General features: G+C 59.8%; 45 protein-coding genes and 1 tRNA gene (2 of these 46 only partly in view). 31 read left to right on the top strand and 15 right to left on the bottom strand.

The window, feature by feature from the left end; all coding sequences use genetic code 11:
• On the bottom strand, positions 1 to 513 hold the 5' end (the start) of the coding sequence (locus tag BBAG_RS07205) for a cation:proton antiporter (protein ID WP_033508968.1). Its footprint begins 945 nt before the window's first position; the window shows 513 of its 1,458 coding nt (coding positions 1-513); it begins with the start codon at positions 511 to 513; the stop codon falls past the left edge of the window.
• Positions 514 to 793: 280 nt separating this feature from the next.
• On the opposite strand from BBAG_RS07205, the gene BBAG_RS07200 reads away from it, so the two are divergent.
• The 14 genes from BBAG_RS07200 (at position 794) to BBAG_RS07140 (ending at position 19,086) form a co-directional block, all read left to right on the top strand.
• The gene (locus BBAG_RS07200; RefSeq protein WP_003825024.1) at positions 794 to 1,285 is read left to right on the top strand and encodes an HTH domain-containing protein; all 492 of its coding nucleotides are present in this window, start codon (positions 794 to 796) and stop codon (positions 1,283 to 1,285) included.
• Positions 1,286 to 1,290: 5 nt separating this feature from the next.
• Complete coding sequence (locus tag BBAG_RS07195; protein ID WP_231855862.1) at positions 1,291 to 2,298, top strand: class C sortase; 1,008 nt, start codon at positions 1,291 to 1,293, stop codon at positions 2,296 to 2,298.
• Between the two features lie 387 nt (positions 2,299 to 2,685).
• Positions 2,686 to 6,162 carry a DUF7604 domain-containing protein gene (locus tag BBAG_RS07190; protein ID WP_231855861.1) on the top strand — a complete coding sequence of 1,159 codons (3,477 nt, stop codon included), beginning with the start codon at positions 2,686 to 2,688 and terminating at the stop codon, positions 6,160 to 6,162.
• A 146-nt stretch (positions 6,163 to 6,308) separates the two neighbouring features.
• Positions 6,309 to 7,880, top strand: coding sequence for an isopeptide-forming domain-containing fimbrial protein (locus BBAG_RS07185; protein WP_003825018.1), 1,572 nt, complete (start codon positions 6,309 to 6,311; stop codon positions 7,878 to 7,880).
• A gap of 338 nt (positions 7,881 to 8,218) precedes the next feature.
• Positions 8,219 to 8,767 (top strand): HTH domain-containing protein, encoded by a 549-nt coding sequence (locus BBAG_RS07180; protein WP_003825016.1) that lies wholly within the window; start codon positions 8,219 to 8,221, stop codon positions 8,765 to 8,767.
• A gap of 198 nt (positions 8,768 to 8,965) precedes the next feature.
• The gene (locus tag BBAG_RS08915) at positions 8,966 to 9,106 is read left to right on the top strand and encodes a hypothetical protein (protein ID WP_003825014.1); all 141 of its coding nucleotides are present in this window, start codon (positions 8,966 to 8,968) and stop codon (positions 9,104 to 9,106) included.
• 248 nt (positions 9,107 to 9,354) lie between these two features.
• Positions 9,355 to 10,335, top strand: coding sequence for an aldo/keto reductase (locus BBAG_RS07175; RefSeq protein ID WP_003825011.1), 981 nt, complete (start codon positions 9,355 to 9,357; stop codon positions 10,333 to 10,335).
• A gap of 691 nt (positions 10,336 to 11,026) precedes the next feature.
• Entirely contained in the window at positions 11,027 to 12,778 is a 1,752-nt protein-coding gene (locus tag BBAG_RS07170; RefSeq protein WP_033508936.1) for an FTR1 family iron permease, read from the top strand.
• 62 nt (positions 12,779 to 12,840) lie between these two features.
• A complete protein-coding gene (locus tag BBAG_RS07165; protein WP_003825004.1) occupies positions 12,841 to 13,497 on the top strand; it encodes an iron transporter in 657 nt (218 codons plus the stop codon).
• A gap of 240 nt (positions 13,498 to 13,737) precedes the next feature.
• Positions 13,738 to 15,009 carry a DUF2318 domain-containing protein gene (locus BBAG_RS07160; RefSeq protein ID WP_003825002.1) on the top strand — a complete coding sequence of 424 codons (1,272 nt, stop codon included), beginning with the start codon at positions 13,738 to 13,740 and terminating at the stop codon, positions 15,007 to 15,009.
• A 13-nt stretch (positions 15,010 to 15,022) separates the two neighbouring features.
• Entirely contained in the window at positions 15,023 to 16,357 is a 1,335-nt protein-coding gene (locus BBAG_RS07155; RefSeq protein ID WP_003825000.1) for an ABC transporter permease, read from the top strand.
• Positions 16,358 to 16,385: 28 nt separating this feature from the next.
• Positions 16,386 to 17,615, top strand: a complete 1,230-nt coding sequence (locus BBAG_RS07150; protein WP_033508966.1) for an ABC transporter permease — start codon at positions 16,386 to 16,388, stop codon at positions 17,613 to 17,615.
• Positions 17,616 to 17,679: 64 nt separating this feature from the next.
• Positions 17,680 to 18,480: an ABC transporter ATP-binding protein gene (locus BBAG_RS07145; protein WP_003824995.1), complete on the top strand. Its 801-nt coding sequence runs from the start codon at positions 17,680 to 17,682 to the stop codon at positions 18,478 to 18,480.
• 51 nt (positions 18,481 to 18,531) lie between these two features.
• Positions 18,532 to 19,086, top strand: coding sequence for an FMN-binding protein (locus BBAG_RS07140; protein WP_003824994.1), 555 nt, complete (start codon positions 18,532 to 18,534; stop codon positions 19,084 to 19,086).
• Between the two features lie 242 nt (positions 19,087 to 19,328).
• Here BBAG_RS07140 and BBAG_RS07135 read toward each other — a convergent pair whose 3' ends face one another.
• Genes BBAG_RS07135 through BBAG_RS07125 form a run of 3 tightly spaced genes read right to left on the bottom strand, consistent with a single transcriptional unit; the run spans position 19,329 to position 24,784 of the window.
• Positions 19,329 to 20,015 (bottom strand): TetR/AcrR family transcriptional regulator, encoded by a 687-nt coding sequence (locus BBAG_RS07135; protein ID WP_047750175.1) that lies wholly within the window; start codon positions 20,013 to 20,015, stop codon positions 19,329 to 19,331.
• 48 nt (positions 20,016 to 20,063) lie between these two features.
• Entirely contained in the window at positions 20,064 to 22,250 is a 2,187-nt protein-coding gene (locus tag BBAG_RS07130) for a YhgE/Pip domain-containing protein (RefSeq protein WP_003824988.1), read from the bottom strand.
• Entirely contained in the window at positions 22,247 to 24,784 is a 2,538-nt protein-coding gene (locus BBAG_RS07125) for a YhgE/Pip domain-containing protein (RefSeq protein ID WP_003824986.1), read from the bottom strand. The genes BBAG_RS07130 and BBAG_RS07125 overlap by 4 nt, the downstream gene beginning before the upstream one ends.
• A 339-nt stretch (positions 24,785 to 25,123) precedes the next feature.
• Here BBAG_RS07125 and BBAG_RS07120 point away from each other — a divergent pair, with 339 nt between their 5' ends.
• A complete protein-coding gene (locus BBAG_RS07120; protein ID WP_047750172.1) occupies positions 25,124 to 26,356 on the top strand; it encodes a putative ABC transporter permease in 1,233 nt (410 codons plus the stop codon).
• Between the two features lie 165 nt (positions 26,357 to 26,521).
• Here the strand turns inward: BBAG_RS07120 and BBAG_RS07115 are convergent, their stop codons facing one another.
• The 3 genes from BBAG_RS07115 to BBAG_RS07105 all read right to left on the bottom strand — a co-directional run bounded on the left by BBAG_RS07115 (position 26,522) and on the right by BBAG_RS07105 (position 30,992).
• Entirely contained in the window at positions 26,522 to 27,712 is a 1,191-nt protein-coding gene (locus BBAG_RS07115; protein WP_033508934.1) for a pyridoxal phosphate-dependent aminotransferase, read from the bottom strand.
• Between the two features lie 699 nt (positions 27,713 to 28,411).
• Positions 28,412 to 30,406 carry a hypothetical protein gene (locus BBAG_RS07110; protein WP_047750170.1) on the bottom strand — a complete coding sequence of 665 codons (1,995 nt, stop codon included), beginning with the start codon at positions 30,404 to 30,406 and terminating at the stop codon, positions 28,412 to 28,414.
• Positions 30,407 to 30,919: 513 nt separating this feature from the next.
• Positions 30,920 to 30,992, bottom strand: a tRNA-Lys gene (locus BBAG_RS07105).
• A gap of 261 nt (positions 30,993 to 31,253) precedes the next feature.
• On the opposite strand from BBAG_RS07105, the gene BBAG_RS07100 reads away from it, so the two are divergent.
• Entirely contained in the window at positions 31,254 to 32,762 is a 1,509-nt protein-coding gene (locus BBAG_RS07100; protein ID WP_003824978.1) for a C69 family dipeptidase, read from the top strand.
• A 415-nt stretch (positions 32,763 to 33,177) separates the two neighbouring features.
• Here the strand turns inward: BBAG_RS07100 and BBAG_RS07095 are convergent, their stop codons facing one another.
• Positions 33,178 to 34,212, bottom strand: coding sequence for a glycosyltransferase family 2 protein (locus BBAG_RS07095; protein WP_003824976.1), 1,035 nt, complete (start codon positions 34,210 to 34,212; stop codon positions 33,178 to 33,180).
• A gap of 59 nt (positions 34,213 to 34,271) precedes the next feature.
• The gene (locus tag BBAG_RS07090; RefSeq protein WP_003824975.1) at positions 34,272 to 34,979 is read right to left on the bottom strand and encodes a TetR/AcrR family transcriptional regulator; all 708 of its coding nucleotides are present in this window, start codon (positions 34,977 to 34,979) and stop codon (positions 34,272 to 34,274) included.
• A 206-nt stretch (positions 34,980 to 35,185) separates the two neighbouring features.
• Here BBAG_RS07090 and BBAG_RS07085 point away from each other — a divergent pair, with 206 nt between their 5' ends.
• From BBAG_RS07085 to BBAG_RS07035, 11 genes are all read left to right on the top strand, one after another.
• Positions 35,186 to 35,479 carry a DUF2089 family protein gene (locus BBAG_RS07085; RefSeq protein WP_003824972.1) on the top strand — a complete coding sequence of 98 codons (294 nt, stop codon included), beginning with the start codon at positions 35,186 to 35,188 and terminating at the stop codon, positions 35,477 to 35,479.
• 315 nt (positions 35,480 to 35,794) lie between these two features.
• Positions 35,795 to 37,057, top strand: a complete 1,263-nt coding sequence (gene ftsY / locus BBAG_RS07080) for a signal recognition particle-docking protein FtsY (RefSeq protein ID WP_003824969.1) — start codon at positions 35,795 to 35,797, stop codon at positions 37,055 to 37,057.
• 209 nt (positions 37,058 to 37,266) lie between these two features.
• The gene (locus BBAG_RS07075; protein WP_003824967.1) at positions 37,267 to 38,553 is read left to right on the top strand and encodes an ammonium transporter; all 1,287 of its coding nucleotides are present in this window, start codon (positions 37,267 to 37,269) and stop codon (positions 38,551 to 38,553) included.
• Position 38,554: 1 nt separating this feature from the next.
• Positions 38,555 to 38,893 (top strand): P-II family nitrogen regulator, encoded by a 339-nt coding sequence (locus BBAG_RS07070; protein WP_003824965.1) that lies wholly within the window; start codon positions 38,555 to 38,557, stop codon positions 38,891 to 38,893.
• A 170-nt stretch (positions 38,894 to 39,063) separates the two neighbouring features.
• Positions 39,064 to 40,890 carry a [protein-PII] uridylyltransferase family protein gene (locus BBAG_RS07065; protein ID WP_003824963.1) on the top strand — a complete coding sequence of 609 codons (1,827 nt, stop codon included), beginning with the start codon at positions 39,064 to 39,066 and terminating at the stop codon, positions 40,888 to 40,890.
• Positions 40,891 to 41,272: 382 nt separating this feature from the next.
• Complete coding sequence (dnaB, locus tag BBAG_RS07060; RefSeq protein WP_231855918.1) at positions 41,273 to 42,670, top strand: replicative DNA helicase; 1,398 nt, start codon at positions 41,273 to 41,275, stop codon at positions 42,668 to 42,670.
• A 6-nt stretch (positions 42,671 to 42,676) separates the two neighbouring features.
• Positions 42,677 to 44,062, top strand: a complete 1,386-nt coding sequence (locus BBAG_RS07055) for a Mur ligase family protein (RefSeq protein WP_003824959.1) — start codon at positions 42,677 to 42,679, stop codon at positions 44,060 to 44,062.
• A complete protein-coding gene (locus tag BBAG_RS07050; protein ID WP_003824955.1) occupies positions 44,059 to 44,808 on the top strand; it encodes a type 1 glutamine amidotransferase in 750 nt (249 codons plus the stop codon). Before BBAG_RS07055 ends, BBAG_RS07050 begins: the two co-directional genes overlap by 4 nt.
• Positions 44,809 to 44,935: 127 nt before the next feature.
• A complete protein-coding gene (locus BBAG_RS07045; protein ID WP_033509183.1) occupies positions 44,936 to 45,202 on the top strand; it encodes a phasin family protein in 267 nt (88 codons plus the stop codon).
• Positions 45,199 to 46,923 carry an ABC1 kinase family protein gene (locus BBAG_RS07040; protein ID WP_052941864.1) on the top strand — a complete coding sequence of 575 codons (1,725 nt, stop codon included), beginning with the start codon at positions 45,199 to 45,201 and terminating at the stop codon, positions 46,921 to 46,923. Before BBAG_RS07045 ends, BBAG_RS07040 begins: the two co-directional genes overlap by 4 nt.
• Before the next feature lie 35 nt (positions 46,924 to 46,958).
• Positions 46,959 to 47,195: a hypothetical protein gene (locus tag BBAG_RS07035; RefSeq protein WP_003824949.1), complete on the top strand. Its 237-nt coding sequence runs from the start codon at positions 46,959 to 46,961 to the stop codon at positions 47,193 to 47,195.
• A gap of 200 nt (positions 47,196 to 47,395) precedes the next feature.
• Here BBAG_RS07035 and BBAG_RS07030 read toward each other — a convergent pair whose 3' ends face one another.
• From BBAG_RS07030 to BBAG_RS07005, 6 genes are all read right to left on the bottom strand, one after another.
• A complete protein-coding gene (locus BBAG_RS07030; RefSeq protein ID WP_033509181.1) occupies positions 47,396 to 48,196 on the bottom strand; it encodes a hypothetical protein in 801 nt (266 codons plus the stop codon).
• On the bottom strand, positions 48,186 to 49,223 hold the full coding sequence (locus BBAG_RS07025; protein WP_003824943.1) for an NUDIX hydrolase: 1,038 nt from the start codon (positions 49,221 to 49,223) through the stop codon (positions 48,186 to 48,188). Before BBAG_RS07025 ends, BBAG_RS07030 begins: the two co-directional genes overlap by 11 nt.
• Positions 49,224 to 49,357: 134 nt before the next feature.
• On the bottom strand, positions 49,358 to 51,595 hold the full coding sequence (locus tag BBAG_RS07020) for an RNA degradosome polyphosphate kinase (RefSeq protein WP_003824940.1): 2,238 nt from the start codon (positions 51,593 to 51,595) through the stop codon (positions 49,358 to 49,360).
• A 249-nt stretch (positions 51,596 to 51,844) separates the two neighbouring features.
• Positions 51,845 to 53,092, bottom strand: a complete 1,248-nt coding sequence (locus BBAG_RS08155; protein WP_162176184.1) for a type II secretion system F family protein — start codon at positions 53,090 to 53,092, stop codon at positions 51,845 to 51,847.
• Between the two features lie 374 nt (positions 53,093 to 53,466).
• Positions 53,467 to 54,591, bottom strand: a complete 1,125-nt coding sequence (locus tag BBAG_RS07010; RefSeq protein ID WP_003824936.1) for a CpaF family protein — start codon at positions 54,589 to 54,591, stop codon at positions 53,467 to 53,469.
• Between the two features lie 136 nt (positions 54,592 to 54,727).
• A complete protein-coding gene (locus BBAG_RS07005; protein ID WP_152595367.1) occupies positions 54,728 to 55,651 on the bottom strand; it encodes a hypothetical protein in 924 nt (307 codons plus the stop codon).
• A gap of 856 nt (positions 55,652 to 56,507) precedes the next feature.
• Between BBAG_RS07005 and BBAG_RS07000 the strand changes: the two genes are divergently transcribed.
• The 4 genes in view from BBAG_RS07000 to BBAG_RS06990 are tightly spaced (at most 32 nt apart) and all read left to right on the top strand, a layout consistent with a single transcriptional unit that may run on beyond the window.
• Positions 56,508 to 56,798 (top strand): DUF4244 domain-containing protein, encoded by a 291-nt coding sequence (locus BBAG_RS07000; RefSeq protein ID WP_033509179.1) that lies wholly within the window; start codon positions 56,508 to 56,510, stop codon positions 56,796 to 56,798.
• Positions 56,799 to 56,805: 7 nt separating this feature from the next.
• Positions 56,806 to 57,222: a TadE family type IV pilus minor pilin gene (locus BBAG_RS06995; RefSeq protein ID WP_081443741.1), complete on the top strand. Its 417-nt coding sequence runs from the start codon at positions 56,806 to 56,808 to the stop codon at positions 57,220 to 57,222.
• Positions 57,219 to 57,635, top strand: coding sequence for an Rv3654c family TadE-like protein (locus BBAG_RS08385; protein ID WP_003824929.1), 417 nt, complete (start codon positions 57,219 to 57,221; stop codon positions 57,633 to 57,635). Before BBAG_RS06995 ends, BBAG_RS08385 begins: the two co-directional genes overlap by 4 nt.
• A gap of 32 nt (positions 57,636 to 57,667) precedes the next feature.
• Positions 57,668 to 57,671, top strand: the start of a protein-coding gene (locus tag BBAG_RS06990) for a diacylglycerol/lipid kinase family protein (protein WP_003824928.1). Its footprint extends 1,076 nt past the window's final position; 4 of the gene's 1,080 nt are visible here — the first part of the coding sequence; its start codon is at positions 57,668 to 57,670; the stop codon falls past the right edge of the window.

The raw sequence follows: 57,671 nt of genomic DNA, 5'->3' as shown, positions 1-57,671 counted from the left end.
GGTGGATAACAGGATGGCCATGGCGATGATCGGGCCGAGTTCGCCCCACGTGCCGTATGAGATGATCGCGTCGCCGATGGGGGTACCCTCGAGTCCACGTTCCTTGAGAATAGGCATAAGCGTGCCGAGCGCGGTGGTGGTGAGCGCGATGACCGTGGCCACGCCGTTGATGCCTTGCTTGGCGAAGAACGGTAGGAATGTCACGACCAGCCAGGCAAGCCCCAGCGTGACCACCCATGTAAGCAGGCCGACTTTGCCCTGATGTCCGGCAAGCCGCTTGGGGTCTATTTCGTAGCCGGCGAGAAGGAACAGGAACGCCATACCAAGCTCGCTGAGGAGTTTCACGGCGTCGTTCACTTCAATCACGCCGAATCCGTAGGGACCGAGTACGGCTCCGGCGGCGAGCAGCAGCACGGTCTGCGGAATGAACTTGCCGGGAATCAGCTGCGCCACAATGGGGCTGACGGCCGCCACCGCCATGATGATGGTCAAGGAAACAAGCTCTTGCGTCATACCACCGAGCGTAGTGAGCATATGTGACGGAACGAATGCTGCGTGAAATCATGACACGCGAGAAGGGACGTAACGAAAAGAAGAATTTTCCGGGGGTGGGGGGGGGGGGGTACTCAATGCAAAAAAATACAAACGTTTACAGTATTGGAACGATTGGATTTTTGGAATGATGGTCTTGCCATACATGGAGGGGCGATGACGCCTTTTGGGGGAATCCATGAGGGGAAGGGAAGGGGAAATGGCAATATCATGCGGATTAAGTAGTTCAAGGGGGTGCACGATGATCGACAAGTTCACCGCTAAAGAGCGCGCGTATTTGGCAAGTCTTCCGGCGGTCAAGAGCGTGAGCCCATCCCATATCCGATATACCGACCGTTTCAAAGTCGAAGTCATGTGCCGATACAATGCTGGCGAATCGCCATCCGCCATCTTTCGTGAAGCGGGACTCGACCCGAAATTCATTGGCTACAAACGGGTGGAGCGGTGCATCGCACGGTGGAAGCAGCAGGAGGAACGTGACGGGCGTCGAAAAGGGAAAGGATCCGCGAACCACTATCTGCAGGATGTTGAAGACGATTTGTCAATCGCCGAACTGCAAGGTGCTGCGCACGAAGAAGAGACGGATGGCCTGACCTCGGCTGACGAATCGCAGGATATGGCGGCAAAGCTTGCGCAGGCGCAACTGACCATCAACAAATGCGATCTGCTCATCGCCAAACAGGCGTTGCGTATCGACGAGCTGGAACGCGTGCTGCGGAAGTTCATCCAGTGACGGACATGCGGCAACAGCAGGCGGAGCGCTATCGGGAACCGTCCTTCGAAGAGGCGGTCGACATTGCCGATGAGGTGCGGCAGTGGCGCAGGGATCGCAGGAAAGTCATTGCCATGCGGGTGGTTGCGGCGCTGTTGATCATTCTTGCGATAGGCATCGGCGGGTTTCCTACGTTTCTGCAGTATCAGTCGGCGCGGGAGCTACGGAATACGTCGAACCGGTCCGTGCAGACGGTTGCCGGCTGGCCTTATCCCCAAGCCGATGAGACGTTCGCCGCGGCCAAAGCGTATAACAGGCGGCTTGCGGCTTCAGGACAGCCGGTTCTCGGCGAGGCGCAAGACCCGTTCTCCCAAGTGCAGGGCGGCTCGCAGTCCAGTGAATCCGGTGCCGCGGAATCAAATAGCGCCAGCGCCAAAGATAAGGAATATCAAAGCCTGCTCGATTCCGGCAGCGGCGTGATGGGAACCATCCGCATTCCGAAGATCTCCGTACGCCTGCCGATCTACCATGGCACGTCGCAGTCGGCGCTCGCATCCGGAGCCGGACATCTGTATGGCAGCAGCCTGCCGGTGGGCGGGCGGAGCACGCATGCGGTGATCACCGGCCACCGTGGGCTGGTCGAGGCGATGATGTTCACGCGCTTGGATGAGATGCGCGTCGGCGACTACTTCTACATCGAAGTGATGGGCCGTACGCTCGGCTACAAGGTGGATCGCATTTCGGTGATCGAACCGAATGACACCTCGAAGCTGAAGATTGTGCCCGGCGAGGACCGGGTGACGCTGATGACCTGCACGCCGTATGGGGTGAATACCCACCGGTTGTTGGTTTCGGCGGTGCGTTCCGCGATTCCTGGAGTGGTTCCCGAGGAACGGAATGCGGCGAAGGACGCGCGATTGATTGCGATTGCGGTGTCGGCTGGCGTGCTCGTGTCGGGGATGCTGCTTGCCTGGCTGCGTAGCCGGCCGTGGCATATTCGCAGACATGCGGCTTGGTGGCCGAAACGTGGCTAGCTGTTGCGTTGGCATGCTGCGGCGACATCCGTACGGTTGCGGACATGTGAATAATATTGCCCCGTCGGACGTTGGGCTTATGTGAATTTCGGGTAGCGCAGATAGCTGGAAACGTTGCTATCACTTGGTTTCGAGGCTATTTCATACCCCCGAATCTCCCGCGCTTAGGGTGTATGTATCCATTTCCTTTTCCTTTTACTGTTCATGACTAGAGCGCCGGAAGTGTATCCGCGTCGGCTGGATGCGTGACTGGTGATGAAGATGTGAATCGTGCACATGCGCACGGTGTGTAAGGGGAGGTAGCAGATGAGGCATGCGCGAATACAACAGGCAAAGCCCGAGAGGAGCTTTGCTGAACGAATAGTCGCCGTCATCGTTGCGATCGCCATGCTCGGCGGCATGGGCTACGCCACCACTTCCGCCGCGATGGCGGATGGTGCCGGACAGACCTCGGAGCAGCAGGCCGGTATCAGCCTGGGATTGCATGATTACGTTCGTAAGGCCATCAATAATAATCATGCGTTGCAATTCATGAGCGTTGGCGGTCCAGGAACGTATAACAGATATGTCGGTAATGGCAATGGCGCATACACCGGTATTGTGAAGACAACCCTGACAAATGGCTATCCGGCCATGGCGGCTGATAAGGGATCAGAATCATTGGACTATCTCTTTGGCGGGAAGTCTGATAGCGCCGTCACCAACTACACGCCGACTGGCGGACTGCTGACATTGGACAAGGATGGGTATTACGGTTTCGACGCCGATTCCCAGTATGCTGCATATGACAAGACATCGAACAAGTTCAATCTGAGTCCGCAGAATTATTGTGCGAACCAGACTGATACTCCTTGCTTCACTCCATTTGGAAACGATACTAAGGATAATAAATATTCTTTCGGCATGAATCTTGGCGCCGATTTCTACATGCCGAAAGACGGCAAGGTCAACAATCAGGACATGGTGTTCGACTTTACCGGCGACGATGATGTCTGGGTGTTCATCGATGGTGTGCTGGTGCTTGATTTGGGTGGTATCCATCAGGCGCTGGGTGGCAAGATCAATTTCGCCACCGGCAAGATCACCTATGACAAGACGCAGCGTTATGGAAACCCTCCTGCCACAACAATCACCGAGGCATTTGCCAATGCGGGAGAGAAGTGGAATTCCAAGCCGTATGAGACACATCATCTGAGCTTCTTCTATCTGGAACGCGGCAACGGCGGCTCCAACTGCAAGATCAGCTTCAATCTGCCGGTGAAGCCATCCAAGGCCATCGATATCGAGAAGGAAACCCTAGGCACTATCGACGCGGACAAACAGTTCCAATTCCAGCTGCTTGTCGGCAATTCCTCAACCCTGTACCGGGGCAAATACAGCGTGTACAATGCGTACACCAATCAGGTCGTTCAATCCGATAAGTCGACCGGAGACAACGGTGTGATAACGCTGGCCAAGGGTCAATTCGCCCGCGTGCAGTCCAACGATTTCACCGACGACACCACGTATAAGGTGCGGGAGTTGGACTCTAGCGGCTACACCGTGTCCGCGAACGGTTCCCCGATGACGCAGCAGGGCAGCGGCAATAATGCATATGCCGAAACCGGCTCGTTCACCGTAGGCAAGACGAGTCATGTAACCATCGTGAATTCCAATGTGAAGCCGTCGAACAACAAAAGCATCGTGAAAACCGATGGCGGCGACGGTGATCAGTACACGTTGAATCTGACCGCATCCGGCGATAGCACCTCATCCACGGTCACCACTGCCACACCGGCCGACATTGTGCTGGTTATGGACAAGTCCGGCAGCATGAATGAAAACAACCGCGACGCCAATGCGCAGAAAGCGGCCAAGGATCTCGCCAAGAAACTGCTGACTGGCACGAATTCGAAGTTGCCGCCTGAGCAGCAGGTCCAAATGGCGGTGGTGACATTCAGCACTGAAGCTTCTCTCAAGCAGAAGTTCACCACAAACGTCTCGGAAATCAACAACGCCGTGAGGGGTAACCCCGATGGCGGCACCAACTGGGAGGCCGCGCTCAAGCAGGCAAACGATATGCAAGGAGGTCGCCGTGGTGTGAAGAAGCACATCATCTTCCTCTCGGATGGCAATCCGACATACCGTACGACTTCGTACAGCGGATGTTATTCGTATTCGTTGTGGGGGTGGACTGCTCATCCGGAATATACGACCCCGGAGTCCTGCCGAGCACAACGGTACACGTGGGGTGAAAATCCTGATGGTGGTTCCGATGGCGCGTACGGTGCAGGAAGTAGCGATGACTACGGCTTCAACTATGCTGCCGCCCTGGCTGAGGCTAACAGGCGTGGAGATGCCGCCCTGTATGTGGTGAAGACTTCCACTGATGCTAATAAAATGGCCGATCTCGCCGAACAAGCCAATGCAGTGAACGGCAAGGAATTTGACGGCACGAATGCCGCAAATCTGACGAAAGCATTCGACCAGATCTATTCCAGCATCACCTCGTCCGCGAAGATCAGGGTCTTCTCCATCACCGACACCTTGTCCCAGTGGGTGGATCCGGTCGAGTTCGCAGGTGTCGTCAACGGCACCGACATCACGCAATATGTGACGGTGAAGAACGGCAGTATCAAGCTGACGAGCGGATATGCGGCCACATACAGTGTCGACAGTTCCGGCAATCGCACCGTGACGGTGACGTTCAACGGTACTGATGGCATTGTCGCAGAAAAGACTGATGTCATCGACGTTTCCTTCAAAGTCAAGCCAAGCGATGCCGCATATACCAACTATGCGAGCGGCAACAACTATCCGAATACGGGAGACGTACAGACCGGAGCAGCATCCGCTGGGCAGCAAGGCTACTATTCCAACGCGGATGCGAAGCTGAACTATTGCGTGCTCACCGAGGTCAACGGCGCGACATCCTGTGTAAGGACCGAAGCCGAATATCCGCATCCGGTGGTGCAGGTGAAGCTCGGCAAGATCAACATCACCAAGAAATGGTCGGACGGTGCCGACAAGCATGCCAACGATTCCGTGACGGTGCAATTGCAGCGCAAGGCAATAGATTCTGCCGATAGCACCGCGGTGAATGTTGGTGATCCGATCACGCTGAACGCCGCCAACAATTGGACCACAACGGTCAATAATCTGGTGCCCGGCTACACGTATTCCGTGGTGGAAACCCCCGGTAATGACCGATATGACGTCACCTATACGGGTAACAATGCCGACTTGACCAAGAAGATGGTGTGGTCTTCCAATGCCGATGCGGGAACATTGAATGCGACCATCACCAACACGCTGAAGACGGTATCACTGCAGCACCTAATCTCGGTACGGAAGAATCTGACCGGTCGTGATTGGAAGGATTCCGATCAGTTCGACTTCACGTTGGAGGCGGAAGACAACGCCCCGTTGCCGGCCAGCTGCAAGGATCAGCAGCCATGCACGGTCACGGTGAATCGTGATTCGACCGACTATTCCGCGGCGTTTAGCGACATTACCTACAACGCTGGTGGCGCCACCTACACGTACTACGTGACGGAAGACGGCGGCTCGATTAGCGCATTGCACTATTCACAGGCGAAATACAAAGTCGTGGTGACCGTCGCCAAGAACAATGACGGTGCGTGGACGGCTTCCGTAACGTCCGTGACCAAGGTGCAGGACGACAACGGCCAGAAGGTTTCCGAATCGCAGAGCGTCAGTACGCCGGTCGCCTTCACCAACCACTACATCGCAGTGTCGGCGCTGCCGTTGACGGGCGGGATTACGGATCGTCAGTGGCTGTTCGTCGGCGGTGTGGTCGGCGGGCTTGCGGTGCTGCTCATCGGCGCGGCCGGTGTGTGGAACGGCAAGAAGCGACTCGTCTGAATCGTTTGTGCGGGGTCGGAACGTCTGCCAACTCGAGGACGTTCCGACCGATAATCCAAGATTTGCGGATCGCGGGAGCAAGTTAGGTCCCCGCCTCCCGCGATCGCAGAAACAAGTAATCAAACAATAAGGAAGAGAGGATTCTCATGAAGATGAGGAAACTTTTCGCCGGCATCGCCGCCGCTGCGACGCTGCTCGGTGGCATGGCCCTGGGCGCAGCCAGCGCACAGGCCGATGACGCCGCGACGACCCCGTTGCTGCAGGTGAACAATGCGCAGGAAGACCACACGTACACGCCGTACAGGTTCGCCACGTTCGAGAACGCCGGCAACGGTACTGTTGAGGTGAGCACGGTCGAGGCGTGGAAGGACGCCGTGACCGCGGCCGCTGACACTGCCAATGGTAATGATTCGATTCCGGCGGAATATAAAAACAATCCGGCCGCATACGTGGCGACGTTCAATGCGGAGCAGATTCGCGAGTTCGCCACGGAACTGGCCAAGACCAATCCGCTGCCGACCGCCGATGGCGCAGGCCTGACCGTGACCGCGGAGCAGGCGGGCACGGCCCAGCCGGTCGCGGTGAGTGGCGAAGGCTGGTACCTGGTGACCGACACGTTCACCAAGAGTGGCGAAACCACTGCAACAACGGGAACTCCCGCCGTAGTGGCCACCACCGTCAATGGGCTGACCGACCTGACGATCGTTGCCGACAAGGTGACAGGCCAGGGCAACATCACCACTGTGGGCCAGTTCAATGCGAAGAACGAGAACCCGCTCACCCCGCCAGCCAAGACCGCCAAGGTCGGCAATGTGGACGTGAACGGCAAGACCGTGAACGTCGGCGACACCGTCGACTTCACCGTGTCCGCGGCCGTCCCTGCTTCCGCAGGCAACTATGATGTGTATCCCTTCACCATTACCGATACCGCGTCCAAGGGCCTGAAGGTCGCCGAGACGAACACCTTTAAGGTGCAGGTCGACGGCCGGGATGTGGACAGCAGCCTGTACACGGTGACACAGACCGGTAGCGCCGCCGTCGGCACCACTACGACCATCACGTTCGCCAGCGCGAAGTCCCTGGCTGGCAAGACCATCGTCGTGTCGTACACCGGCACCGTCACCAAGGATGCGCTGACCGACTTGGGCGGCAGCGTGAACAACAAGGCCATGATCACCACCAATGGTGGCGCCAGCGGCGAAGGCACGACCGAATCCAAGACCTACGGCTTCCAGTTCAAGAAGATTGGTGTCGACAACGATGCCAACGCTTTGGCCGGCGCGCAGTTCGTCATCAAGAAGAAGGATGGCAAGTTCCTCAAGCAGGATACTGAATCCAAAGCTTGGTCCTCTGTTGACGATCAAACGAACGCCACGGTGTTCACCTCCGGCGCTGATGGTCTGGTGCAGTTCAAGGGCCTTGCAGCTGGAGACTACACGGTCAGGGAAACCAATGCTCCAAACGGCTACGCCCAGAACTTCAAGGTCATCTTCGACGTGAGCATTGCAGAGAACGGCACGGTTACCTTCAAGCAGGATCTCCTCCATCAGGTCACTTTGCCGACCGACGACCAGATTGCCACCGTGAAGAACGTGAAGTCCATCACCCAGCTGCCGCTCACCGGCGCTGCGGGCACCACGCTGTTCATCGTTGTGGCGCTGCTCCTGGCCGGTGCCGGTGTGATCGTTGTGGTTAAGAGCCGTCAGCGCATGCACTAAACCCACAAGGCGGTAACGCCAAAAGCTATGCAGGGGGCCAATCCAACCGGGTTGGCCCTTTTGCGTGCGCCCGCGACCCGACTGTCCTACAATCCGACCCAGCCCCGCGGGAACTTCTGTGGGGTGTCATCCGCATCAGATGAGGATGTTTTTCGAGGGGGGGGTAGTGCGGGTTGGTGCGACGTGTTGCAACAAGCTGAACCGTGGATGCGAGGCAGTCGCAGACGGTCTCCGAAGAGAGGGGAAAAACGAGGGTATCGTACGGCAAGCTGGCCATAGAATCGCAAAGTATATCCATAAGAAGTGGGCAATGAAGACACACGACGGGAGGCATTGCCATGCGTGGCGGCGGGGCGTTCACCGACGAGGAGATTCAGCTGTTGCGAGGGTTGCCGGCGGTGGCGAATGTGACGCGTGACCGTATCACATACTCCGACACTTTCAAGCAGGTGTGCACCATCCGGTATCTTGCGGGGGAATCTCCAACCAAAATCTTCCGTGAGGCGGGATTGCCGCCGGATCTGGTCGGGTACAAGCGCATCGAACGCAGTGTGACCCGTTGGAAGGCCGCCGCCATCAAATCAGTAAGCGGCAACGATTATCTGGATGACAGCGAGATCATTGCGCGGCTCGTTGAACGGTACAAGCGTACTTTGGTGATGAGGCGGAATCTTGGCAATAAGGCGTCCGGTGTTCCGGATTCGAGCGTTCCCGTTATGTCCGAAGGCGCTGTCGGCGCGCATGTTTCGATCGGCGCGCTCGACGGTGATACCGCCGGCATCATCATCAAGCAGCAGGCCCGCCGCATCGACGAACTGGAGCGCGCGAACGCCGAACTGGAGCGCGCGAACGCCGAACTGCGCGGCCAAATCGCCGCCACCACCTGACCCAGACTATCGTTATGCCATGCGCAAGCGAGAAAGCATTGGTCAACCTCGGGAGTCTGCCATATATAGGCGAGATAGAATTGAATTAATGGTTAATCCTTACTATGCGATTAGTGTCGTGTCATTCGTTGCGATTTGTGATTGCAACTTGCGTTTGCGTTTCGCTGTCAGGCGTCTTCTTCGCCGAGAATCAAGCGAGTGATCATATTGGCTTCGTGGCAGGCGACCACACCCACGCGCGGTGCCATCAGACCAGCGCCCGGCACCCATGAGGAGCTGCTCGCCGGGAACGGCTTCTACGCCGACATCTACAACAGCCAGTTCACGCTGATCGACTGAGTGGAGGGCTGATCGGCTGACGTTGATTTGCCGAAGGCGCCCGCAATCGCCGGAAAATCTCATCCAACACGCCAAACAAGCGGCATCCGCCCGAATCTTACGGGACGATCCGCATGCTTGGCGTGTTTGTTCTTTGCGGTGCATTTGCGCGAGGTCAGGCGTGTTCGAATTGTTTCGAAAGGTATTCTGGTAATACGTACGTCAACCGTTTGACGCACTGGAAAATCGCGTAGGAAAATGGAGCGATCATGAAAGAAATCGAAATCGGCAAATCCGCGGTATCCGCATCGCAAGTGGCACTCGGCGTAATGCGCATGGACGCGCTGGAACCGGACGCGGCGGCAAAAGTCGTGCGTACGGCCGCCGACCACGGCGTCAACTTCTTCGACACTGCGGACATCTACGGATTCAACGTCAATCGCGACCATGCCAGCTCGCATGTGCTTGGCCGCGCATGGCAGGACGCAGGCCTTAAGCGAGAGGACATCTTCCTGCAGACGAAGTTCGGCATCAACATCGATTTCAGCGATCCGAACAACGTGCACGCAACCCGTTATGACTTCTCCGCGAAGCATCTCATCACGCGGCTGGACGAGGAGTTGGAAGCGCTCGGCACCGACTATGTGGACTTCGCGTTGCTGCACAGGCCGGACACGCTGATGGAGGCCGAGGAAATCGTTGAAGCGTTCACCACCCTGCATGAAGCCGGCAAAGTGCGCCATTTCGGCGTGAGTAACGTGAACCCGTGGCAGATGGAGCTGCTACAGTCCTGGCTCGGCAGCGACCCCGCCATGAGGCTTGAGGCCAACCAGCTGCAGTTCGGCCTGATGCACGCGCAGATGGTCAGCGACGAGCTGATGACCAATTCCGGCGCCGAAGGCATGGTTGTGGAAAACCATTCCGACGGACTGCTGTCGTATTCGCGACTGCACCACATAACCATTCAGGCGTGGAGCCCGTTCCAGTCCGGCACGGAATACGGTCCGTTCGTGGGCAACGAACACTTCCCGGAACTCAACAAGGCGCTGGATGAGAAGGCCGCCAAGTACGGCGTGAGCGCCAATGCCATCGCCACCGCATGGGTGCTCAGGCATCCGGCCAAGATTCAGATCGTGCTCGGCTCTATGAACCCCACCCGTCTGGGCGAGATGCTCGACGGCGCGGACATCGACCTCGACAAGCAGGACTGGTGGGACCTGTACGCGGCCGCCGGAAATCTCATTCCGTGAGTTCTCATTCCGTAGGCAGACAAAGCTGCTGACTGAATGGATCTTGGTTCCAAAACCGTGAAGGCTTTGGAACCATCCTTATGCCAGACACGCAGAACCTAACCGGACTCTACCGGGGGTAATCCGCGTGTTTGGCGCTTGTGTTGGGTGAACGGTATTGTGTCGGTGAACGTGCGCGAATGCGTATGGGCAGCGTGATGGGTGCAATCGACCAGAAGACAGGCATCGCTGGCCGGACGGTGGTTTGCGCGGCGGTCAGCAAGCCGGTGCCGAGCGCCTTGGGAAACGCGGTGGTGCAGGGCATGCGCCGTGCGAGCGAAACGGAAGAATCCATACTCCTGATGCCAACGCGTTGACAACGCTCGCACCCAGTGGCGTGGTGTTCGACGTTGGAATCTGGCTGCTTCTGTGTCGTGGCGCGTCGAGTCCCGCGAGCATGCTGCGAACGTACCACGATGTGAGATGACACGCCGAAGATGGTAAAAACAGGAATGGCGGAATAACGCCGTTTCGTGATGGTCTACAACAAACCATTCCAAAAATCAAGACTGTTGTTCTAAAAATTTTCGTTTTACATTGTGCTCCGATGCGCAACGTGCGTACGGCAATGCAGGCGCATCGGGAGCAGAGCCGAGAGAGAGGAACAGGTCTCATGCCATCTCGCGTTGTGAACGAGCGGCACGTCCAAGCTATGGATGCCGGCAATACCACAGGTCGCATGATCGGCCGAATCGCCGCCATCATCATGGCGATGCTCGTCACACTCGCCACCGTATTCGCATTCGGTTCCACCACCTCAGCTGCATTCGCTGCCAGCAGCAGTTATGCTGATTACGCTACTTGGAACGCCGTCGCCGAAGACATCAACAAGCAACTCGCCCAAGGCGAAAGCGACTACCGTTCCGGCAACACTTATCAGGCCGCCACCGACTTCCAGAACGCACGTTGGATGAATTACGACGCCTCCAACTTCTCCACAGTCGTCAACAGCACCATCGGCGAAGACAAGCAGAAAGCCCTCCTCCAGGAATTCACCGACCTCGAAACCCTCGCCTACCAGCCGAACAACGCCGACACGATCGCCAGCAAAGTCGACGCTCTCTCCAACGACATCACCGCCACCGCGCAAACCCTCGACGCGAACGGCAGCCTCGCCAACCCGCGCGACTACGCCAAACAGCGCGATGCACAAACCACCAAAGAACGCAAACAGCTCGATGCCGCCAAAAAGAACTCGTCCACAGGCAAAGGCGACCGCACCTGGGGCGACGTGGCCGGCGAGATGAACACTATCCTCGACAAGGCATACAAGGCTGCTATCTCCGGCAAGGGCGCGGAAGGCTCCAGCCTCGTCAACAACGCGTACTACCAGTATTACGAAAAGCTCGGATTCGAAAAGAACGTGATGAACGTGATCTCCGGCGATCGCGTCTCGCAAGTCGAATACCAGTTCAAAATGACCCGTAAGACCATGCGCGACGGCGGCAGCCAGAAGCAGATCAAGAAGCTTGTCGACGACCTCAAAAGCTGGCTCGTCGAAGACGCCGCCACCCTTGACGGTGGCGTCGCCGGCAACACCAACGGCCTCACCACGCTCATCACCAGCTCCGCAGGGCAAGCATTCCTTATCCTGATCCGCGAAGGCCTTGAAGCCCTGCTCGTCGTAGCCGCAGTCATCGCCTACCTCATCAAATCCGGCAACAAGCGCTTCGCCAAATGGATCTACCTCGGTGTGCTCGCAGGCCTCGCCGGTTCCGGCCTGATCGCCGTACTCTTCACCTTCCTATTCGGCGGATCCGGCCCGATCCAGGAAATCAGCGAAGGCGTATGCGCGCTCATCGCCATGCTCATGTTGCTGTGGACCAGCAACTGGATGCTCAACAAAAGCTCCGTGGAAGCATGGAACCGTTACATCCGCACCAAAACCGAAACAGCCGTGACCAGTGCGCAGCGCAAAGCCGACGCCGGTGAAAGCGTCGGATTCGGCATGATCGTCTCGCTCGCCATGCTGAGCTTCCTCGCCGTATTCCGCGAAGGCGCCGAAACCGTGATCTTCTACGAATCCATCTACTCGATGAGCCAAGACGCGCACGGCATGTGGATCGGCGGCATCGCCGCAGCAGTCGTACTGCTCGTCATCTTCCTCATCCTGCGCTTCACCTCCGTGAAGATTCCTATAGGCCCGTTCTTCCTCGTCACCTCGATCCTGATGGCTGTACTCGTCGTCATCTTCGCAGGCGGAGGCATCCACGCACTCATCGAAGGCGACCTCATCGACGGTCACTACCTGAGCAGCGTACCCACCAACGATTGGATCGGCCTATACCCGTACGTCGAATGCCTCGCCGCCCAGGCGATCGCCGCCATCGCCGTCATCGTTCTGTTCGCGGTCGGCTTCGTGCGCAAACACAACATGCGTCAGAACACGGCAGCCGCCGACTGACCGCATACCACCAGATTTTCCGATATTTCCCAACGGAATACCTCCAACAAGAAAGAGAAACAATGAAGAACAAGAAGATCGCCGCACTGCTCGGCATCCTGCTGGCAGGCTCCATGGCAGTCTCCATGTCCGCATGCGGCAGCTCCAACAACTCCGCATCCAACACCAAGAGCGCCGACTCGTCCTCCAAAACCACCGAAACCAAGGACGATTCCGCAGCGTCCGACTCCAAGGGCTTCGAAGAGATCCAGGTCGATGAAAAGCACTCCGACCAGGAAGTCGGCCCGCTGACCGTCAACGCCGTATACTTCCAGCCCATTGACATGGAACCCTCCGGCATGGGCCTCAAAGCCGCAGACGCGAGCTTCCACCTCGAAGCCGACATCCACGCCAACAAGGAAGGCACCAAGCTCGGCTACGGCAAGGGCGACTTCGTCCCCGACCTCACCGTCAACTACGACATCATCGACAAGACCAGCAACGAGTCCGTCGGCTCCGGCACCTTCATGCAGATGAACGCCTCCGACGGCCCGCACTACGGCGCCAACGTCAAGCTCGACAAGGCCGGCGCCTACAAGCTCGTGCTGAAGATCGAATCCCCGGAAAAGAAGGGCTGGATGCTGCACGTCGATCCGGAAACCGGCGTGACCGGTCGCTTCTGGACCGAGCCGCTCGAAGTGACCTTCCCGGATTGGAACTACACGCCGCAGGAATGGTGAGAAAAGGATATATCTGCCACTCTTGTGAGATGTAGGTGACCCTGTTGCGGTTTCCCTATATGATGCTCGACACACTCAAGGCCGTTCGGCCAAGCTTACGGTCGAGCATCATATAGGGAAACCGCCTCTGGCGTTTTCCGGGGAGCGTTGATGTGCGGGCCGTTGGGAGCGTAAGACGCGGTCGTGCCTGCGATGTTGTATCGAATCGAATACGAATCATACGAATAGATAAGAGGAACGATGCTACTGCAGTATGTGACGGTGCTTCAAGGAACACTCGCACCGGCGTTGCTGATCATGGCACTCAACGTGATGCTCACCGTGGGCGAGGGGCGTGACAAGCCGGTAAGCCGATACTGGCGGCTTGCCGGCTTCACCGTCGGGTTCGTAGGCGCAGTCGTATTCGCTACGCTCCGCGCCACTGCAGTGATCAACCAGCGCACCTTCATCAACTATCCGACATTATGGTGCTGCGTCATCCTCGATATCGCGGCATTCATCATCGTGCTACGTGCGCGGGCCATCACCACGCACTGGCATAGTCACCCCGCGCGGCTCAACATCGCCAACGCCGTCACGGCGCTCGCCATCGCAGCGACTACCTTCCGCGCACTGCCCGACGTCATCCTCAGGCTCACCATCTTCGTAGAGCCGGGCGACCCGGTCTTCACCTCCGATATGTTGCTGCGCGCCCTCGGCTTTGCCCTCGGCGCAGCCACCGCAATCGTGGCCGCATGCATCTTCCGCACCATGCGTTCCACCACACCGCACTGGTCGTTCACCCTTGCCGCATTGCTGCAGATCGCGCTGCTCTTCGCCACGCACTTCACCGATCTTGCGCAGATCCTGCAATCCAAGCGCATCATCAGCTTCCCGACCGAACTGTTCCTGCTGCTCGTATGGTGCATCAACCATCAGCGGGCCATGGCCATCGCCATGGCGGTGGTATTCCTCATTCCATCCATCGCATCCATCGTCAAGGGCTTCACTACCCCCACAGCCGGCAGCAATGAGGCTGTCGTGCGTGCACACGTGGCATTCGGGCGCCGGGCGAAGGCAGCTGGCGCATGGAGTCTCGTCGCCATCATCGGCGTGAGCGTGGCACTCACCTACGGCGTGGCGCAAACGCAGAAAGTCATTACGCTTTCGCCACCGGAACAGTATTCCCTGAAGAACGGCGTGGCCACCATCACCTTCGCCCAAGTGTCGGACGGCCACCTGCACCGCTTCCAATACAAAGCCAAAGACGGCACCGTCATGCGCTTCATCATCATCAAGAAGAACGGCGGCGCATACGGCATCGGCCTCGACGCCTGCGAAAACTGCGGCGATGCGGGCTACTACGAGAAGGACGGCAAGATCATCTGCAAGAAATGCGATGTGGCCATCAATCTCGCCACCATCGGCTTCAAAGGCGGGTGCAATCCCATACCGTTCGACTATCAGGTCAAACCCGGCGCAATCATCATCCAGACCTCAGTGCTCGACGCCCTGTCGGCGCACTTCCAGTAAGTGAGGAGCCGTCATGTTCTTCATACGAATGATCATGCGATCGTTCAGCCGGCAATTCAAACGCCGACTGCTCATCGCCGTCACCGTCTGCCTGTCCGCCGCGGTGAGCGTAGCCATGCTCGGCGTGGTATTCGACGTGGGCGACAAACTCAACGCCGAACTGTCCACCTACGGTTCGAACATCGTGGTGCAGCCCAAGGCCGACGCCGTGGTCAGCGACCTGTACAACACCGGCGACTCCGCGCAATCCGATAGCGCCGATCCGACAACCTTCCTCAAGGAATCGGATGCACCCAAGATCAAGACGATCTTCTGGGCGTTCAACATTACGAATTTCGCCCCGGAACTCAACATCCATGCCGACATCGACTGCTCCGGCTCGGCATCGAAAACCTGCAAGGCCGCGAACGTGCCGATTGTGGGCACATGGTTCGCCAAAACCCTGCACATGGATTCCGGCGAATCCACCGTGGCAGGTATGAACGGCATGCGCTCATGGTGGACGATCAACGGCGGCTGGCCCAAAGACGACAGTGCTCAAGGCATGGTCGGCAAGACGCTCGCCGGCAGGCTCGGCGTGCGGGTTGGCGACACGATCACCTTGAACAAGACCACGGCATCCGGTCAGCGCACCACGCAGAAAGTGCAGGTCACCGGCATCTACGAATCCGGCGACTCCGACGACAACGGCATGTACATCCCCTCCTCGGCGGCTCAGCAGCTTGCCGACCTGCCGGATGCCGTCGACAAGATCGAAGTCAAGGCGCTCACCACACCAGACAACGACCTTGCCCGTAAAGCCGCCAAGAACCCTGCCGCGCTCACCCAGGACGAGTGGGAGACCTGGTATTGCACCGCCTACCCAAGTTCGATCGCCTACCAGATCGAAGAAGTGATCCCGGGCGCCGTTGCCAAGCAGGTGCGTCAGGTGGCGGCATTGCAAGGCGACGTATTGCAGAAAACCCAGGCGGTGATGGTGCTCATGACCGTGCTTTCGCTTGTTGCGGCGGCGATTGCCGTGGCGAATCTGATGGCCGCGGCGATCGGAGAACGTGGTGCGGAGCTTGCGCTGCTCAAAGCCATTGGCGCGACAGATGGCGCCGTATCGCGCCTCATGCTGGCCGAAACCGCTGTAATCTCGCTGATTGGTGCCGTGGTCGGCGCATTGCTGGGATCCGGCATGGCACAGATCGTGGGGCATGTGGTGTTCGGTTCGGGCATCACCATGCGCCCCATGGTGTTCGTGCTGGTGTTCGTGCTGCTCGCCATCACCATACTGTTGGCATCGTTCTCATCCATTCGTTCGATTCTCGGGCTAAAACCGGCGGAGGTGCTTCATGGTCGCTGATCGTACATTCGGCAATAGCAGTGCAACGATGACCAATCGGAAAATGTTCGCCACCATGCTGTGGGGCGCGGTGTTCCGTCGACGCTCCCGCGCGATCATGGCTGTGATCGCCGTGCTTGTAGGCGCTGCGACCCTGTTCTGCCTGGCCGCGGTCTGCATTGCGGTGCCACAGCAGATGAATGAGGAAATGCGAGCCTACGGTGCGAACCTCATCGTCACCCCACGCGAATCCACGGAAAAATCCGTTGGCATCGGTACCGTCGACGTCAAGAACATCACCGCGCTGGTTTCCGGCGAGCATGATGCGAAATCCGCCGCATACCGGTATGAAAGCGTGCGCATCAACTCCGCGCCCTACACATTGGCGGGCATTGACTCCGCAAGCGTGAAGGCGCTGAACCGGCATTGGAATGTCACCGGCAGCTGGCCGAGCGCCGGCAACGTGATGCTCGGGCGTGATGTGGCCGATGCGCTCGGTGTGAAAATCGGTTCGCGCATCACCATCGGTTACCGCGCCTCCGACAATGGCGGTGCGTCGGATACGTCGGGGGCGCTTGGGGCAAGCGGGAGCGACGTCAAACAGGATGGTCGCGTATCGTCCAGCATTATGGAAACCGGCGGCACCGAATTCCGCGTGGCAGGCATCGTGGATACCGGCGGCAACGAGGATGAGATCGTGTACGCCGTGAACGCCGATGTGGCCAAACTCGCCGGCTCCCGTCGCGGCGCGGACGTGATTGAATATTCCGTCAACGCGGTCGGCCCCGATCTGGACGCCATCGTGAAATCCCTGAACGCCAATCCGAACACCGGCGTGAAAGCGCAGGCCGTCACCAAGATCACCGCATCCGATACGCGCATCATCACCATGCTGCAAACATTGTTCTGGATCGTATCGCTGGTGGTACTGGTATTGACGTTGGTCGGCGTGGGCACCACGATCGGTTCGATCGTTTCGCAGCGTCGCAACGAGATCGGCCTACGCAAGGCGCTTGGCGCATCCGCTCAGGCCATCGGCACCGAGTTCTATGTGGAATCCGCGATCTACGGTCTGGTCGGCGGACTGCTTGGCACGGCGCTTGGCTACCTGCTGGCACGTGTGCTATGCCAGATGGTGTTCGATCGGGCCATCGGCTTCAACTGGCCACTCGGCTTGGCATCGCTCGTACTGAGCGTGCTGATCGCCGTCCTCGCCTCCGTTTCGCCGGTCCGCCGTGCCACGCGCATCGACCCGGCCATCGTGCTGCGCGAAGAATGAGACGGGCATTCCCACGCCACCGGCTCACGCAACCATCCGACACCGCTTGAACTAAGGAAAATCAATGCTGCTTGAACTTGACCACATCTGCAAGATCTACGGCGAACTGCACGCCGTAGACGATCTCAATCTCACCGTGCCGCAAGGCCAATGGCTCGCCATCGTCGGCTCATCCGGCTCCGGCAAAACCACGCTGATGAACATGATCGGCTGTATGGACAGCCCCACCAAAGGTTCCGTGAAACTCGAAGGCCGCAAGCTGGAAGACCTCAACGCCAGGCAGCTGGCCGACGTGCGCAAGAATATGATCGGCCTGGTGTTCCAGAAGTTCTACCTAGTGCCGCACCTGACGGCCGTGGAAAACGTGATGGTGGCGCAGTACTACCATTCCGTGGTCAACGAACAGCAGGCGCTGGAAGCGTTGGAACGCGTGGGATTGAAAGATCGAGCGCACCACCTGCCCAGCCAGCTGTCCGGTGGCGAACAGCAGCGCGTATGCATTGCGCGAGCGCTGATCAACTGCCCGAAGATCATCCTGGCCGACGAGCCCACTGGCAATCTGGACGAGAAGAACGAGAAGATCGTGCTCGACCTGTTCCGCCAGCTGCATGAGCAAGGCACGACGATCATCGTGGTGACGCACGATGCGCTGGTCGCCAGTTGCGCCCAGCGTGAGATCATGCTCAACCACGGTGTACTGGTAGGGGAGAAATGGAACGATGAGGAAGCGCGTAAAGCCTATGAGGCCGCGGGCGGCAAGCCGGCGTTCACCGGTTCTGTGGCTGAAGGCGCGCAGCATGGCGAGACGGCCATCGACTTCGCCGATCCGACCAAATCCGCCAAAACAGGCGGTTCCGAAGCATAACAATGCTTGGTGCGGAGCATCAGGCCACATAACCGACAGGAAAGGAGACGTATGCCCAACAAGCAGGATGCGGTGAAGGCGGTTGCGCTGACCGCGGCGGGGCTCGCATTGCTGACCGCGTGCGGTGAACCCAAAGCCACGCCGATGAACGACGAATATGCCGGCAATTCTGGCGAAAGCGTGCAATCCCAGGAAGAAGAGTCGCAGAAGGATTCCGGTTCGTCGGGTTCATCGGACGATACCGTCAAGAACCATGCCGATGACCCGAACTCCACGAAATCCGATAACAAGGACACCGGCAACTACGCCGACGGCACCTACAAGATCAACGGCCAGTACGGACCGGTCGGCGAAGACACCATCGACGTGAAACTCACCATAAAACAGGGAAACATCGAGAACGTGGACATCGTCGGCCACCCGTTCACCTCGATCTCCAAAAAGCACCAGACCGCATTCGCCAACGCAATCAACGGCGTAGTGGACGGCAAACCGCTCAAAGGGCTGAAAATAGACAAGATAGCCGGAGCCAGCTGGACCTCCGAAGCATTCAACAAAGCCCTGGAGGTGGCTCGTCAGGAAGCCTCAGTTCCTTCGGCATCCTGACTCTTTCCAAACTACCGACGGTGAGGGGCGTGTGAGCGTCGATAGTTTGGGAGGGGAGGCCGTCGTGTGGCATGTGAGACCGTAGGCTTGGCCGAACGGCCTTGAGTGTGTCGAGCATGTCACGCGACGGCCTAACTGACTCTTCCCAAACCACCGACGGTGAGGGGCATGTGAGCGTCGGTAGTTTGAGAAGAATGATGGGAAGACGGCTGGAGGGTAGTTGGGAGTGACGGCGGGAAAGCCTAGGCGGCCAAAGCCGGCCAAAGCAGATTCGTCATATGGTCGGCCCATGTTCCGGCGTCGTTGGTGCTGTCGGCACCAGCATCACTGCTGACACCGGGCATATTCGCAGTACCGGTCTTATCGGCATCGATTTCGGCAGGTTTGACGCCGGCCTGCCTCTCCTGCAGCGCCTTGTAGGCCAGCATCGATCCCAGCACCGTGCTGAACAGAAACTCCGTATCGAGTCCGTGCTTGAAGACCCCCGCCTCCACGCCACGGCGAGTGTAATCGTAGAATCGCTGTTCGGCCGGCGCGATCACCTGATTCGCCAGGCCCTTGACATAATCGTTGTCCGAACTCAGCACCAATCCCACGGCTTTGAGACCGATCTCGCCATTGAAGGCCGCGGCCACGCGGTCCAGCAAGCAGTGCAGGTCGCTGCGCGTGGGGGTCAGGTCGTCCACTTCGAAGGTGCTGCTGGTCTCGATCTGGATCTTATGCAGCAGGTCACCGGTATTGCGGTAGCGGCGGTAGATCGTGGTTTTCGCCACGCCGGAGCGCCGTGCCACCTCTTCGATGGTTACGGCGCCGATGCCGCGCGATGTGGCGATCTGCAGCGTCGCCTGCATGATTTTACGGTCGGTTGCCTCCCGCATGCGGGCCGCGCGCGAGGCGGCCGCCTGCGTTACTTTCATTGCAATGGTCATGGCTTGTGTCTTCTCTCTTATCGCGATCATGCTACCGCAACTTGGGATTTACGCGATTAGTTTGGTGCTTTCCATGTTCGCGACGTACCACTGGTTGAACGTGATCAACGGCTTGCGCAGCACCAGTCCGATCAGCAGCAGTGGCAGAATGAACAGCAGCAGTGCGCCGATCGCCTTCCAGTAATCCATGTTGTAGATGCCGGCGATCGAAGCGCGCAATGCGGTCACCGCATGGGTGGCCGGCAGGAACGGGCTGATCGAGCTGAGCCACGAGGGCAGCATCTGCAGCGGGTATGCCGCGTTCGACCCGGAGATCTGCATGATGAGCATGAGCACGCCGATGGCCTTGCCTACATTACCGAAGCTCACCACCATGGTGTACACGAAGAACGAGAACACCAGCGAGCTTACCCATCCGGTAAGCATGAACAGCCAGGGGTGCACGGCCTGCACGTGCATGAACAGCAGGGAGCCGCCCGCCGAGAACGTGCTTTGCAAGAGCGCGATCAGTGCGAACACGCCGTAGTGGCCGAGGAACAGCTGGTGTGGTCTTGGATCGCCTAGTTCCTTGCGGGTGCGGCGCGAAACCGTGGTTTTCAGCGTTACACCCATCAGCAGGGCGCCTACCCATAGCGGAATGATCACGTACAGCGGCGCGAGCGCCGAACCGAACTGTGCGACGGGGAACACCGCGGTGCGTTTGAGCGTTACCGGTGCGGCGATGGTTGCGGCCAGCGTGTCCGCGTCGGATCCCAGTAGCTTCTTGACCTCGTCCAGGTCGGAACTGTGCAGCGCGTCGTCGAGTTTGGTGGTGAACTCGCTGAGCTTGGTGCCGGTTGCGGCGAGTTTGGACGCCGTTTTGTCAAGCGATTCCTTCACGCTGGCGAGGGTTTGCTGCGCCTGTGCGGTGGTTTCGTCCACATTGCCTACGGCGGATTGCAGTGCGGTTTTGCCGCTGGTCAGCGCGCTGGCGGCGTTGCTGACCGATTGCGCGATGGTGTTCAGCTGCGGTCTGATGGTTGTGTCGAAATCGGTGGAGATGCCGTTTATGGTTTGCTGCGCTTGGGATGCCAGGGATTTGATCTGCGTGTTGTGGCTGCTTGCCGCGTCTTTTTTCGTGGTTATGTCGCTGGCGGCTTTGTTCAGGCTTGCCGTCAGCTTGTGCTGCGTGGCGATCGCCGAGTCCAGTTGGCCGAGCAGTGCGTCGAATGCCGGTTTGTTGGCGCTGGGAATCTGCGGTTCCAGTGCGGCCAGGGTGTTGCGGATGGTCTGGTATTGCTTCGCTTGTTCGCTGACGTGCCCGGCTTGTGTGGTGAGCAGTTGTGCGGTGTCGGCCATCTGCTTGCCTGAATCGGCGACCAGTTTGTCGGCTGAATCCGAGACGGCGCTGTAGCTTGAGGCGCTGCTGCGCAGTGCGGTCGCCAGTGCGGTGGTGCTGGTGTTCAGCGCTCCTGCCAGGTCGCCGGCGCTTTGTTTCGCCGATTGCAATTGGCTGCTTGCGTCCTTGCCGGATTGGGAGATGTTGTGCAGTAGTGCGCTAGAGCTGGTCAGCAGTGTTGATGCGGATGTGGTGAGCGCGCTGAAATCGCTGATGGTGCTGGAGGAATCCTGCAATGTGCCGGCCAGTGTTTCCACGTTTGCGGTGAAGTTGTTCAACGCGGTGGTCGCTTTCGGCGACGACAGGTCGCGGGAGAGCTGCGAGGCGAGCGACAGCGCGGTGCTGGTCAGCGTGGTGACGAACATCTGGTTGATCTGCGTGCTCACCTGGCTTGCGCCCTGATTGGTGAGGTTCGGGGTCAGCGCGTTGGTTTTCTCGTTGGTGTAGTAGCGGATTTTGACGTTGCTTGCGTTGGACGAGAAGAACGTCAGCATGGTTTTGCTGAAGGTTTTCGGAATCACGATGGCGGCATAGTATTTGCCGGATTTCGTGCCTTCGATCGCGTCATGCTCGTTGGTGAACGTCCAGTCGAGTTCCGAGTTGGCGCGCAGGGCGTTCAGCACCTGGTCTCCCACGGTGATTTTCACCGGGAGCAGGTCGGAGCGGTAGCCTTCGTCGGTGCTGGCGACGGCGAATTTCAAGTTCTTCATGTTGGAGAACGGGTCCCAGCTGGCTGCGATGTTGAACCAGGTGAACAGTCCAGGGATCACTGTCAGGCCGATCACGATGATGATGGAGACGATGTTGCTGGTCAGGCGGCGCACGTCGCCTGCGAACAGTCGGATGATGGCTTTCATCGGGCGTGCCTCCTTTCGTGTACCGCGAGGGCGTCGCGGATTTGAATGTCGTCGAGATTGCCGAGTTCGCGCTGCCTGCGCAGGCTGTCGCGTATGAATTCGATGGTCAGCAGGAATCCGATGATGAGCAGCACCCAGATGATCCAGGCGAGCAGTGCTTCGAGTTTGGTGTTGGTGGTCAGCGAGAAGGTGACGGCCAACACGATCGGCACCACCAGTCCGACGATAAGCGCGCCGCGTTTGAGCTTGGGGTATAGCGCTTCGAATCGTGCGACGCGGCGTTCGATGGATGCCTTGTAGCCGCTATGGTTCGTCAGGGCCTGCAATGCGTTGGAGATGCGGTATTCGGTTCCCGGCAGGTGCACGTCTTCGCCGACGATCATGCCGCCTTCGCGGATCTGCCGTGCGAACATGCGGTTGGTGTTGGCCATGAGCGGGCGGATGACCAGTCCGATGATGAATCCGATGACGGTGAACAGCAGCAGGTAGACGATGTTCTGCAGCCAGTGGCCGTCGTAGAAGCCTCCGATGGTTTCGCGAAGCGCTTTGATCGAATAGTTGAACGGGAAGAACGGGTAGAGCGTGCGGAAGAACTTCGGCATCATCTCGATGGGGTAGAGGCCTGAAGCGCCGGGGATCTGCAGCATGATGAGCGCGACGCAGACGCCTTTGCCCACGTGCAGGAACGCGGTGGATAGCGCGAAGATGAGCGACAGGTCCACTAGCGAGGTGAGCACTCCGGTGAGGACGAACGCCGCGGCGTTGACGGTTTGCACGCCGAGCAGCAGGTCGCCTACGGTGGTGGCGAATCCTTGCAGCGCCGCGAATACGGAGAGGAACAGGAATCTGCCCATGTAACCTTGTGTGGCGGTCATGGCGGTGATGCCTTCGCCGTCGGCTTCGGTTTTGAAGATCACGACGAGCGCGAACGCTCCGACCCACAATGCCATGTTGGTGAATAGCGGCGCCATGCCGGAGCCGTAGGAGTTCACGGGGTAGAGCACGGTGGTGTCGAGCACGGTGGGGGAGAGCATGAATGTGGCGATGCGCTTGGTGTCGAGGTTGCCGTCGGTGCCGAGCATGGAGCTGAGCATGGCCGAGGTGTTGAGCGCGGTGATGTCGGTGGCGACGGTGCTGAGTCTGTCGCCGAGCTTGGCCAGGGCCTTGTCGGTGGTGCGCAATGCGGACGCGGTGTCGGCGCTGGCTTTGTCGAGCTGGTCGAGCACTACGTTGGCTTGGCTGGCCAGTGCGGTCTGGTTGCTGAGGCCGCCGCCCAGTGTTCCCGTTGCTCCGGCTAGCGATCCCAGTCCGTTGTTGAGCTGCGGCAAAGCGCCCGAGGTGATGGCTGAACGCGCTTTGCTGGTGGAGTCCAATGATTGCTGCGCCGCGTTGTTGACGGTGGCGCCCAAGTCGGAGACGGTGGTGATGGCGTTGCCGGTGCTGGTGTTCAATGCCTGGATGTCGCGTAGTGTTTCGGCGGCGTTCGTGGTGCTGTGCTTCAGTTGTGCGATGGCGGCTTTGAGTTCCGGCGAGCTGCTGGCCAGGGGCAGGTTGCTGAGGGTTTCCAGTACTGAAGCGGTGTTGTCGTTCACGGTTTGCAGGGTGCTGACCGCGTTGCCGGCTGTGGCGTTGGCACTGGAGAGCCCGGTGGTGACGGTGTTGATGGTGGTGGTCGCCTGCTGCATGGATTGGGTGAGCAGCGCGGTGCCTTGGTCGAGCCCGGTGGATGTTGTGGCGGCGAAATTGTTGATGCCGTTTTGCGCTGTGGTGATGAGCGTGGAGGTGGCGGTCAGGCTGTTGCCGGCGTCTACGGTGGCCTGCTGCAGGCTGGACAGCGACTGTCGTGCGGCCTTGGTTGTGGCGGGCGTCTCGTCCATGGTGTTGATGATTGTCGCCAGCTTGCCGCGTGCCGAGGCGATGGTGCTTTGCGCTTCGTCGAGCGATTGCACGGTGGTGGTTTGTATGGTGCCGGCTGTGGTGGAGATGGTGTCGTTGAAGGTGTTCAGGGCGTCGGAAAGCACTTCGCTCACGGTCGAGACGAAGGTGCTGTTCACTTGGGTGTCTACGGTGCCTGCGCCGGTGTCGGTGATTTTCGGTGCGATGGCGCTGACTTTTTCGTTGACGTAATACTTGAGTTCCGGTCGGTTGCCGGTGCCGGTGATGGTGTCGACCAGGTCTTTGGAGAAGGTTTTGGGGATGACGATGGTGGCGTAGGATTCGCCGGAGCGGACGCGGGCCATGCCTTCCTGTTCGTCGGCGAAGTTCCAGCCGAGCTGGTCGTTGTTTTTCAGCTGGGCGATGATCTGGGCACCGAGGTTGGCGTTTCCGATGAGCTTGTTGGTGGTGCCCTGGTCGTTGTTCACCACGGTCACTTCGATGCCTTTGGTGTTGTGGTAGGGGTTCCAGAATCCGCGGATGTTGAACCATGCGTACATTGGCGGGATGAGAACGAGTCCTATCGCCACCACCCATGCGGACGGCACTTTCAGCAAGCGTTTGAAGTCGCGTGCGAGTATCGCGAATACGTTGCTCATCGGTCTCCTTGTGCGTCGCTTGTCGGTTATATGCTACGTGATACGTAGCGCTACGTATCAAGTAGCGTACAACGACCTGTTCCCAGCTCGTTCGGCATAGCGTATCGGTCGAGCCGCCGGAGCCGTTTGCCCTACTCTGGCCGCTGACCGGTCGGCCTGCCGGTGCGGTTCGCTACGGGCGCAATCCGCCGATGCGTTCGGCAAAACGGCGTATTCCGGTATTCCAGTGTCGGCAGCGCCGTTCGTCGGCATGCCGAGCGCTGATTCGCTACGTTGCATGGCATCGAAGTATGCCTGTTTTGTTAGCGTTGTCCATATTGGGTAGATAAGGAAGAAAGCATGTCGGGTTCTGTTCGAAATGCCGATCGCCATGGCGCGCAATCGGGTGCCAAACGCAAACGTGCCAGTGATGCCGAACGTAATATGCCGCTTATCGTCACCTTATTCGGCGATGTGGTGCTGCTGGACGGCATTATTTCGCTGCCGCTGCTGCTGCGTGAAATCGTCAGAGCGGTCAGTGCGGTGGTGCTTGGCTACCAGCAGGTCAATCCGTTGAACCTTACGGTGATCATGTCGGTGATCGGCACGGTGCTGTTCACGGTGAATTCCGCGCTGATGATCGTCTTCGGCGTGCTGCTGATCCTACGCAAGGACCGTCACCGTGCCGCTCCCTGGACTTACGTGCTCATGCCGTTGACGTTCATCGAGATCATGTTCTCGCTGTGCCTGCATGGCATCGGCTGGGATCTGCTGGTCGCCGTCGTGCGGTTCCTGTTGTTGGCGGCATTGTCCGTCACGGTCGATCCGGGGCTTCGCGAGGAACGCCGTCTGCAGCGCACGCTGCGGCGCATGGATGAGCGAGACGCCTTTCTCGAAGACGAAAAGGACGGCATGCTTGGCCGCGACCGCACCGGCAAAGGGTATATGGAGCTGAACTTCTTCAACATGTTCTGGCTGTTCGCGGTCGGCTGCGTTTTCGGATGCGCGGTCGAAACGGTGTATCACGCCGTCGTGTTCGGCGGGTATCAGAACCGTGCCAGCTTCCTGTACGGCCAGTTCTCCGCGATCTACGGTTTCGGCGTGATTCTGGTGTCCGTCTGCTTGAACCGCATGTACCGGTCGAGCGTCGTCACGATCTTCCTGTCTTCGGCCGTGCTGGGCGGCGCGTTCGAATGGGTCAGCAGCTGGTTCATGGAGGTCACGGTCGGCATGAAGTCGTGGGACTACACCGGCAAATGGCTGTCGATCGGCGGCCGCACCTGCGGCCAGTTCATGTTCTTCTGGGGTGTGCTTGGCGTGGTGTGGATGCGGCTGATCCTGCCCGCGCTGCTCAACTGCATCAACCGTATCCCCTGGAAGATCCGTTACACGCTGACTTCCGTATGCTTCATACTGCTTCTGGCGGATGCGTTGTTCACGCTGATGGCCATCGACTGCTGGTATATGCGTCTTGCCGGCATCCACTCCGACTCGCCGGTCGTGCAATGGATCAACCTGCACTTCCCCAACGAGGTGATGGAACAGCGTCTGCCTACCATGCATATCGATCCGAGCGTGGCCGGGCGCCCATAGCTTTCCCTTCGTGTCTCTGTGGTCTTCGCAGAGTGCCGGCAGGTGCGCGCATGGCACTGGTATGCGGTTATGCGAAACTGTGTATATACGCGTAGTGGGCGTGATGGAGAGCAGTCCATCACGCCCACTTACGCGTCGTACGGTATTATGCCGGCCGGCGTGGTATCACTTGCCGTACTGTTCGTGCACGAAGCGTCCCAGTGCGTCGATTGAACGCTTCACCTTCTCCGTGTCGATGCAGTACGCCATGCGGAAGTAGCCCGGAACGCCGAAGCTTTCGGACGGCACCAGGATCAGGTCGTAGTCCTTGGCCTTCATGCAGAACGCGGTGGCATCCTCCTCCAGCGCCTTCGGGAAGATGTAGAACGTACCGCCCGGGCGCACCACGTCGAAGCCGAGCGAGGTGAGCGCATCGTAGAGCAGGTTCATGTTCGTCTCGTAGACGCTCAGGTCGCTGGTCTCGTCGATGACCTTCGCCACGCCCAACTGGATCGAGCTTGGCGGGCAGTTGTGGCCGGTGCCACGGCTGATCTGGCCCATCATCGGCACCAGCAGGTCGGCGTCGGTGGCTTTCGGGTTCACGGCCACGTAGCCGATGCGCTCGCCCGGCAGCGAGAGCGACTTGGAGAACGAGTAGCAGGTGAGTGTGTTGGCATAGAAGCGTGCCGGGTAGGGCTGCGTGTTGCCGTCGAACACGATCTCGCGGTAGGGCTCGTCGCTGATCAGGAAGATGTCGTGGCCGTATTCGCTCTGCTTGGCTTCCAGGATCGAGGCCAGGCGGGTCAGCGTTTCGGCGGAATACACCGCGCCCGAAGGATTGTTCGGGGTGTTGATGAGGATGGCCTGCACGTTCGGGTTCAGCGCTGCCTCGAATGCCTCGAAGTTGATCTGGAAGCTGGCGGTGTCGGCGGGGATGACCGTCAGGTGCGCGCCGGTGCCGTTCACATACGGCTGGTATTCGGGGAAGTATGGGGCGAAGGTGATGATTTCGTCGCCCGGCTTGGTCACGGCTCGCATGGCGTGCGACAATGCGCCCGCCGCACCCGTGGTGGGGAAGATGTGGCGGCCTTCGTAGTCCATGCCGAAGCGGCGGTTCAGGGAGTCCGCGATGGTGGCGCATACGGAGGGGATGCCCAGCGAGGGGGAGTAGCCGTGGATGGCGACCGGATCGCCATGCTCGTACAGATCCACCATGGCGTCGGTGAAGTCCTGCGGTGCCGGCACGGAGGGGTTGCCTAGGGAGAAGTCGAAGACGTTCTCGTAGCCGATTTCCGCGCCGCGCTTGGTGGCGTATTCGCTCAGTTCGCGGATGACGGACTTGCCGCCCAGCATCGCCTTGTATTGCTCGTTGATCATCGGCTTCCTCCCGTGCTTGTTCATTTTTGCCGTATTCGCGTCTCAGTATATCCCGGCATACGCGCCCCCACCCGCCATATTCCGGCCCCTGCCCGCTCTTTTGTCATCCTCCCCCTGCTGCCCGTTCCCTCTACCGTTTTCAGGCAAAATCCATCCGATTGCGCTTTCACCTTCATTCCCCTCAGTGGGGGGCATCTGAAGTGTGTGTATAAGTCTCTCCCCCCCCCCTATAGTTCATGTTTTGCTGCAGCACGGATTTCGTGAGGGAATGTGCGCTGCGGTTCTCCGGCTTATTGCGGTAAGGCCTGTGGGATGGTCGGGGAATTGTCAGAAAGCCTTGGGCGTGTTTTCGAAGTGCACGCTTACGCTATGCTGAAGTTTGGCGGTTTCCCGCCGAATAAAAAAGCTCTGGAGATCAGATGATCTCCAGAGCCTGGTTGACTGGCCGCCGGTAAGGGCAGCGCATCGGGATAAGGAAGTGTTTTCGAAGGCCCCTCCTCATCTGTCAGCTGCGTTTGAGGTTTGGCCCTTCCAGCAGCCAGCCAAGTCTTATGTTATATATCCATTAGCGTCGGTAGGAGCTTTACTGAATCGTCTATTCAACAAAGCTCCCGCGCTTTGAGCCACAGATCGGTTTCGCGTTGGTTCCCTGTATGGAGCACTACACGAAACCAATCTGTGTCACGGTTGAGACGAGGCTCAGATGCGCTTGCGCAGAATGGTGATGCCGGCGAAGCCGATCAGGGCGATCACGGCGAACACCACGACGCCGCTCACCGCAGCGCCGGTGTCGCTGAGGACAGCCTGCTGGATCTTCTGAGCAACGGTCTTGTTGTTGTTCTTCTTGGCATCATTCTTCGTGACGGTGTCGGCCGGCTTGACGTCATCCTTCTTGTTGTCCTGCTTCGGGGCGTCCTTGTACATGGCGTACACGGCCCAGTTGCCGGTGACCTCGGCGTCGGGGTCGACCGGGACGTCGCCGTCGTTGGAGGCGAAGCCCCAGCCGGTGAAGACCTTGCCCTCGACGGCCGGTGCCTGGATGCCGGCAGCGTACTGGGAGAACTTGACGTGGTCCTTGGCGTAGTAGCCGACGGTCTGGATGAGCTTGTCGGTGCCGGCGTAGAAGGAGACGACGTTCAGGGTGTCGTCATCCTTGGCGGGGGCGTCCTTGTACATGGCGTACACGGCCCAGTTGCCGGTGACCTCGGCGTCGGGGTCGACCGGGACGTCGCCGTCGTTGGAGGCGAAGCCCCAGCCGGTGAAGACCTTGCCCTCGACGGCCGGTGCCTGGATGCCGGCAGCGTACTGGGAGAACTTGACGTGGTCCTTGGCGTAGTAGCCGACGGTCTGGATGAGCTTGTCGGTGCCGGCGTAGAAGGAGACGACGTTCAGGGTGTCGTCATCCTTGGCGGGGGCGTCCTTGTACATGGCGTACACGGCCCAGTTGCCGGTGACCTCGGCGTCGGGGTCGACCGGGACGTCGCCGTCGTTGGAGGCGAAGCCCCAGCCGGTGAAGACCTTGCCCTCGACGGCCGGTGCCTGGATGCCGGCAGCGTACTGGGAGAACTTGACGTGGTCCTTGGCGTAGTAGCCGACGGTCTGGATGAGCTTGTCGGTGCCGGCGTAGAAGGAGACGACGTTCAGGGTGTCGTCATCCTTGGCGGGGGCGTCCTTGTACATGGCGTACACGGCCCAGTTGCCGGTCACGACTTCATCCGGGTTGACGGCGACATCACCGTTGTTGGAGGCGAAGCCCCAGCCGGTGAAGGTCTTGCCCTCGACGGCCGGTGCCTGGATGCCCAGGGCATACTGGGAGAACTTGGCCTTGTCCTTGGCGTAGTAGCTCACGGTCTGGATGAGCTTGTCGGTGCCGGCGTAGAAGGAGACGGTGTACTGGGTGTTGTCGTCCTGCTTCGGGCTGTTCTTGTACATGGCGTACACGGCCCAGTTGCCGGTCACGACTTCATCCGGGTTGACGGCGACATCACCGTTGTTGGAGGCGAAGCCCCAGCCGGTGAAGGTCTTGCCCTCGACGGCCGGTGCCTGGATGCCCAGGGCATACTGGGAGAACTTGGCCTTGTCCTTGGCGTAGTAGCTCACGGTCTGGATGAGCTTGTCGGTGCCGGCGTAGAAGGAGACGGTGTACTGGGTGTTGTCGTCCTGCTTCGGGCTGTTCTTGTACATGGCGTACACGGCCCAGTTGCCGGTCACGACTTCATCCGGGTTGACGGCGACGTTGCCGTTGTTGGAGGCGAAGCCCCAGCCGGTGAAGGTCTTGCCCTCGACGGCCGGTGCCTGGATGCCTGCGGCGTAGGTCGAGAACTTGGCCTTGTCCTTGGCGTAGTAGCTCACGGTCTGGATGAGCTTGTCGGTGCCGGCGTAGAAGGAGACGGTGTACTGGGTGTTGTCATCCTGTGCCGGAGTATCCGCGTACGTCGCGTACACGGAGATATCCCCGAACACCTGATCGGTGTCCTTGAGCATGGGGCCCTCGGAGTAAGACCAGCCGGTGAAGGTCTTGCCTGCGATGGCCGGTGCCTGGATGCCCAGGGCGTACTGGGAGAAGGCGGTGCCTTTCTGCCAGGTGGTTCCCTGGATGATGTGTCCGTCAGCGGTGTAGAACGTCACCGTGGCGAATTCTTCTTCAGCTTGCGCGGAAGTTGCAGAGTTCTGATTCTGGGCAGTATCGGCCATTGCGACTGCCGGTGCCAAGGCAGCCAGAGTCGCTACAGCTGCAACGCCCGCAATGATCTTTTTACCAAAAGACATTTGGGGAAACCTTTCTTCGTTACGTAACAAGTTGCCCCAAGCCGATGCCTTCGAAATATCGCCTTGTATGCGCGGAAATCCCCCTCACAAGAAATCCGGTAGACATAATAGTGATCACCTAATGACTTTTCAATAGTAAGGCGTGTTCGTTGGCATCGAGCGTACTTGCGCGCCGGTTATGGAAACGACGGGGAATATAACGGGTTTCCGGATTCGTGTCCTTGCGTTCTGTGCCAGATACCTATATGTGTTATGTGCCGCGTCAGGGAGAGGCGGGGCGGTCTCATCTTCGGATGACCAGGGTATCGGTATAAGCAACGCGAAAGCCGGATCCCAAGGTACTCGGGGCGCCCGGCTTTCACTTCCATTCCCCGACGGGACGGTATAGTCCGAGTACGAGAAAATCCCTCGGAACCAACGGCTCCGAGGGATTCGCGGTGCCCCCCGTGGGATTCGAACCCACAACCCACGACTTAAAAGGACGCTGCTCTAACCGTTGAGCTAGAGGGGCAACAGTCGACCATTATACAGCATCCTTGGGTGATATGCCAAACGCGTATGTCTCTTAGCGGCTTCCATGGGTTCCTATGCGCCCCTCGCGTGTCCTTGCATATTCTCGCACAGCATCCTCGCGGTAGTGTCTTTTCGCCGCATCGCCGCTTGCCTTACAACGTGGCAAGCCCTGGCAGCAGGCCTAGCGGCAGCCCCTGCCACAGCCTCTGCCATCACGTGTCCCGTGGTTCTTCCGCGCACCCTCCTACAGTAAGTCAGCATGTCATGCACAACGATTCTCGTAGGTAAGCAAGCCAGTTACGACGGCTCCACCATCATCGCCCGCGACGATGATTCCGGTTCGGGGCGTTACGATCCGAAACGCTTCATCGCGGTCGCGCCCAACAATCAGCCGCGCCATTACCGCAGCGTGCTGAGCCATGTCGAAATAGATCTGCCGGACGATCCGTGCCGCTACAGCATCGTGCCGAACGTGCTGCCCAATCGCGGCGTGCTCGCCGAAGCCGGCGTCAACGAGCATAACGTGGCCATGAGCGCCACCGAAACCATCGCGGTCAACGAGCGCGTGCTTGCCGCCGACCCCATGGTCGGGCTGCAGGAAGACGGCACGCCCGGCGGCATCGGCGAGGAGGACATCATCACCCTCGTGCTGCCGTATGTGGCCACCGCGCGCGAAGGCGTCGCCCGGTTCGGCGCACTGCTGGAACAGTACGGCACCTATGAGGCAAACGGCGTCATCATCTCCGATGTGGACGAGATCTGGTACGTGGAAACCATCGGTGGCCACCATTGGATCGCCCGCCGTGTTCCCGACGACTGCTATGCCACCATCCCCAACCAGCTTGGCATCGACTCCTTCGATCTTGCCGACGCTTTCGGTGAACAACGCGAGCACCTGTGCAGCGCCGACCTGCGCGAATTCATGGACGCGCACCATCTCAACCGCACCATCGGCGCAGCCGCCGACCCCGACCGGTTCAACCCACGCACCGCCTTCGGCACCGCCACCACCAAGGACCACATCTATAACACGCCTCGCGCCTGGTACATGCAGCGCCACCTCAACCCGAGCGAGGATTGGGATTCGCCTGCCGCACGCTACACGCCGGCCTCCGACGACATCCCCTGGTGCCGAGTGCCGGAGAACGCCGTCACCATCGAAGACATCGACTTCCTCATGAGCGCCCACTTCGAAGGCACCCCCTACGATCCGTACGGTACGCTCGGCACCCCGGAAAGCCGCCACCGCTACCGCCCGATCGGCATCAACCGCACCGGTCACATGGTCGCCATGCAGATCCGCCCGTATGCGCCCGCCGCCAGCCGTTCGATCATGTGGATCTCCTACGGTTCCGGCCCGTTCACCGCAGCCACGCCGTTCTATGCGAACGTGAACGATACGCCCGCCTACCTGCGCGACACCACGCCGGAGGTCTCCACCGGCAACCTGTATTGGACGAATCGTCTGATTGCGGCGCTTGCCGACGCGCATTTCTACGAGACCAGCAACGCTGTCGAGGCGTTTGCGGAGAACGCACGCGTGTTCGGGCATCGATTGGTCGAACGCACGGATGCGGCATTGGAGCAGGAGCGGGACGAGGCGGCGGATACGCCAGCGGACGAGGTCGTCGCGGGGCGTTTGGAATCCGCCAACGAGGACATGGCGGAATATCTGCGTAAGCATGCCACCACGCTGCTCAACGACGTGCTGTACACGTCCAGCAACCTGATGCATAACGGTTTCGCCATGTCCGACCGCTGGAACTGATCTTGCGAGCTCGTAACACTATCGAAGTGGCTTATTTGTGGCACTCATAGTGCGTTACGTGGAGTATGGGCGTTGGAATTCCAACGCCCATACTTGAGGAAACGCGATTTGGATGCCACGGATAGGCAAACCAGATAAAACGGAAGGGCAAAATCTGCCATACATAAGCAAGTTGGTGGTGGCTGCCGCAAGATGTCCACCACCAATTCGGCAAATATGTCTCTGCCGGTCTGTGCAATCGTTCGTTAACTTCATCTGAATTACACAACGTCTCAACCAGTGTCTGGTTATAGATAACCGCTGCTCGATTGGTGCCGCGAGACCAGCGGCCGCAGCCAGGTAGTCGCAATCCGGGTGACTGCAAATCCTGTTCGTTGCACTTCGGATTCAGCCCGAGTGGATGAGTCGGCACCAATCAGTTGAAGCCAACCACCTTTTCGGCCACCACGTAGCCGCTGCGGATGATGAACCGACCGGCCGAACCGCGCAGGTTCAACGCACGCGACATCGCTTTCTTGCGTACATCCGCGTAGATCGATGGCGAATAGGCCTTGATGTCGTTCCACAGCGCTTCCTTCTTGGCGTAGTTCGCCGGGTCCTTCGAGAGGATCATGAACACGCTTGCCACGGAGCTTTCGATGGCGAGGAAGTGGATCATGTACCGGTACAGGCCATCAGGCACCGTGCCGCGTTCGGGTGTCGCCCTGACCATGCACTGGTTGACCAGCCGCAACTGGTCCACACGCCGGATCATCACGTCGGTCTGCACGCTTTGCCCCTCGCGGCCAATGTAATAGTGGTAGAACGGCGTATCCAGGTATTTCAGCGTCTTCACCCACGGGAACGGCTGGTAGGCGTAGATGAAGTCCACGTAGAAGGTATGCTCGGGCAGTTTCATGCCGGAGGCGCGTACCACGTCGGTGCGGAAGATCAGCGCGTGCATGAGAATGTATTCGGCAAGGCCGAAATGCCCCAGATCGTCCCAGGTCAGGCGCTTGCCCGGCTTCATGGCGTGGCGGAAGTTCACCACATGCTTGTGGCGTTTCTCGACCTTGTCGTACACGTAGTTCGTCACCAGCATGTCGATGGGGTCGTCGCGCGTGATCTCCTCACGCAGGGTGGCGAGCACGTCCTCCAACGATTCCGGTCCTACCCAGTCGTCGGCGTCCACGACCTTCACATACTTGCCGGTCGCCGCCTCGATACCGGTGTTCACCGCGCCGCCATGCCCCTTGTTCTCCTGATGAATGGCACGCACGATGCCTGGATTGTTGCGTTCGAGCTTCTGCGCGTAGGCGAGGGTGCCGTCTTTGGAACCGTCGTCGACGATCAGGATCTCAAGATCGTCGGTTCTGTGCGCGGAAAGCAGCGAGTTCACGCACCGGTCGAGATATGCCTCCATATTGTATGAAGGAATCACAAAACTCAGCGTTTTCGCCGTTGTCGTCATAGCGTATGTCCTCTTCAACCCTGGCGTATGTCCTCTTCAACCCTATGGCTCAGATCAGGTCAGTCGGTCTGTTCACTGTCAGCTTCACACGGTAGCACTGTATCCTCCTGGGTGGAAGAGGCGCCGTTGGTCTTGTCGGCGGTCCTGGCTTTCCTTGCCGACTTCGTGTCTTCGAACAGCAGTTTCGGCTTGGAATCAAGTCGTCCCAGCCCGTGCCATGCCAGATCGACGAGGTAGGCGGCCATCTGCTCCTTGCTGACTTTCGGGTGTGCGGCCCAATACTGGCCGGTGAATACGGTCATGCCCACCAGCATCTGCGCGTAGTAGGGCACGCCTTTGGGGGAGAGCTTCTGGCGTTTGAAGGTCGCGGTCAGCAGGTCTTCGACGCGTAGCGAGATGTCGCCGAGCAGTGAGCTGAACGATCCGGATGGGTCCGTGGTCGGCGAATCGCGTACCAGCACTTGGAATCCTTCGGTGTTCTGTTCGATGTAGGTGAGCAGAGCCATGGCCGCGCGTTCCACGATCTGGCGCGGGTTGGCGGTCGGGTCGGACAGCGATTCGATAAGCACGGATGTCAGGGTGCGCATCTCCCTATCCACGATGACCGCGTAGATGCCTTCCTTGCCGCCGAAATGCTCGTAGACGATCGGCTTGGAGACCTTGGCGTGGGCGGCGATCTCTTCTACGCTCACCGCTTCGAATCCTTTGGCCGCGAACAGCGAACGGGCCACGTGGATGAGCTGTTCGCGGCGCTGCAGGGACGACATTCGTGATGTATTGGCCATGTCGCCTAGTGTTTCACGTCCACTGGATAGCCTCAGATGTCCGATTCTGCCGAATTGGTCATGCGTGCGTGGTTTGAGAAGCCGTGGTTGTCCGTTTCTGGTGAATCGGACACGTGTGTCATATTGACAATGCTTCATTGCAGCTTTAATATATTTAATAAATAATAAATTTTATTAAAGGAGGTGATGTGGACCGTCTGCCAGAATGGTTGGCCAACCTTGCGGAGGAGGATTTGGCCTTCATCAAGAACTTCGTGCTATCGTCAGGATCTCTGAAGCAAATGTCCCAGCTGTATCAAGTCTCCTACCCGACCATGAGGCTCCGGCTTGACAAGCTTATCGAAAAAATACGGTTGAACGACAACGAGACGGAGGATCCATTCATCCTCTTGGTGAAGAGTCTCGCCATCGACGATAGATACGACGTCGACACGGCTCGAATACTCATAGACGAGTACAGAAAGAGAAGGGATGAATCATGAGCTGGACATGGATCGCATTGTTGATTGAGATCCTAGGCGTAATCGCCGTATTCGTTCTGGTCTTCCTCATCGCGAGGAGCCTGATTCGCTACGCAAATTCCCTAAAGAAAGGAGGCAGTCCTTCAAAGCAGGCAGCAGAAGACAAAAAAATCACTCTTCATGATTTATAAAAACGTTACCAGATATATCGAAGTCAAAAATCGCATTATCGATGCCTTGCATGGCAGAGCACCTTATTCCCCTGGCGGCTCGGACATTCGTGGTGCGTCCGCGGGGCGGAGCCGGAGTGTCCGTTGCGCTTTTTAGGCTGGAGTCATGGATACGAATGTGATTATTGCGATTGTCGCTGTTGTCGTTATTGCGGCAATTCTGGTGATTGGTGGTTGGTGGCTCGGTAAGACCCGCAAGAACGCCGTCAACAAGTCCACTGAGGATGCGAAAGCGGCTGCTGATGCCCGTCTTGCTGCGGAAGCAAAGTCGGCTGCGGCTGATTCTTCCACGGTGAAGCCGTCCGTTGATTCCAATGTTGATGCAGCTGAAAAAGCTCCGGCTGAAAGCCAGCAGAAGTCCTCAGTTCAAGCTTCCTCTTCCGAAACGGCGGCTCCTGCACCAGCCACCGAAACCAAGCCCGAACCGGTTCATGAAACCCCGGAGGCTGCAGGCTCGCGCATGCAGCGTCTCAAGGCACGCTTGTCCAAGTCCGGCAATCCGTTCGGCAAGGCACTGTTCAATATTCTTGCCAAGGATCAGCTCTCCGAATCCGATTGGGAGGATGTCGAAGATACCCTGCTGCTTGCCGATGTCGGCGCGGAAGCCAGCGAACAGCTGGTGGAGGAGCTGCGCAACGACGCCCGCATCGCAGGCCAGTCCGATCCGGCCGAGGTGCGTGCCGCGCTGCGGGACAAGCTGCTTGATGTGGTCGGGCGTGATATGGATCGTCGTCTCAACGCCGACAAGGAGGGCGCGAACAGACCGAGCGTCATTATTATGGTCGGCGTCAACGGTACGGGCAAGACCACGACCACGGGCAAGCTTGCACGCCTGTTTGTGGCGGATGGCAAGAAGGTCATGCTGGGTGCGGCTGATACGTTCCGTGCCGCTGCCGCCGACCAGCTGGAAACCTGGGGCGCCAAGGTGGGTGTTCCGGTGGTTCGCTCCGACAAGGACGGCGCCGATCCGGCGTCCGTCGCCTTCGAGGCCAGTGCCAAGGCCAAGGAGGAGAACGCCGACGTGCTCATCATCGATACGGCCGGGCGCTTGCAGAACAAGGCGAATCTGATGGATGAGCTGGGCAAGATCCGCCGTGTGACGGAGAAGAACCTGCCGGTCGACGAGGTGCTGCTGGTACTCGACGCCACCACCGGGCAGAACGGCATGGCGCAGGCCAAGGTGTTCGCCGAGGCGATCGGCATCACCGGCGTGGTGCTGTCCAAGCTCGACGGTTCCGCCAAGGGCGGCATCGTGGTTTCCGTGCAGAAGGAGCTGGGCGTTCCGGTCAAGCTGGTCGGTTTGGGCGAAGGCCCCGACGATCTCGCCCCGTTCGACCCGGAGGGCTTCGTGGACGGCATTCTCGCCTGACCGATGCGCTGGGCGTTGTAAGACGTTGGGATCATTGGCCGCATGCGTTCGCGCATAACACGCTTTTTACATGTTTAACACATGTGTAACGTGCTGTAACGTGCAGAAAACGCGTGCGGCGTTCACTACACAACTGTGAGCCCGGTTAGGGTCCGAATAACTGAGAAAGCCCGATGTATGGGCGTTGGATTTAAGAGAGGGAGGGTGACATGGATACCGGAAATGCCGCATGGATATTGACTTCCGCATCCCTGGTTTTCCTCATGACGCCAGGCGTGGCGTTCTTCTATGGAGGCATGGTTCGTGCGAAGGCCGTTCTGAACATGATGATCATGGAGGCCGCGGCTCTGTCGGTCACCATGGTTGTCTGGGTGTTCTGGGGCTGGTCGATCGCGTACGCCGGCAAGTCCATCGGAGGGATCTTCGGTGACCCTGCCAGCGGTTTCCTGCTGAAGGATTCCATGATCGCCAAGGATGGTGTGTTCACCGCCACCGGTTTGAACGACAATAAATACCCGGTGAGCATTGATGTGGCGTTCCAGGCTGCGTTCGCCATGATCACCGTCGCATTGATCTGCGGCGCCATCGCCGAGCGTGTGAAGTACAGCACATGGATGATCTTCGTGGCGCTGTGGATCACCTTCGATTACGCTCCACTCGCACACATGGTGTGGAATGGTGGTCTGCTGTCCTCAGACGGTGCGATCTCCCAGGCCATTGGTGCCGCCGCCCACGATTTCGCAGGTGGTACGGTCGTCCATATCAACGCCGCAGTCGCCGCACTGATCATCGTGCTGATCATCGGCAAGCGTAAGGGCTTCGGCATGCAGCCGTTCCGTCCGCACAATGTTCCGTTCGTCATGCTCGGCGCCTTCCTGCTGTGGTTCGGCTGGTTCGGCTTCAACGCCGGTTCCGCGTTCGCCGCCAACGGCACCGCCGGCTACGCGTGGGTTTCCACGTCCGCCGCCACCGCCGCCGCAATGCTGTCCTGGGGCTTCACCGAGAAGATCCGCACCGGCCATTACACCGCGATGGGTGCCGCTTCCGGTATCGTCGCCGGCCTGGTCGCCATCACTCCGGCCGCCGATGTGGTGTCCCCGCTGTGGGCCATGGTGATGGGTGCCATCGCCGGTGTGCTCACCTGCCTGGCCTGCGGTTTGAAGTTCAAGCTCGGTTACGATGATTCCCTTGATGTGGTCGGCGTCCACGGCGTGGGTGGCTTCACCGGCACCGTGCTCATCGGCTTCTTCGGTGAGGGCACTGGTCTGCTGGCTGGTGGCGATTGGCGTCAGCTGGTCGTGCAGCTGCTCGTCGCGCTCGTGGCCATCATCTGGTCCGCCGTGATTACCGGTATCATCGCCTTCGCACTCGAGAAGACCATCGGTTGGCGCGTCACCGAAGCCCAGGAGGTCGGCGGTATCGATCTCGCCGATCAGGGCGAACGCGCGTATGATTTCGCTGGTACTGCCAGCTCCGTTCTCAAGGAGGTGAGGTGAGATGAAGCTCATCACCGCTATCATCCAGCCGCATAAACTCGATGAAGTCAAGGAATCCCTTGCAGCGGCGGGCGTGCATGGACTGACCGTTTCGGAGGCTAACGGGTATGGTCGTCAGCGCGGCCACACCGAGATCTACCGTGGTGCCGAATACACCGTCGATCTGATTCCGAAGATCCGCATCGAGGTGCTGTCCGACGATGCCGATGCGGAAACACTGGTCGGTGTAATCGTCAAGGCGGCCGGCACCGGCACGATCGGTGACGGCAAGGTCTGGGTCGCTCCGCTGGATTCCGTGACCCGCGTGCGTACCGGCGAAACCGGTTCTGCCGCGATTTGATCCGCGATTGCTTCGAAATGATATGAATCCCCGCATGTGAGCCGGTCTCCATGCGGGGATTCGTGTACTCGGGGCGGGTTGCGGGAGCGGATTGCGAGGCTACGGGTTACGCAGGGTCGTTGATCGCGCACGACGCGCACATGGAAGTGGAAAGAAAGGGATGATGGGCGATGACTTCGGCGGTTGACGGGCTGAAACAGCGGTTCATGGAGATGAGCCGCGCCGACGGGGACGGCGTGTACCGCGATGGGGCGGCAAAACGCAAGGCCAGAACCGATCTGGCGATGGCGTGCCTGCGTGACCTGTGGGATGAGGCGTGCGAGGCGGTGGCATTCGACGTGCCGAAGACGGGCGTGGGCTTGGGGGCGGTGGGATCGTTGGCTCGCGGGCAGGTGGGCCCGTGCTCGGATCTCGACCTGGTGCTCATCTACGACGCCAAGGCGCTGAACGATCAGCAGTTGAATGCGTTGGCGAACAAATTGTGGTACCCGGTGTGGGATTGCGGGCTTGACTTAGACCAGTCGGTGCGTACGCGCGTACAATGCGAGGCGGTCACCGACCATGATCTGCCTGCTGCGATGGGCTGGCTGGACGTGGTGCCGATCGCCGGCGATGTGGAGCTGATCCGCACCACGGCGTTGTCGATTCTGGAACGGTGGCGTAAGGCCGCCCGCAAGCGTCTGCCTGAACTGCTTGATTCCGCCAAGGCCAGACTCGACGAATTCGGTCGCATGGAATATCTCAATCAGCCTGATATCAAGGAGGCGCGCGGCGGTTTGCGCGATTCAGTGCTGGTGTCGGCGCTGGCCGCGTCCTGGCTGGCCGACCGCCCGCATGGGCGCTATGACGATGCGGTTGAACGGTTGCTTGATGTACGCGACTGCATTCATCTGGTGGCCGGCAAGGATGCGAACAGGCTGCTGTCGCCCTACCAGGCCAAGGTCGCCGCGATGCTGGGGCTTGCCGATCCGACGTTGCCGCAAGGCGAACGCGAGGCGAAGTCCATCGACGATTTGCAGACGCTATTGGCCCGTCTTGGCCGGCAGATCGCGTTTTCGCTTGATGCCACAGCGTCCCGTGCCGGGCATTCGCTTACGCATGAGAAGCCGCGGTTCGCGTTCTTCCAATTGGCCAAGCCCTGGGCGCATGGCAAGCGTGAGGCGCCGAAGTTCGAACTGCTCGCCCCCGGCATCGCCAAGCATGAGGGCGAGGTGGTGCTTGCCCCCGGCGTCGACCCGGCAGCGGATGCCACGCTGGCGTTGCGCGTGGGTGTGGCCGCCGCCGAATCGGGGCTGCCCATCGCACCGGCCACGCTGAATAATCTCAGGCGTTGCCCGATTCGAGACAGCGTGTGGGATGAGGAATCGCGTGAACTGTTCGTGCGGCTGCTGGAATGTTCCGAATCGTTGTTGAGCGTGTGGGAGGAGCTTGATTTTGTGGATATTCCGGGGCGGTGGATTCCCGAATGGCTGGGCGTGCGCAATCGCCCGAGCGCTTCCGCCGCGCATCGCTACACCATCGACCGTCATATGGTCGAGGTGGTGACCAGGCTTGGCCGTATGTCGCCAAGCGGAACGCCGTATGACGACGCGCACTATCATGCGTTGCTGCTGGCAGGCATCCTGCATGATATCGGCAAACGCCCTGGGGTGCGCGACCATGCGGCCGAGGGCGCCCGCCATGCCGGTGCCATTCTGAAACGTATGGGGTATAGCGCGGATACGGTCCGGTGGGTGACGGTGCTGGTGCGCGAGCATCTGACGCTGTCCGACTATGCGACCGGCAGGAATCCCAATGATCCCGTGGTGGGCGACGATCTTGCCGCATGTGTGGACCGCGACCCGGTGCTGTTGGATATGCTGTTCGATCTCACACGCGCCGACGGCTCGTCATTGGGTGCCACGGCGGGGGAGACGATCGGCAAACAGTACGGGTGGAGCAGGTGGCGTGAGAGCCTGGTGCGCACCATGTACGCCGCCGCGCGCTACCACATGTGACTGGCAGGGCAAAATGGTTGGAAAATAAGGGTTTTGGTGAATACGTCGAACGATTTACCATGGAATGTGCATTTCTGCAACTCGGCTGATCATTGTGGAAAAGTTATCCTCATGTTATACACCGACTTATCCCCACTATGTGGAAAACCGCATACGTTATCCACACAGTTATCCCCGAAATGTGGATAACTAAAATTTCTATCCACATTCATGGTCCGCGCGTGTTGCGTTTGTCATGCGATGTTCAACTTCCATTCATATATGCATACCGTCAATGTGCGTTTCCGTGAGGGCTTCCCGCTGCTTTGCGCCAACCCGCGGCCACCTTCCCGCACCTCTCCTATACTGGGGAACCATGGCTCAGGAACCTTGGGAAGACGATATGCAAGACGACGCAGCCGGCGGCTATGTGCCCGGCAGAACAGGCACGCCGGTGCGTGATCCACTATTCGACCGTGTGCCCCCGCACGATGACGATGCCGAGATGGCGGTGCTGGGCGGCATGCTGATGAGCAAGGACGCCATCGGCGAGGTCAGCCAGATGATCGAGGTCACCGACTTCTACCAGCCCAAGCATCAGACCATCTACGAGGCCATCATCAACCTCTTCTCCGCATCGCAGCCGGTGGACGCCGTGCTTGTCGCCAACGAGCTGATGAAGCACGGCGACCTCGACAAGGTGGGCGGCACCGACTACCTGCATTCGCTCGTCGCATCCGTGCCTACGGCGGCCAACGCCACGTTCTACGCCGAAATCGTGCATCAACGTGCCATCCTGCGCAACGTGATCGCAGCCGGCACCAAAATCGCGCAGCTCGGCTACTCGGCCGAAGGCTCGCAGGCTGAAGACGTGGTCAACCTCGCACAATCCGAGGTCTACGAGATGTCCGTGGGCAAGGTACGGCAGGACTACACCGCCATCGGGCCGGTGGTGCATGACGCGCTCGACCAGATCGACCAGTTGCAGCAGGGACTGGTCAACAAAGGCGTGCCGACAGGCTTCCGTGACATCGACGACCTGACCCAAGGCCTACAACCCGGCCAGATGGTCGTCGTGGCAGGCCGACCGGCCATGGGTAAGTCCACGCTCGGCATCGACTTCGCCCGCGCGGCCGCGCTGCACCACCAACTGACCACCATCGTGTTCAGCCTGGAAATGAGCAAGGTGGAGCTTGCGCAGCGCATCATCTCCGCCGAAACCGACATTCCGCTCGGCGCATTGCGCCGCGCCGACGAAATCACCCCCGACCGGTGGGCCACCCTGAACAACTTCTGGTCCAAGCTCGACAACGCCCCGCTATTCATCGACGATTCGCCGAATATGAGTCTGATGGAGATTCGTGCGAAATGCCGCCGACTCAAGCAGACCAATGATTTGAAGCTCGTCGTCATCGACTACCTGCAGCTCATGACCTCGGGCAAGCAGGTAGAAAGCCGCCAGCAGGAGGTCTCCGACTTCTCCCGTGCGCTCAAACTGCTCGCCAAGGAGCTTGAGGTGCCGGTGGTGGCATTGAGCCAGCTGAACCGTGGCCCGGAAATGCGCAACGACAAGAAGCCGCAGCTGTCCGACCTGCGTGAATCCGGCTCGATCGAACAGGACGCCGACGTGGTGTTCCTGGTGCACAGACCCGACTTCTACGATAAGGAAGACAGACCGGGCGAGGCCGACATCATCATGGCCAAGCACCGTAACGGTCCGACCGAAACCTTCCATCTGGCGTTCCTTGGCGCAACATCGAAGTTCAAGGACATGCCACAGGACTACGCGCAAGGAGTGTGATCCCTTTTGTTCGCAACAGTAGCCATAGGGCGATGCGTACGCCATCTCGCACGCCTGACCCATCACGGCGGCAGCGCCCTGCCAGGCAAAGTCGTCGAACGCATCGACCCCGGATTCCTCGCCCGCACCCTAAGCCAACTGCCCTACGGTGTGGTGCTGGTCTCTGGCACGAACGGCAAAACCACCACCACGCGCATGGTCGCCTCCATGCTCAGCGACCTGGGATTGCGGGTATTCACCAACCCCACCGGCTCGAACTTCACCCGTGGCGTGGTCTCCGCACTGCTCACCGAAGTGAGCCTGACCGGCAAACTGAACGCCGATATCGCCGTGCTGGAACTCGACGAAGCCTATGCCGTGCACTTCGTCAAGCAGGTCAAACCCCGGTACAGTCTGCTGCTCAACGTGATGCGCGACCAACTCGACCGATTCGGCGAAATCGACAACACCGCACGCCTCCTCGGGCACGTGGCCGAAGCGACCACTGGAACCGTGGTGCTCAACCGCGAGGATCCGCGCATCGCCGCGCTCGCCGGCAAGGTGCCGCACGACACGGCCGTCAGGTATTTCGGTTTGGCGAAGGCGCTGAAGCACTATTTCCCGACCGATGACGAGATGAACGCCGAACTCACCGGCGCGGCCAAGATCGCAGGGCATGCAGAGACCGCAGCGACCGCCGCCGGGAACGCCGGCGACGCGGAACAGGCACAGCCCGGGCAGATGCCCGCAAACGAGCATTGCGCCGACGTGACATTGGTGGAAGTGCGCGACCATGCGGCCACCTTCCTGATGGACGGGCACAACCACGATACCGCCGTCAAACTCGAAGGCGTCTACAACCTGTACAATGCCGCCGCCGCGCTCGCCCTGGTGCGCGCCGTCGCCGCCGACGTGCCGCAAACGGCGATGCGCAGCGACGCGGACGCGCTGATCAAGGCCGTATCCGGCGTCACCCCGGCCTTCGGCCGAGGCGAAGTGATTGAGGTCAACGGTTCGCCGGTGGAACTGCTGCTGGTCAAGAACCCCATGGGATTCAGACTGTCGCTCGCCTCGTTCGCGCCGGAACGTTGCGACACCATGATCGCCATCAACGACGAATACGCCGACGGGCGTGACATGAGCTGGCTGTGGGACGTGGACTTCACCTCGCTGCGTACGGCTGGCGTCGCCATGGTGTCGGGCGTACGCGCGTGGGATATGGCATTGCGGCTGGGCTACGAGGAGGTGCCGGTGGCCAAGGTCGATACCGACTTCGAACACGCCGTCACCGAATTCGTAACCGCTAATCCAGGCAAACCGAAACACATGTATTGCACGTACACCGCCATGCTCAAGGCGCGTGCCGTGCTTGGGCATATCACCGAAGTCTCCGATGCGGGGGTGGGCAGATGAGCAAACAGATCGACATCGTATCCCTATACCCCAAGGATATGAACATCTACGGCGATACCGGCAACGTGCTCGCCATCACACGCCGCCTGCGCCTGTACGGGTACGATCCGCAGGTGCACCTGGTCAACCAGGGCGACCCGTGGCCTCAGCACGCCGATATGGTGCTTGGTGGCGGAGGCCAGGACACCGGCCAGAAAAAGATCATCACGGACCTGTTCGCCCGTGCCGATCTGCTGCGCTCACTGGTGGAGCAGGGCGTGCCGATGCTCATGATCTGCGGCCTGTACCAGCTGTTCGGCGAATACTTCGAAACCGTGGACGGCACCAGGCTGGACGGCATCGGCGTGATCGGCGCGTACACCGTGGGCAGCGACGTGCGACGCATCGGCAATCTGGTCGAACAATCCGAGGATTTCGGCAGCATCATCGGCTACGAGAACCATTCCGGCCAGACCTTCCTGCGCGAAGGGGTCAAGCCGCTCGGCACCGTGGGCGAAGGCCTGGGCAACAACGGCGAGGACGGCACCGAAGGCGCACGCGTGCACAACATGATCGGCAGCTACATGCACGGTTCGCTGCTGCCGAAGAACCCGGCGATCAGCGATTTTCTGATCCGCACCGCAGTGGAACGCCGGTACGGCGGCTTCGACCTGTCGGAGCAGACCGACGCCCAGCGTGACGAGCTCGCACGGCTTGACAACTACTGTGCCAAAGCCCGCGAGGTCGCCGCGTTCAGGCCGCGCTGATCGCCTCAATGGTGTCGGCCTGACAATCCCGGCGTTTTGTTCATAAGCCCGCGCCGATTCGGTGCGGTAGGCTAGAACGTAGCGATGCGGCATGCGGCCGCACCCACACTGCAACAAGGAGGGCATCATGGCTGATCTCAATCTGGGCGACGGCCTGCGCAAGATCGTTCTGGCCGGCATTGGCGCCTTGGCCACCACATACGAGAAGAGCAGCGAAATCGTGGACGAACTCGTCAAGAAAGGCGAGATCACCGTCGAACAGGGCAAAGCGCTGAACACCGAGCTCAAACGCAAGGTGAGCGAAGTCGTGGACGACGCGAAGGCCACCGCCGCCGAAGCCGCCGACAGGGCCGCTGCCAAGGCCGATGACGAACAAGGCGAGCAGGCCGAGTGAGCGATTCCACGCCACAGCCCGCCGAATCCGCAACGGATACGGTGGATCTTGAACGAACCGTGCAGCGGGAAGGGGAGACCTTCTCGCTGTTCGGCTTGCGTCGAGACAGCTTCTCCGAGCGCTACCATCTGACCAGGCGCGGCAAGGTGAAGCGGCTGAACCAGATCATCCATATCGCCAGGCAGTTCGACATCTTCCACGGCCTGACACCCGTCAAGATGCGCCTCATGTTCGAAGCGCTCGGACCCACCTTCGTCAAAGTCGGGCAGATCCTGTCGATGCGTTCCGAAATGCTGCCGCAATCCTTCTGCGACGAACTGTCCAAACTGCGCGCCGACGCCGACCCCATGCCCTACCAGGTGGTGATCGACACGCTCGCCGAGGAATACGGCAGACCCATCGAGGAGATCTTCTCCCACATCGACTCCAAGCCGTTGGGCTCGGCCTCCCTGGCTCAGGTGCATCGCGCCACCCTGGTGACCGGCGAGGACGTGGCCGTGAAGGTGCAGCGCCCAGGCGTGAGCGAAACCATGGCGCAGGACGTGTCGATCATGCGCTCGCTGGCCAAGGTGGCCGCGAAACTGTTCCCCGATGCGCAGATCGTCGATTTCAAGGGTGTGGTCGAGGAACTGTGGGACACCTTCGAAGCGGAGACCGATTCGCTGGTCGAGGCGCGTAATCTGGCCGCGTTCAAGCGGTTTTCAAAGCCATACAAGTACATGGATTGCCCGGCGCCCTACCCGGAGTTGTGCACCGAGCATGTGGTGGTGATGGATTACATCGACGGCATTTCCGTCTCGCACCCCAAGCAGCTGCTCGCGGCCGGCTACGATCTGAAGGAGATTGGCACCAAGCTGGTCGACAATTACGCCACGCAGATTCTGGACGAGGGCTTCTTCCATGCCGACCCGCACCCGGGCAACATTATCGTGCGCGGCGGGCAGATTGTGCTTATCGACCTTGGTATGACGGGGCGTTTGGATCAGCGCACCCGCACCGTGCTCAAGGATATGCTCTTCGCGGTCGCCCAGCAGGATTCGCCGGCTTTGGCGGACAGCCTGCTGCGCTTCGCCAACACGAGTCCGGATGCCGAGGATTACCCAGCGTTGCTTGACGATCTTGACATGGTCGTGCAGGAATACGGCAAGGTCGATCTGGCCGAGCTGGATATCGCCGCGTTCCTTGCCTCGCTCACCCAGCTTGCCGCCCGTCATGGCATCGAGATACCGAGCAGCATCACCACGGTGGGGCGTGCACTGATCACGTTGGAGGGGCTGCTGGATGAGTTCATTCCCAACGTCAATATGATTCAGATCATCCCCGATCACATCGCCTCTTCGGAAAGCCGGGAGACCATGGTCAAGAAGGAGGCGAAGTCGCTGGCCATCGAAGGCCGGCAGGCGTTGCACAGCACGCTGTCGGCCCTGACCGAGCTGAAGCATGCCACGCGGATGCTCACTCGTGGCAAGTTGCGCGTCAATATGGAGCTGGTCGGCTCCGAGGAACCGTTCCAGCAGCTGTCGGATATGGTGAACAGGCTGACCATGGCGCTGATTGTGGTGGGGTTGTTCATCGGCTCGTCCATTGTGTACTACGCGGGTATCAAGCCGGTGGTGTTCGGCATTCCGATCGTCGGGTTCATGGGCTATATCGTGGCGTTCGTTCTGGGCTGTTGGATTGTGCTCGACATTCTGATCAAGGGGCGCAAACGCAAACGCTGAGCGGCTGGCAGCTCTCCAAAGATCCGGTCGGCACCATGGCGCAGCTGGAGGAGATCAAAGCTGATGGTGCCGGCAATGTGAGCGGCGAACTCAGACAGTGCACGGCGAAGGTGAACGATCTGCCCTTCACCGGCGGCGAGACGATGCGCGGCGTGCTGATCGCCGGCGTGCTGATTGCCGGCGTGCTGATCGCCGGTCTGGCCGTGGTCTCGTACGCGGCATACCGCAAATACGGCGATTCCTCGCGCAGGCGCGGCACTCGACTGGTGTGAGCGTGGCCGGCATGCGTTGCATCTGCTGAGACGCGGCGGCAATGAACAGGCATAACAAAACTCCCCTGCACAGGTGCGGGGGAGTGGAAGTGTAAATGCGCCGAACCATGAAAGCGCCTGTCGGCGCAAAGGCCGCTCGCAGCGGCAAAAAATGGAGCCCGGGGCTTAAGCACGGCCCGGCGCAGACAACAGTATACGCACTATTCGAGTTTGCCACACCGCCACAGCGCGGCGCCGTGATGGAAATCCTTTGCAGTCACGCTCAGATTGCCGGCCGTGTGCAGCAGTCGTGCCGCCTTCGTGCGTATCTGCTTTTCCGATTCGGGGTGCATCTGCACTGCTTTGGTTATCATGATTTTCGCTTCGATACGCAAGCCAAGCGTCACCACGTCTACGAAGGCGGCCGCACGGTCGAGCGCCACGGCGAAATCGCCGGTGAACGCACCGGAGAGAATCGAATCCGCGGTTCGTGCGATATCCTCTTCGGTTGGCGCCTGATCCACGCCGGCAATGGCGGAGGCGCTGGTCGCCACGGGTTCGCCGACGCGCCACAGGCGCGCGATGCTGTCGCGGTGTGTACGCATCCAGGTGCGTAGCAGATACAGGCGCCACAGGATGCCAGGCAGCGAATCGGGCTCCGATTTGCTCCACAGTTCGGCGATTTCGTCCACGCCGACCGTCTCTACCAGTGTCAGCACGCGGTGGACCACCTCGGGGTCCTCGCTGTGCTGCACGCGGTCGAGCAGCGCCGCGGCGGACAGGTGGCTGATTTCGCTGATGTCTTGCGGATCCATGCCTCCGGCGATATTCTCGGCAACGGCCGGGCTTAACTGGCCGGGGCGTGAGGGGCGTGACGCCCCAAGACGTGCGGGGGCGAAGCCGGTGCCCGAAGTGCGTAGCGACGCGAATCCCGGGCCGTTAACGGTGTAGCGGGCGGCGCGTGACGCGGCTGCGGCGGCGGAGGAGTTCGAGGAACTGGGGTCCTGTGGTCTAGTAGACAAGCGGTACCACCTTTTGCAGGTCGATGATGGTCAATGTGCCATCGCTTTTCGGGATGGCGAATACGGCGATGGCCGTTCCGGTGGCCATGTAGGGTGTTTTGGCGATAAGTTGTTTGGCCAGTGATTTCGTGGCGCAGATGCCGCGCATATGCTCGAACATGCCGCCGATGACCGGCCTGTGCATGCAGATCGCGGTCGGTGTGCCGGAACGTACCGCGTTCAGCATTTCCGTATAAAAGCATTCCCATGATGTATGCGGGTTCTGCGCGAACGCGTCCTCGGTGAGCTGCGGCAGGTGAACAATGCTCTGATGGGTCTGCCACGAGAACATGTCCAATGTTTCCAGGCAGCGAATCCAAGGTGATGAGACGAGTCTCGTCGGGTTGAAGCAGGCGAGTTCGTAGCTGAGCGCGAACGCGTATGCGGCGCCGCGTGGGGTGATCGGGCGATGGGCCTCCTCGCCCTTCCATGCTTTGCGCGCCTCGGCCTTGCCGTGACGGACCACAAGGAACGCGACGGCCTGTTCGGCTCCTTCGCTGATGCGATCCATAAAGACGGCGAGCAGGTCCTTATCGGTGGAATGGGTGAGTTTCTTGCGTGCCTCGGCAGGGGTGAGCCAGAGCACCGAGTTGATTTCGCCCACGTCCGCACGGTGCACGGGGCCGAACGCCGCCGACCGTTTGCGATCGTCCTCGGTGCTGATCGGCGTGGCCATCCAGAACTTCACATGTTTGAGTACGGAAGCGGTGCTTTTCGCCTTGCGGTTCTTCTTCCCCTCGTCGCTTAACGGGTATTCTACGTCGTCCAGGTAGGGGCCGAGCACAACCGGCAGGCCCGTCTCTTCGCTGATTTCGCGTACTGCGGCATGCCGATGCGATTCGTTGGCGTCGAGTTTGCCTTTCGGCCAGCTCCAATCGTCGTATTTGGGGCGGTGCACCAGGCATACTTCGAGTTCGCCTGGGTTGCCGTCTTGGCTTGCGCGTCTGCGGTATACGATGCCGCCGGCGGCCTCAACAATTCGTCTCACAATATGCCTTCTGTCATGGGTTGGGAAAACTGTGCGCGGGTGTGATGCGGCACAACGCAGCGCCAATGGCAAGGGAAGAGCCCGGGGATACCGGGCTCTTCCCTTGCCATTATGCAGTCAGTGTGCGATGCCGGTCAGCTATGCGTCACCGGACGGCGCAGATGCTGCTTGATGAGGTATTCCTGGCTGTCGATCAGCGGCCTGCCTTCCTCATCCTTGGAATGATGCACGTATGTGCCATCGGCCTGCATGTGCCAGCTGATCGTCGAATCGGCCATCTGCATGTCGATGTACTTGACGAGTTCGTTGATCTGTTCCGGCGCGGTGATGCGGACCAGCGCCTCGACACGACGGTCGAGGTTGCGGTGCATCAGATCGGCGGAACCGATCCACACTTCGGGGCCGGACAGCGGACCTTCGCCGATCTGCGGGCCGTCGGCGTTGCAGAACGCGTAGATGCGGCTGTGCTCCAGGAAACGGCCGAGAATCGAACGGACGCGGATGTTGTCGCTCAACCCGGGAACCTCGGGCTTGAGCGAGCAGATGCCACGTTCGACGATATCGATCTTCACGCCGGCCTGGCTTGCGCGGTACAGAGCGTCGATGGTCTTCTCGTCCACCACCGAATTGACCTTGATCTTGATCCACGCCTCCTTGCCGGCGCGTGCGGCCTCCTCCTCGCGGCGAATGCGCTGGATCAGGCCGGTGCGGATGGTGCGCGGTGCGACCAGCAGACGATGGAAGCTTGACTTGGGCGCATAGCCACTCAGCTGGTTGAACAGACGGGTCATATCCTGGCCGACGACCGGATCGCAGGTCAGCAGGCCAAGATCGGTGTACAGTCGTGCGGTCTTCGGATTGTAGTTGCCGGTTCCCACATGGCAGTAGCGGCGCAGGCCATCCTGCTCCTGGCGCACCACTTCGATGAGTTTGCAGTGCGTCTTCAGGCCGACGATGCCGTACACCACGTGCACGCCGGCACGTTCAAGCTTGCGGGCCCAGTTGATGTTGGCATCCTCGTCGAATCGGGCCTTGATCTCGACCAGAGCCAGCACCTGCTTGCCGGCATGGGCTGCGTCGATCAGCGCGTCGATGATCGGCGAGTTGGAGCTGGTACGGTACAGCGTCTGCTTGATGGCCAGCACCCTCGGGTCGGCGGCGGCCTGTGAGAGGAACGCCTGCACCGAGGTGGAGAAGGAATCGTACGGGTGGTGCAGCAGAATGTCACGTTCGCGGATGGCGGCGAAAATGTCCTGTGCACGGCTGGATTCGACTTCGGCGATTTGACGGTTCGTGGTTGGGATGAACGGGCGGTTCTTCAGATCCGGACGGTCGATGCCGCCAAGCTCGAACAGCACGGTCATATCCAGCGGGGTCGGCAGACGGTAGACTTCATCGACGCTGACGCGCAGCTGGTCCGCGAGCAGCTGGGACAGGAACGGGCTGGTCTCGTCGGAGATTTCCAAGCGGATCGGCGGCCCGAAACGACGGCGCAGCAGCTCCTTTTCCATGGCGTTGAGCAGGTTTTCGGCGTCGTCTTCCTCAACGTCGATGTCTTCGTTACGGGTGACGCGGAAGGAACGTGCCTCCTTGATGATCATGCCCGGGAACAGCGATTCAAGGTGCGCGATGATGAGGTTCTCCATGGTGATGAAGCCATAACGCTCCTCCTTGGATTCCTCATCGGTCATGTCGTCCACCGGAACCAGGCGGTCGAGGTTGTCCGGGATCTTCACGCGGGCGAAGTGGGACTTGCCGCTGGTCGGGTTCTCCACCAATACGGCGAGGTTCAACGAACCACCGGAAATGTAGGGGAACGGGTGGGCCGGATCCACCGCGAGCGGGGTGAGCACGGGGAACACCTGCTGGCGGTAGTAGCGGGAGAGACGCTCCTGCTCCTCGGTGGTGAGTTTATCCCAGCTCAGCAGCACCACATGTTCCTTGGCCAGCGCAGGCAGGATGTGACTGATCACGTAGTGGGCGTGCTCGTCCTGCAGGGCGTGCGCCTGGTCGCTGATGGCGCGCAACTGCTGGCGTGGGCTCAATCCGGAAGCGGAAGGAACCGCGATGCCGGAGTCGATACGGCGTTTGAGACCGGCCACTCGAACCATGAAGAACTCATCGAGGTTATTGGCGAAGATCGCTGCGAAGTTGGTGCGCTCCAGCAGCGGCTGATCCTCGTCCTCGGCAAGCTCCAGGACTCGCTTGTTGAACTTCAGCCAGCTCAATTCACGGTCGAAGAAACGATCGGGAGGCAACGGTGCCTCGCCTTCCAGCGTCTCTCGTCTGTCGTTCTTGTTCGTCTCAGCGATGTGCTCTGCAATCTGACTACGCAGAATCGCCTTTGAGGGTGCGTCAAAAATCTGTGCCATAGGTCTTATCGTAGGCTTTCCAAGGTCTATACGTCCAGTTTGGTTCCACAAAATTCAAAAGGGGTTTACATTTTCGATAACCAACGGTATGTCGCTTGGTGTCTAACTGCTGAAGGCATCTCTGTCTGTGCTTTCGTGCATCTTCTGTCCATTGGGGTTTATAAGGCGTTTCCCGTGTGGCCGGTGGGCTCGCCGAGCAGTTGCGTGTGCATGGTTGTAACGCACGCCGTTCAGCTGTGTGCACGCCGTTCAGGCGGCGAATGAGGCGATGGCTGGGATAATGCCGATGAGGATGAAGGCCGGGAGGAAACAGAGTCCGGTGGGGCTGAGCAGTTGGATGGAAAGTCGTGCGGCGGATTGTTCGATGGCGCTGCGCTCGGCGCGTTCATGTTCCGCAACGGCAAGACGAAGCTGTGCCATGGGCGACGCGCCATGATGCCATGCCGCCTCCAGACAGTTGGCGATCAGCATTGCCTGACGGCTGATATCGCTATGGAAATCGTTGCCGTTGCCGGTTCCGTTGTCAGCGCCAGTGCCATTGCTGGTGCTGCTGCCGGTGCCGGCGCTGCCGTCGTCATCGTTTTTGCCGGCGCCTTTGCGTGCATGTCTATTAGCGTTTTTGCCGGCGCATATGCCGTCGATGCTTCTTACGGGGATTCCTTCCGGTGTGGCGGAACAGACGGGCCTTCCCCGTACATGGTGTGGGCTGTGGGGCTGCCTCCGGTATGCGCTCGCACATGCCCCGGTCCACGCTTCGCGCCATGTTGTCTGGTTCAGCAATGCCTCTCCCGCGTTGCGTAATACCGTGGCAATTCCTCCCGTTCGGTTCCCTTCAAGGGCTTGCCCTACGGCGGCCAATGCCATTGGTATGGGCGATCCCTGCGAGATGGCGGCTCCGATCATCTCCAATGCCAACGGCACTGGCGGCCCGTCGTGCCAACCTGCATTGAATCGCGTAAACAAGCGGCGTATCCACAGCAGTCCGAGAACGTACCAAACCGATCCTGCAACAAGGCAGGCCAATCCGGTGGGCGAGCTGAACAGGAATGTTATCGGGTGCGCTCCCATGAATTCGCCGAGCGCCACTGTGGCGAGGGGGAGCGCGCTCATCAGGCGGATGGTCGCCTGAGGTGCGGCGAATGCCTCCTTGCGTAGATCGCGCGCCTTGCACTCACGCCGGTATGAGTCGGATACCGATTGCAGGCAGCGGTGCACTTCGCAGCCGAGTCGCTCGCTTAATGCGCATGCCGAGGCAAGATGCCCGGCAATACGGGTGATGTCATGCTCGGTGTCGTCATCGGAGGCGTGGCGGCGCAGTATCATCGCGATGCGTTCGGTGGTGATGCGCGAGGTGGCGAATCGTGCGCCGAACTGTTCCTGGAAGGCTTCGAGAGCGCTGCCTCCGCTGGCTGTCCGTGCGATGATCGCGGCGATGACGGAACCGATGCCCGAAGCGTTCGTGGGCGGTGTTGCGCGTGCCATGGTGAGACCTGCCATGCGGTGTTGTTCGCAGCGTAATCGGATCCAAGGGATTGTGAAGGCTGTGGCAACCATCGTCACGGTGATGATGATGGGCAGGGTGTGCATGGTACGCATGGTGTTTCTCCAATGCCATGGTCGGAATATTGCGGTCGGCTTGGCCATGTGGCAGGTCTGGCCGTGCAACCAATCTGGTCGTGCTGTCGGTCTGGCCGTGCAACCAATCTGGTCGTGCTGTCGGTCTGACTGCGTGGTTGATTTGGACGTGCTGTCGATCTGGTCATGCGATTGGTCTGACTGCCAATCGGTGGTGAAGCGGCCTCAAACCAGTTTCGAATTGTTTTTCAGGGGCTTGGCGCTGGCTCGGAATCGATTTCCCTAAAGTCTCCACGTCAATGGCAAGTCCCAGCCGGTTGGTTTTCAAGCTGATAAACCAGCCTCGACGGTTTCCGGACGGGCTTCGCGTTGTTCTTCTGCTGTCTTGCGGGCGGCTTTTTCTCGGCATAGGGCCTTTCATACGATTGCCATCTGCCGGCGAAGCGGTTCCATTCCGCTGAATACGAGGGTGGTCCAGTGCCGCTCCAGGTCGATAGGGGGATGCCGGCGAGCTGTGTTCCGGCACTGCCTAATACGCCGAGTTGTGCGATGCGTCGGTGGCCTGCAGTGCGTTCAAGATGAATCACTATGTCGAACGCCCCTTCGATGAGCAAACAGAGCGCTTCGGGGCGCAATCCCGCGAGCATGCCCAAAGAGGTGAGTCGTGAGGGGACGCGTGCCACGCCGTCCGCATGTAACGTGGTCATGCCTCCGCGGTGGCCGGAATTGTATGCGCGAAGCAGGTCGGCGATTTCCTCGCCACGGCATTCGCCCAGCACGACTCGATCCGGGCGCATGCGCAGCGTGGCCTTAACCAGTTCCGGCAAGCCCACGGCGCCGGAACCTTCCACATTGGCCTCGCGAGTGGCCAATGCCACATGATTGTGCGAGGTAATGTCGTTCAGCTCGCGTGTCTCCTCCACGGTGACGATGCGTTCGTTGGGTTCGGTTTCATTCAGCAGTGCCTTCATCAGCGTGGTTTTGCCGGTACCGGTGCCGCCGGTGATGAGTATGGTTGCCTTCTGCCGCACCAGATTGCGCAGTACCGGCAGCCATGGGGTGGGAAACATGCCTTGGCGAAGCAGCGCGTCGAGCGTGGGGTTGGATTGTGCGGGGAACCGGATGGATATTGAGGCGCCTTGCGGTACCAGCGGTGCGATGGCCGCGTGCACGCGCACTCCGTAATCGTCGGAGGCGTCGGCGATCGGGCGGGCGTCGTCGAGCCTGCGGCCGAGCTGCGAGCATAGCTGAACGGCGTATTCGCGTACCGTTGCGGGGGAGCGCAGTGGGATGCGCGGATGATATTCGCTCATTCCGTTACCGCGATCCACCCAGACTCTTCCTTCGCAAGTGATCGCCACATCGGTGATGCCGGGGTCGGCGCCAAGCTCCTCCAGCGGTCCGAGCCGTAATACCGTCATGATCGTCTCCTGTGTCGACTGACTGTGTACATGCTTTGACTGTGCATGCTTTCCTGCATTCGCGCTGCCTGCGCCGGGGGATTCTCCATCGCTTCGTGATCGGCATTGCTTCGTGGCTGGTCTCGCCCAGGCCTGGTCAGGTCTGAATGTTTGCGGATTGCACAATCCGCTCGCTTAGGGCCTCGATGGTGGGGCGGTTGCATCGAGGGGTCGATTCAATGCCAAGACCTTCCAGGATGTCTGCGCATAATCGGGGAACATGCTGTATAGGGCCGAGCGCGTCACCGCCAAGGTAGGCTATGGCCTCCGTGGTGGCGATGGCTGATGATGCCGATCGTTTTGGCGCCCCACGTGGTTCGGTAAACACCACAATCGGTGCGGGGTGGTCGATGTCATCTCCCTGAAGCTCCTGGCGCAGTCGCTGGAGCCGTGCAAGGTGTGCCTTGGCACGGGCCAGGCCAAGCACCGACAACTCCACGGCGACAACATGCTGTGCCATGAGCAGTTCCGGCACGTATTCCCAAACCGTTCCGTCGCCAACATCGGCCAGTACCATACGGTTGGCTTCGCATAAGGCCTGTATGGCCGCCTGCATCTGCCACCATTCAGGCAGTTGCCCGCGCCATGATGCGCAGGCGAGCACGTTGATGCCTTCCCAATGAGGCAGTTCAAGATTGAAGGCCTTGCCGTCGATCCGGCCCAGCGGGGCGTCGATGTCCTGCAGGCTGAGTCCCGGCTCGTGCTCTATGCCAAGCAGAATCCCCAGACCTCCATGCGGGATGTCGGCGTCCAGCAGTGCGCAGTCGATGTCTTGCATGCTGAGCGTGAGCGCAACGAGTGCAGTGATGGTGCTGAGCCCGATGCCGCCACTTGGAGAGGTAAACGATATGAGATTCGAGTACCGTGGCGTGGCGATGATGCTCCCATAGCCGGTATGTGGCATGGGCGTATGCACGTTGGCGATCGACGATTGCCTGCCCGCCGACGTATGCGCCTGCAAGGCGGAGCTTGCCGGTGCCGGCCGCCTGTATGTGTTGTTCGAGAATGATGTCATAGTCATGCCTCGATTGAATCCTGTGATTTCGGTAGGGCACAACGGCGTTCGGGTATTGTGGTCGACACTCCCATTGGTTATCCACACCCCGGCGTGTTATCCACCGGCCTGATCCACGGATGTCATGTGATATTACGTGTGGATCTGTCTTTTTCTGTGTGTTTGCGCGATCTATGTGAGCGAAAAAGACGATGAGTGCAGACAAGGGCAGCGGAGCGGAGGGGCCAACGGAAACGCGGGGGGGGGGGGGGTGAATGCCTGTTTCAATCGCTGGGCGTATGGAAACAGGATGTGCGCAAACGATATTGGACAAGGGTGGACCAGACGCATGAAAAAAGGGAACCCGCCGAAGCGGGTTCCCTTCCAAGTCCAACCTGAGCAGAATCTCTGCACAACATCATCGTTGCAACGGTAAGTCTATCCAATGCCCGTCCAACGTACCAGTCCTTATGACCATTACTTCTTTGTGGGCTCTGCTCTGTTCTGTTGTCCTTGTACCTCACAATTTAGGCGCGTTCGAGAGCCTGCGCAACCTGGTCGGAAACCATGTTCGCTTTCGTGCTCAAATGGTGCAAATCGACAGGAAAACACAGTGATTTGAAATGGAATGTGCACTTCGCTCCATCCATATGTTTCCTTGTGTGCATTTGCGTGATATCGACGGCGTGTCGGTTCAAGGGAAACGAACGGAACACAACATTCGCCCTAGCCTGATTGCGGTGGATAACACGCCGGGGTGTGGATAACCAGGGGGAGTGTCGACCACAATCCCCCAACGCGTTGCCGGCGCCCGAACTCATTGGGCACAGTGATGGGGCCGGTCGAAACAGATCGGCAACGGACTACAGTCAAGGAGGGCAACATGCGCCAGACATCTGCATCCAATACCGGGAAAAGCCCGGGATTCGCAAACCGGGCGGAACGACACATATCGACGGTGCGAGAGGGAATCTACGGAAAGCTGTGCCTGATGGACGCCAAAGCACGGCTCGGGCGCATCGAACCGGAAGAAGGTGCGGCAACCGCCGAATATGCGGTCGTACTCGTTGCGGCCACGGGTTTTGCGGCACTGCTGGTCACAATCATGAAATCGGAAACAGTGCGGAAAATGCTGCTGGACATTGTCAAACAGGCACTCAGCATGGGAGGGTGAGCCGACCATGACGCGTACGGCTCATCGTGCTCGCCGCCCGCCCGACGAATTGATTGGCCGCGCGCCGCGGGCGGTGCCATTGCCGCATGCTCCGCTCGAACGAGGCTCGGTTACCGCGGAGTTCGCCACAGTGCTGCCTGCCGTAATGGTGGTGGCATTGCTGTTGCTTTCGTTGACTCGCCTGGTGGGGGTGTCCATTGGCTGCCAGGATGCGGCATCGGCCGCGGCACGTGCCGCCGTCGCCGCTGGCGGCGGTGCGGATTCGTCTGCGGCGGCGCGCAATGCGGTCGGTGATGGCATCGCCTTGAACGTCAGTACTGCAGGGCAGCGGGTGAACGTTGTCGCTCGCTGCCCGGTACTGCCCGACCCAAGAGGCGTGCTGCCTACCGTGGTCGAAGGCCGGGCAGTGGGAATACTGACATGATTGCACGTAGTCAATTGCAGCGATTGCTTCTGCCGATCCGGCGGCTCTGCATCCGTCTGCACCGGTCGGATAAAGGGTCTGGAACCGTGGTGGGCGTCGCGCTGGTCATGGTGGCTGCAACACTCGTCAGCGTGATGAGCGGAGCGGGGCATGTTGCGGTGCGCCATGCCCAGGCCAGATCTGCGGCTGACCTGGCCGCATTCTCAGCGGCCCTTGCCTGGCGAAACGGTCGGCGTGATCCGTGTTCGCTGGCGGGAGCCGTGGCTGAGGGGAATAACGCCAGCATGGTGTCATGCCATATGGAAGGAGAGCATATGGGCGATGTGGAGGTGAGCGTAACCATGCATGTGGGCGTACCCCTGGTTTCCAAGGTCGTCGCTTCGGCGCGTGCCGGTCCCTCGGCATGCGATTGACTGTCGCATCATGCGATGCGTATCGTGTGGTTATGA

The sequence above is a fragment of the Bifidobacterium angulatum DSM 20098 = JCM 7096 genome, assembly GCF_001025155.1.
Lineage (GTDB): Bacteria > Actinomycetota > Actinomycetes > Actinomycetales > Bifidobacteriaceae > Bifidobacterium > Bifidobacterium angulatum.
This window is presented reverse-complemented; position numbering and strand designations above follow the sequence as displayed.

Coding starts and splice junctions, on each gene's coding strand:
- BBAG_RS07200 (WP_003825024.1), top strand. CDS start 794: ATGATCGACAAGTTCACCGCTAAAGAGCGCGCGTATTTGGCAAGTCTT.
- BBAG_RS07195 (WP_231855862.1), top strand. CDS start 1,291: ATGCGGCAACAGCAGGCGGAGCGCTATCGGGAACCGTCCTTCGAAGAG.
- BBAG_RS07190 (WP_231855861.1), top strand. CDS start 2,686: ATGCTCGGCGGCATGGGCTACGCCACCACTTCCGCCGCGATGGCGGAT.
- BBAG_RS07185 (WP_003825018.1), top strand. CDS start 6,309: ATGAAGATGAGGAAACTTTTCGCCGGCATCGCCGCCGCTGCGACGCTG.
- BBAG_RS07180 (WP_003825016.1), top strand. CDS start 8,219: ATGCGTGGCGGCGGGGCGTTCACCGACGAGGAGATTCAGCTGTTGCGA.
- BBAG_RS07175 (WP_003825011.1), top strand. CDS start 9,355: ATGAAAGAAATCGAAATCGGCAAATCCGCGGTATCCGCATCGCAAGTG.
- BBAG_RS07170 (WP_033508936.1), top strand. CDS start 11,027: ATGGATGCCGGCAATACCACAGGTCGCATGATCGGCCGAATCGCCGCC.
- BBAG_RS07165 (WP_003825004.1), top strand. CDS start 12,841: ATGAAGAACAAGAAGATCGCCGCACTGCTCGGCATCCTGCTGGCAGGC.
- BBAG_RS07160 (WP_003825002.1), top strand. CDS start 13,738: ATGCTACTGCAGTATGTGACGGTGCTTCAAGGAACACTCGCACCGGCG.
- BBAG_RS07155 (WP_003825000.1), top strand. CDS start 15,023: ATGTTCTTCATACGAATGATCATGCGATCGTTCAGCCGGCAATTCAAA.
- BBAG_RS07150 (WP_033508966.1), top strand. CDS start 16,386: ATGACCAATCGGAAAATGTTCGCCACCATGCTGTGGGGCGCGGTGTTC.
- BBAG_RS07145 (WP_003824995.1), top strand. CDS start 17,680: ATGCTGCTTGAACTTGACCACATCTGCAAGATCTACGGCGAACTGCAC.
- BBAG_RS07140 (WP_003824994.1), top strand. CDS start 18,532: ATGCCCAACAAGCAGGATGCGGTGAAGGCGGTTGCGCTGACCGCGGCG.
- BBAG_RS07135 (WP_047750175.1), bottom strand. CDS start 20,015: ATGACCATTGCAATGAAAGTAACGCAGGCGGCCGCCTCGCGCGCGGCC.
- BBAG_RS07130 (WP_003824988.1), bottom strand. CDS start 22,250: ATGAAAGCCATCATCCGACTGTTCGCAGGCGACGTGCGCCGCCTGACC.
- BBAG_RS07125 (WP_003824986.1), bottom strand. CDS start 24,784: ATGAGCAACGTATTCGCGATACTCGCACGCGACTTCAAACGCTTGCTG.
- BBAG_RS07120 (WP_047750172.1), top strand. CDS start 25,124: ATGTCGGGTTCTGTTCGAAATGCCGATCGCCATGGCGCGCAATCGGGT.
- BBAG_RS07115 (WP_033508934.1), bottom strand. CDS start 27,712: ATGATCAACGAGCAATACAAGGCGATGCTGGGCGGCAAGTCCGTCATC.
- BBAG_RS07110 (WP_047750170.1), bottom strand. CDS start 30,406: ATGGCCGATACTGCCCAGAATCAGAACTCTGCAACTTCCGCGCAAGCT.
- BBAG_RS07100 (WP_003824978.1), top strand. CDS start 31,254: ATGTCATGCACAACGATTCTCGTAGGTAAGCAAGCCAGTTACGACGGC.
- BBAG_RS07095 (WP_003824976.1), bottom strand. CDS start 34,212: ATGACGACAACGGCGAAAACGCTGAGTTTTGTGATTCCTTCATACAAT.
- BBAG_RS07090 (WP_003824975.1), bottom strand. CDS start 34,979: ATGTCGTCCCTGCAGCGCCGCGAACAGCTCATCCACGTGGCCCGTTCG.
- ftsY (WP_003824969.1), top strand. CDS start 35,795: ATGGATACGAATGTGATTATTGCGATTGTCGCTGTTGTCGTTATTGCG.
- BBAG_RS07075 (WP_003824967.1), top strand. CDS start 37,267: ATGGATACCGGAAATGCCGCATGGATATTGACTTCCGCATCCCTGGTT.
- BBAG_RS07070 (WP_003824965.1), top strand. CDS start 38,555: ATGAAGCTCATCACCGCTATCATCCAGCCGCATAAACTCGATGAAGTC.
- BBAG_RS07065 (WP_003824963.1), top strand. CDS start 39,064: ATGACTTCGGCGGTTGACGGGCTGAAACAGCGGTTCATGGAGATGAGC.
- dnaB (WP_231855918.1), top strand. CDS start 41,273: ATGCAAGACGACGCAGCCGGCGGCTATGTGCCCGGCAGAACAGGCACG.
- BBAG_RS07050 (WP_003824955.1), top strand. CDS start 44,059: ATGAGCAAACAGATCGACATCGTATCCCTATACCCCAAGGATATGAAC.
- BBAG_RS07045 (WP_033509183.1), top strand. CDS start 44,936: ATGGCTGATCTCAATCTGGGCGACGGCCTGCGCAAGATCGTTCTGGCC.
- BBAG_RS07035 (WP_003824949.1), top strand. CDS start 46,959: ATGGCGCAGCTGGAGGAGATCAAAGCTGATGGTGCCGGCAATGTGAGC.
- BBAG_RS07020 (WP_003824940.1), bottom strand. CDS start 51,595: ATGGCACAGATTTTTGACGCACCCTCAAAGGCGATTCTGCGTAGTCAG.
- BBAG_RS08155 (WP_162176184.1), bottom strand. CDS start 53,092: ATGGCAGGTCTCACCATGGCACGCGCAACACCGCCCACGAACGCTTCG.
- BBAG_RS07010 (WP_003824936.1), bottom strand. CDS start 54,591: ATGACGGTATTACGGCTCGGACCGCTGGAGGAGCTTGGCGCCGACCCC.
- BBAG_RS07005 (WP_152595367.1), bottom strand. CDS start 55,651: ATGACTATGACATCATTCTCGAACAACACATACAGGCGGCCGGCACCG.
- BBAG_RS07000 (WP_033509179.1), top strand. CDS start 56,508: ATGCGCCAGACATCTGCATCCAATACCGGGAAAAGCCCGGGATTCGCA.
- BBAG_RS06995 (WP_081443741.1), top strand. CDS start 56,806: ATGACGCGTACGGCTCATCGTGCTCGCCGCCCGCCCGACGAATTGATT.
- BBAG_RS08385 (WP_003824929.1), top strand. CDS start 57,219: ATGATTGCACGTAGTCAATTGCAGCGATTGCTTCTGCCGATCCGGCGG.